The organism is Xanthomonas sp. BRIP62409 (assembly GCF_003992965.1).
GTDB lineage: Bacteria > Pseudomonadota > Gammaproteobacteria > Xanthomonadales > Xanthomonadaceae > Xanthomonas > Xanthomonas euroxanthea.
On record NZ_QEZJ01000032.1, the window covers coordinates 57,672 to 115,342 of the forward strand.

The 57,671-nt window shown below is 66.5% G+C and carries 48 protein-coding genes (2 of these 48 cut by a window edge); 29 read left to right on the top strand and 19 right to left on the bottom strand.

Features of this window, described 5'->3' with window-relative positions; genetic code table 11:
• From EO170_RS19505 to fhuE, 13 genes are all read left to right on the top strand, one after another.
• Nucleotides 1–292 carry the 3' end of a PilN domain-containing protein gene (locus EO170_RS19505; protein WP_104648860.1) on the top strand. The gene continues 476 nt to the left of window position 1, outside the view, so 292 of the gene's 768 nt are visible here — the last part of the coding sequence; its start codon lies off the left edge, out of view; the stop codon is at nt 290–292.
• Nucleotides 289–954, top strand: coding sequence for a type 4a pilus biogenesis protein PilO (locus EO170_RS19510; RefSeq protein WP_104584775.1), 666 nt, complete (start codon nt 289–291; stop codon nt 952–954). Before EO170_RS19505 ends, EO170_RS19510 begins: the two co-directional genes overlap by 4 nt.
• On the top strand, nt 951–1,484 hold the full coding sequence (locus EO170_RS19515; protein WP_104584778.1) for a pilus assembly protein PilP: 534 nt from the start codon (nt 951–953) through the stop codon (nt 1,482–1,484). The genes EO170_RS19510 and EO170_RS19515 overlap by 4 nt, the downstream gene beginning before the upstream one ends.
• A 19-nt stretch (nt 1,485–1,503) precedes the next feature.
• On the top strand, nt 1,504–3,450 hold the full coding sequence (locus EO170_RS19520; RefSeq protein ID WP_104584781.1) for a type IV pilus secretin PilQ family protein: 1,947 nt from the start codon (nt 1,504–1,506) through the stop codon (nt 3,448–3,450).
• A 238-nt stretch (nt 3,451–3,688) separates the two neighbouring features.
• Nucleotides 3,689–4,708 (top strand): MoxR family ATPase, encoded by a 1,020-nt coding sequence (locus tag EO170_RS19525; RefSeq protein WP_104584784.1) that lies wholly within the window; start codon nt 3,689–3,691, stop codon nt 4,706–4,708.
• A gap of 22 nt (nt 4,709–4,730) precedes the next feature.
• On the top strand, nt 4,731–5,693 hold the full coding sequence (locus EO170_RS19530) for a DUF58 domain-containing protein (protein WP_164741108.1): 963 nt from the start codon (nt 4,731–4,733) through the stop codon (nt 5,691–5,693).
• Nucleotides 5,694–5,695: 2 nt separating this feature from the next.
• Nucleotides 5,696–6,157 carry a DUF4381 domain-containing protein gene (locus EO170_RS19535; RefSeq protein WP_104584789.1) on the top strand — a complete coding sequence of 154 codons (462 nt, stop codon included), beginning with the start codon at nt 5,696–5,698 and terminating at the stop codon, nt 6,155–6,157.
• On the top strand, nt 6,154–7,161 hold the full coding sequence (locus EO170_RS19540) for a VWA domain-containing protein (RefSeq protein WP_104584793.1): 1,008 nt from the start codon (nt 6,154–6,156) through the stop codon (nt 7,159–7,161). Before EO170_RS19535 ends, EO170_RS19540 begins: the two co-directional genes overlap by 4 nt.
• Nucleotides 7,158–9,011 carry a tetratricopeptide repeat protein gene (locus EO170_RS19545; RefSeq protein ID WP_164741109.1) on the top strand — a complete coding sequence of 618 codons (1,854 nt, stop codon included), beginning with the start codon at nt 7,158–7,160 and terminating at the stop codon, nt 9,009–9,011. Before EO170_RS19540 ends, EO170_RS19545 begins: the two co-directional genes overlap by 4 nt.
• The gene (locus EO170_RS19550) at nt 9,008–10,741 is read left to right on the top strand and encodes a BatD family protein (protein ID WP_126947545.1); all 1,734 of its coding nucleotides are present in this window, start codon (nt 9,008–9,010) and stop codon (nt 10,739–10,741) included. The genes EO170_RS19545 and EO170_RS19550 overlap by 4 nt, the downstream gene beginning before the upstream one ends.
• A gap of 720 nt (nt 10,742–11,461) precedes the next feature.
• Nucleotides 11,462–12,742 carry a dicarboxylate/amino acid:cation symporter gene (locus EO170_RS19560; RefSeq protein WP_180707915.1) on the top strand — a complete coding sequence of 427 codons (1,281 nt, stop codon included), beginning with the start codon at nt 11,462–11,464 and terminating at the stop codon, nt 12,740–12,742.
• A 255-nt stretch (nt 12,743–12,997) separates the two neighbouring features.
• Nucleotides 12,998–14,998 carry a transketolase gene (gene tkt, locus EO170_RS19565; RefSeq protein WP_126947547.1) on the top strand — a complete coding sequence of 667 codons (2,001 nt, stop codon included), beginning with the start codon at nt 12,998–13,000 and terminating at the stop codon, nt 14,996–14,998.
• A gap of 524 nt (nt 14,999–15,522) precedes the next feature.
• A complete protein-coding gene (fhuE, locus tag EO170_RS19575) occupies nt 15,523–17,715 on the top strand; it encodes a ferric-rhodotorulic acid/ferric-coprogen receptor FhuE (protein ID WP_126947553.1) in 2,193 nt (730 codons plus the stop codon).
• 275 nt (nt 17,716–17,990) lie between these two features.
• Here fhuE and EO170_RS19580 read toward each other — a convergent pair whose 3' ends face one another.
• Entirely contained in the window at nt 17,991–18,968 is a 978-nt protein-coding gene (locus EO170_RS19580; protein WP_164741114.1) for a LysR family transcriptional regulator, read from the bottom strand.
• A 98-nt stretch (nt 18,969–19,066) separates the two neighbouring features.
• Between EO170_RS19580 and EO170_RS19585 the strand changes: the two genes are divergently transcribed.
• A complete protein-coding gene (locus EO170_RS19585; protein WP_119127505.1) occupies nt 19,067–19,828 on the top strand; it encodes an SDR family oxidoreductase in 762 nt (253 codons plus the stop codon).
• A gap of 55 nt (nt 19,829–19,883) precedes the next feature.
• On the opposite strand, the gene EO170_RS19590 is transcribed toward EO170_RS19585, so the two are convergent.
• The 5 genes from EO170_RS19590 to EO170_RS19610 form a co-directional block, all read right to left on the bottom strand.
• Nucleotides 19,884–20,612, bottom strand: a complete 729-nt coding sequence (locus EO170_RS19590) for a M23 family metallopeptidase (protein WP_119127507.1) — start codon at nt 20,610–20,612, stop codon at nt 19,884–19,886.
• Between the two features lie 2 nt (nt 20,613–20,614).
• Nucleotides 20,615–21,529 (bottom strand): L,D-transpeptidase, encoded by a 915-nt coding sequence (locus EO170_RS19595; protein ID WP_206514041.1) that lies wholly within the window; start codon nt 21,527–21,529, stop codon nt 20,615–20,617.
• A gap of 368 nt (nt 21,530–21,897) precedes the next feature.
• Nucleotides 21,898–24,612, bottom strand: coding sequence for a TonB-dependent receptor (locus EO170_RS19600; RefSeq protein ID WP_126947559.1), 2,715 nt, complete (start codon nt 24,610–24,612; stop codon nt 21,898–21,900).
• Nucleotides 24,613–24,748: 136 nt separating this feature from the next.
• Nucleotides 24,749–25,810, bottom strand: a complete 1,062-nt coding sequence (locus EO170_RS19605) for a phosphatidylinositol-specific phospholipase C1-like protein (RefSeq protein ID WP_126947562.1) — start codon at nt 25,808–25,810, stop codon at nt 24,749–24,751.
• 245 nt (nt 25,811–26,055) lie between these two features.
• Nucleotides 26,056–28,014: an acetyl-CoA hydrolase/transferase C-terminal domain-containing protein gene (locus tag EO170_RS19610; protein ID WP_164741110.1), complete on the bottom strand. Its 1,959-nt coding sequence runs from the start codon at nt 28,012–28,014 to the stop codon at nt 26,056–26,058.
• A gap of 149 nt (nt 28,015–28,163) precedes the next feature.
• Here EO170_RS19610 and EO170_RS19615 point away from each other — a divergent pair, with 149 nt between their 5' ends.
• Genes EO170_RS19615 through EO170_RS19625 form a run of 3 tightly spaced genes read left to right on the top strand, consistent with a single transcriptional unit; the run spans nt 28,164 to nt 30,404 of the window.
• Nucleotides 28,164–28,532, top strand: coding sequence for a BlaI/MecI/CopY family transcriptional regulator (locus EO170_RS19615; RefSeq protein WP_126947566.1), 369 nt, complete (start codon nt 28,164–28,166; stop codon nt 28,530–28,532).
• Complete coding sequence (locus EO170_RS19620; protein WP_126947569.1) at nt 28,522–29,820, top strand: TonB family protein; 1,299 nt, start codon at nt 28,522–28,524, stop codon at nt 29,818–29,820. The genes EO170_RS19615 and EO170_RS19620 overlap by 11 nt, the downstream gene beginning before the upstream one ends.
• Nucleotides 29,820–30,404 carry a hypothetical protein gene (locus EO170_RS19625; RefSeq protein ID WP_126947607.1) on the top strand — a complete coding sequence of 195 codons (585 nt, stop codon included), beginning with the start codon at nt 29,820–29,822 and terminating at the stop codon, nt 30,402–30,404. Before EO170_RS19620 ends, EO170_RS19625 begins: the two co-directional genes overlap by 1 nt.
• Nucleotides 30,405–30,422: 18 nt before the next feature.
• On the opposite strand, the gene EO170_RS19630 is transcribed toward EO170_RS19625, so the two are convergent.
• The 9 genes from EO170_RS19630 to EO170_RS19670 form a co-directional block, all read right to left on the bottom strand.
• A complete protein-coding gene (locus tag EO170_RS19630) occupies nt 30,423–30,980 on the bottom strand; it encodes a flavin reductase family protein (protein WP_126947572.1) in 558 nt (185 codons plus the stop codon).
• A 46-nt stretch (nt 30,981–31,026) separates the two neighbouring features.
• Nucleotides 31,027–31,641 carry a molybdenum ABC transporter ATP-binding protein gene (gene modC, locus EO170_RS19635; RefSeq protein WP_104584829.1) on the bottom strand — a complete coding sequence of 205 codons (615 nt, stop codon included), beginning with the start codon at nt 31,639–31,641 and terminating at the stop codon, nt 31,027–31,029.
• The gene (gene modB, locus EO170_RS19640) at nt 31,641–32,327 is read right to left on the bottom strand and encodes a molybdate ABC transporter permease subunit (RefSeq protein WP_179465302.1); all 687 of its coding nucleotides are present in this window, start codon (nt 32,325–32,327) and stop codon (nt 31,641–31,643) included. The genes modC and modB overlap by 1 nt, the downstream gene beginning before the upstream one ends.
• A gap of 15 nt (nt 32,328–32,342) precedes the next feature.
• Nucleotides 32,343–33,119, bottom strand: coding sequence for a molybdate ABC transporter substrate-binding protein (gene modA, locus EO170_RS19645; protein ID WP_115677399.1), 777 nt, complete (start codon nt 33,117–33,119; stop codon nt 32,343–32,345).
• A gap of 75 nt (nt 33,120–33,194) precedes the next feature.
• Nucleotides 33,195–34,019, bottom strand: coding sequence for an MBL fold metallo-hydrolase (locus tag EO170_RS19650; protein WP_115677398.1), 825 nt, complete (start codon nt 34,017–34,019; stop codon nt 33,195–33,197).
• A gap of 13 nt (nt 34,020–34,032) precedes the next feature.
• Complete coding sequence (locus EO170_RS19655) at nt 34,033–34,965, bottom strand: S1/P1 nuclease (protein WP_235858455.1); 933 nt, start codon at nt 34,963–34,965, stop codon at nt 34,033–34,035.
• The gene (locus tag EO170_RS19660; protein WP_104648881.1) at nt 34,937–35,551 is read right to left on the bottom strand and encodes an OmpW family outer membrane protein; all 615 of its coding nucleotides are present in this window, start codon (nt 35,549–35,551) and stop codon (nt 34,937–34,939) included. Before EO170_RS19660 ends, EO170_RS19655 begins: the two co-directional genes overlap by 29 nt.
• Nucleotides 35,552–35,670: 119 nt before the next feature.
• The gene (locus EO170_RS19665) at nt 35,671–36,294 is read right to left on the bottom strand and encodes an OmpW family outer membrane protein (RefSeq protein WP_119127524.1); all 624 of its coding nucleotides are present in this window, start codon (nt 36,292–36,294) and stop codon (nt 35,671–35,673) included.
• A 287-nt stretch (nt 36,295–36,581) separates the two neighbouring features.
• Complete coding sequence (locus EO170_RS19670) at nt 36,582–37,094, bottom strand: SgcJ/EcaC family oxidoreductase (protein ID WP_126947575.1); 513 nt, start codon at nt 37,092–37,094, stop codon at nt 36,582–36,584.
• Nucleotides 37,095–37,584: 490 nt separating this feature from the next.
• On the opposite strand from EO170_RS19670, the gene gap reads away from it, so the two are divergent.
• The 8 genes from gap to EO170_RS19715 all read left to right on the top strand — a co-directional run bounded on the left by gap (nt 37,585) and on the right by EO170_RS19715 (nt 48,836).
• Nucleotides 37,585–38,586: a type I glyceraldehyde-3-phosphate dehydrogenase gene (gene gap, locus EO170_RS19675; protein ID WP_104534756.1), complete on the top strand. Its 1,002-nt coding sequence runs from the start codon at nt 37,585–37,587 to the stop codon at nt 38,584–38,586.
• Between the two features lie 217 nt (nt 38,587–38,803).
• Complete coding sequence (locus tag EO170_RS19680; RefSeq protein ID WP_115677300.1) at nt 38,804–39,274, top strand: hypothetical protein; 471 nt, start codon at nt 38,804–38,806, stop codon at nt 39,272–39,274.
• A gap of 183 nt (nt 39,275–39,457) precedes the next feature.
• Complete coding sequence (locus EO170_RS19685; RefSeq protein WP_126947577.1) at nt 39,458–42,232, top strand: DUF2339 domain-containing protein; 2,775 nt, start codon at nt 39,458–39,460, stop codon at nt 42,230–42,232.
• Entirely contained in the window at nt 42,229–43,581 is a 1,353-nt protein-coding gene (locus tag EO170_RS19690) for a DUF3999 domain-containing protein (protein ID WP_126947580.1), read from the top strand. Before EO170_RS19685 ends, EO170_RS19690 begins: the two co-directional genes overlap by 4 nt.
• 323 nt (nt 43,582–43,904) lie before the next feature.
• Entirely contained in the window at nt 43,905–45,080 is a 1,176-nt protein-coding gene (locus tag EO170_RS19695; RefSeq protein WP_104583698.1) for a phosphoglycerate kinase, read from the top strand.
• On the top strand, nt 45,077–45,730 hold the full coding sequence (locus tag EO170_RS19700) for an HAD family hydrolase (protein ID WP_104648885.1): 654 nt from the start codon (nt 45,077–45,079) through the stop codon (nt 45,728–45,730). The genes EO170_RS19695 and EO170_RS19700 overlap by 4 nt, the downstream gene beginning before the upstream one ends.
• A gap of 338 nt (nt 45,731–46,068) precedes the next feature.
• Entirely contained in the window at nt 46,069–47,535 is a 1,467-nt protein-coding gene (pyk, locus tag EO170_RS19705) for a pyruvate kinase (protein ID WP_104583696.1), read from the top strand.
• Between the two features lie 296 nt (nt 47,536–47,831).
• On the top strand, nt 47,832–48,836 hold the full coding sequence (locus tag EO170_RS19715; protein WP_104583694.1) for a class I fructose-bisphosphate aldolase: 1,005 nt from the start codon (nt 47,832–47,834) through the stop codon (nt 48,834–48,836).
• A gap of 163 nt (nt 48,837–48,999) precedes the next feature.
• On the opposite strand, the gene EO170_RS19720 is transcribed toward EO170_RS19715, so the two are convergent.
• From EO170_RS19720 to cobA, 3 genes are all read right to left on the bottom strand, one after another.
• Nucleotides 49,000–49,539, bottom strand: a complete 540-nt coding sequence (locus EO170_RS19720; RefSeq protein WP_024938170.1) for an O-acetyl-ADP-ribose deacetylase — start codon at nt 49,537–49,539, stop codon at nt 49,000–49,002.
• A gap of 383 nt (nt 49,540–49,922) precedes the next feature.
• Nucleotides 49,923–50,882 carry a cysteine synthase A gene (cysK, locus tag EO170_RS19725; protein WP_126947582.1) on the bottom strand — a complete coding sequence of 320 codons (960 nt, stop codon included), beginning with the start codon at nt 50,880–50,882 and terminating at the stop codon, nt 49,923–49,925.
• A gap of 16 nt (nt 50,883–50,898) precedes the next feature.
• On the bottom strand, nt 50,899–52,104 hold the full coding sequence (gene cobA / locus EO170_RS19730; RefSeq protein WP_126947584.1) for a uroporphyrinogen-III C-methyltransferase: 1,206 nt from the start codon (nt 52,102–52,104) through the stop codon (nt 50,899–50,901).
• Nucleotides 52,105–52,268: 164 nt separating this feature from the next.
• On the opposite strand from cobA, the gene EO170_RS19735 reads away from it, so the two are divergent.
• Together EO170_RS19735 and EO170_RS19740 are read left to right on the top strand one after the other, a co-directional pair.
• Nucleotides 52,269–53,252, top strand: coding sequence for a LysR family transcriptional regulator (locus EO170_RS19735; RefSeq protein ID WP_104583691.1), 984 nt, complete (start codon nt 52,269–52,271; stop codon nt 53,250–53,252).
• A 788-nt stretch (nt 53,253–54,040) separates the two neighbouring features.
• Nucleotides 54,041–54,322, top strand: a complete 282-nt coding sequence (locus EO170_RS19740) for a hypothetical protein (RefSeq protein ID WP_104648890.1) — start codon at nt 54,041–54,043, stop codon at nt 54,320–54,322.
• A gap of 545 nt (nt 54,323–54,867) precedes the next feature.
• On the opposite strand, the gene EO170_RS19745 is transcribed toward EO170_RS19740, so the two are convergent.
• A complete protein-coding gene (locus tag EO170_RS19745) occupies nt 54,868–56,064 on the bottom strand; it encodes a GAF domain-containing sensor histidine kinase (protein WP_104583689.1) in 1,197 nt (398 codons plus the stop codon).
• 285 nt (nt 56,065–56,349) lie between these two features.
• Here EO170_RS19745 and EO170_RS19750 point away from each other — a divergent pair, with 285 nt between their 5' ends.
• The gene (locus tag EO170_RS19750; RefSeq protein ID WP_126947587.1) at nt 56,350–56,784 is read left to right on the top strand and encodes a DUF2946 family protein; all 435 of its coding nucleotides are present in this window, start codon (nt 56,350–56,352) and stop codon (nt 56,782–56,784) included.
• 195 nt (nt 56,785–56,979) lie between these two features.
• Nucleotides 56,980–57,671, top strand: the start of a protein-coding gene (locus EO170_RS19755) for a TonB-dependent receptor (RefSeq protein WP_164741115.1). Its footprint extends 1,312 nt past the window's final position; the window shows 692 of its 2,004 coding nt (coding positions 1–692); its start codon is at nt 56,980–56,982; the stop codon falls past the right edge of the window.

Below are 57,671 nucleotides of genomic sequence, written 5' to 3' on the forward strand. Positions count from 1 at the left end.
GGCCAAGAGCCAGGACAAGACCGGGCAGCCTGCCGCATCTGCGACGGACACCACGGCGCTGCCGTACGTATTCACGCTCAAGGTCAAGCTGGCCAATCCGAACGAGGCTGACAAGAACGGCACCGCACCGGTCGACGCGCAAGCGCCGGGCGCAACGCCGGCCGGGACCGCACCCGCGGGCGCGCCAGCGGCGACACCTGCAGCGCCTGCACCTGCCACGCCGCCGGCCGCTGCGCCTGTGCAGCCAGCGCCGGTGCCAGCCAATCGGCCGCAGGAGGGGGCGGCGTCATGAGTAAGAAAGCATTCAAGCTCAGCGATCTGGATTTCAACAACATCGGCGGCTGGCCGCAGCAGGCACGCATCGTGTTCTGCGTGGTGGTCGGCCTGTTCATCATGGTGCTGGCCTGGTTCCTGCTGATCAGCGGCAAGCGCGATGAACTCGAAAGCCTGGAAGGCACCGAAACACAGCTGCGCACCGAGTTCGAGACCCAGCAGGGCCGTGCGGTGAATCTGGAGCCGCTCAAGCAGCAGCTCGCGCAGATGGAGCAGGTGCTGCAGCAGATGCTGCGCCAGCTGCCCAGCAAGACCGAAATGCCGGATTTGATCATCGACATCTCGCAGACCGCGTTGTCCAGCGGCCTGTCCAACGAGTTGTTCCAGCCGGGTCCGGAGTCGCCGAAGGAGTTCTACGCCGAAAAGCCGATCGCCTTGCGCATGGTGGGCAGTTACCACCAGTTCGGTGCCTTCGTCAGCGGCGTGGCGTCGCTGCCGCGCGTGGTGATCCTGACCATGCACGACATCAACCTCAAGCCGAAGGATCCCAAGGCCGGCATCACGCCGCGCGGGGCGCTGGAACTGTCCGGCACGGTCAAGACCTATCGTTATCTGGACGATGAGGAAATGGCCGAGCAGGAGAAGGCGGCGGCCGACGCTGCGAAGAAGGGCGGCCAATGACCATGAGACTGCTCAAGATCCTGTCCTGCGTGGCGCTAATGGCTGTATTGCCGGCGTGTACGCGCGGTGTGACCAGCACCCCGGGCGATGCGCCGAATCTGGAAGCCTGGGTTGCCGAGGTGCGCGCACGTCCGGCGCCGCCGTTGGAGCCATTGCCGGTGATGCAGCAGTTCGAGACGTTCGAATATGCGGCGCAGTCGATGCGCGACCCGTTCAGCGATGCCTGGGTCAGTGCCGAAGGCGGCAATGGCACGCGTCCGGATCCGAACCGGCGCAAGGAGCCGCTGGAAGCCTATCCGCTCGACGCCCTCGACATGGTGGGGACCATTGGTGGCGGCGCGGGTCTGGTCGCCCTGGTCATGGCACCGGACAAGGTGACCTACCGGGTACGGCCGGGTGTGTATCTGGGACAGAGCGATGGCCGGGTCACCGGGGTCTACGAAGACCGCATCGAGCTGATTGAACTTGTGCCGGACGGTGCGGGTGGATGGCTTGAACGGCCGGCCGCGCTCGCGCTGGATGATCAATAAAGTGATAGGGGATAGCACGATGACGTTTTCCAATGCCCAGCGGCTGCGTCCGGTTCGACGCCACGTGGCACTTCGGGCCTGCGCGTTGGGGTTCGCGCTGGCGCTGGCGAGTGGTGGCGCGGTCGCGGCGGCGGCACTGAAGCAGCCCGCGCAGGATCCGGCCAAGACCGCTCCGGCGAGCCTGGCGGTGTCCAAGATCGATTTCAAACGGGGCGAGGATGGCACGGGTCGTCTGATCCTGCAGTTCGACGGCCAAGGCGCCAGCCCGGACCTGCGTACGCAGGGCGACAACGTGCTGGTCGACATCAGCAACGCGCGGTTGCCCGCCGAACTGCAGCGCCCGCTCAACGTCACCGACTTCGCAACGCCGGTGCAACGTGTCGAGGTCAAGCCGTCCGGCTCGGGTTCGCAGCTGGTGCTGTCGACCAAGGGCGCGTTCGATTCGCTGGCCTACCAGACCGGCAACGAATACGTGGTCGAAATCACTCCGCGCAAGGGCCAGCCCGCGGTCGGTGGCGTCAGCGCCGCAGCCGTCACCCAGGCCGCGGCGCAGATCGCCGCGCGCGGTTACAGCGGCCGCCCGGTGACGTTCAACTTCCAGGACGTGCCGGTACGCACCGTGCTGCAGCTGATCGCCGAGGAGTCCAACCTCAACATCGTCGCCTCCGACACCGTGCAGGGCAATGTCACCCTGCGGCTGATGAACGTGCCGTGGGACCAGGCGCTGGACATCGTGCTGCGCGCCAAGGGCCTGGACAAGCGCCGCGACGGCGGCGTGGTGTGGGTCGCCCCGCAGCCGGAGCTGGCCAAGTTCGAGCAGGACAAGGAAGACGCCCGCATCGCGATCGAGAATCGCGAGGATCTGATCACCGATTACGTGCAGATCAACTATCACAACGCAGCGGTGATCTTCAAGGCGCTGACGGAGGCCAAGGGGATTGGTGGCGGTGGTGGCGGTCAGGGCGGTGGTCAAGGTGGGCAAGGTGGCCAGCAGGACAACGGATTCCTGTCGCCTCGCGGTCGCCTGGTTGCCGATGAGCGCACCAATACATTGATGATCAGCGATATTCCGAAGAAGGTCGCGCAGATGCGCGAGCTGATCTCGCATATCGATCGCCCCGTGGATCAGGTGTTGATCGAGAGCCGTATCGTGATCGCGACGGACACGTTTGCGCGCGACCTCGGTGCGCGATTCGGAGTCACCGGTGCGACGGGTCGGGGTATCTTGAGTGGCTCGCTGGAAAGTAACGTCAACTACCTCAACACCTCTGCGCAAGCTGCTCTGGAGCGCGCTAATAGTGGCACGCAGACGACGTTGCCGGCGCATCTGTTTCCGTCCGGCCTGAACGTCGATCTTGGGGCTGGCGGCTTCACGAACAGCGGCGCAGCAGGTCTTGCCTACACACTATTGGGTTCCCACTTCAACCTGGATATCGAGCTGTCGGCGATGCAGGAAGAAGGCCGGGGCGAAGTCGTTTCCAATCCGCGCATCGTGACTGCCAATCAGCGTGAAGGCGTCATCAAGCAGGGCCGCGAGATCGGTTACGTCACAATCAGCGGCGCGGGTGTTGCAGGCGGTGGCTCACAGGCTAACGTCCAGTTCAAGGAGGTCTTGCTCGAGCTGAAAGTGACGCCGACCATTACCAACGACAATCGTGTCTTCCTCAATATGAACGTCAAGAAGGACGAAGTCGCCCGTTTCATTACCTTGCCGCAGTACGGCACCGTGCCGGAAATCAATCGTCGTGAAGTCAATACGGCGGTTCTGGTGGCAGATGGTGAAACGGTGGTGATCGGTGGCGTGTACGAATTTACTGATCGGGAAAGCGTTTCGAAGGTGCCGTTCCTGGGAGACATTCCGTTCCTGGGCAATCTGTTCAAGAAGCGCGGGCGTAGCAAGGAGAAAGCCGAGCTACTGGTCTTCGTAACTCCCAAGGTATTGCGGGTTGCAAACGCAGCACGGTAACCGCGCTCGATACGATGGAGACAAGGGGGGGCCGCGAAAGCGGCCTTCTTCCTTTTTATCATGCGTGCTCCGGATCAAAGGGGTGGAGAAACCACGTCCCTCCCCAAATGGAAGGCTTGCGGAGTGCCGCAGGAGCCGGCCATCCGCCGTATGCCCGGCAGCATGACCCTGGTCACTCACTGAACATCTTCCTGGCCTGCAGTGAACCAATCGCGCTCGAATCGGTCACACTGGGCCTATGAACGCACCGCCGCTCTTGCCCCCCGAAGCCGCTGCCGCGCCCGCCGAGGACCGGTTGCATCGTCAATTCACCTTGCTGCGCGAGTCGCTGACGCAGCGCATCGTGGGCCAGTCTGCGCTGGTCGAACGCTTGCTGATCGCCTTGCTGGCCGATGGGCATTTGCTGGTCGAGGGCGCGCCCGGTCTGGCCAAGACCACCGCGATCCGTGCGCTGGCCTCGCGGCTGGAAGCGGATTTTGCGCGGGTGCAGTTCACCCCGGATCTGCTGCCTTCCGATCTGACCGGCACCGAGATCTGGCGGCCACAGGACAGCCGGTTCGAGTTCATGCCCGGGCCGATCTTCCATCCGATCCTGCTGGCCGACGAGATCAATCGAGCACCGGCCAAGGTGCAGTCGGCGCTGCTGGAAGCGATGGGCGAGCGCCAGGTTACCGTCGGGCGGCACACCTATGCGCTGCCGCAGCTGTTCCTGGTGATGGCAACGCAGAACCCGATCGAGCAGGAGGGCACCTTCCCGTTGCCCGAGGCGCAGCTGGATCGCTTCCTGATGCATGTCCGTATCGGCTATCCACAGGCCGATGCCGAGGCCGAGATCCTGCGTCTGGCACGTGAAGCCGCGCGCGATACCCTAGAAAAGCACGAAACGGTGCCCGACAAGATCCCGCTGGAAGATGTCTTTGCCGCGCGGCGTGTCGTGCTGGACGTGCATCTGGCCCCGCAGCTGGAGCGCTACCTGATCGAGATCGTGCTCGCGTCGCGCGATGCCCAGCGCTACGACCCGGCATTGGCGCGGCGGATCGCCTGGGGCGCGAGCCCGCGTGGGTCGATCGCGCTGGAGCGCTGCGCACGTGCGCGTGCATGGCTGGCCGGGCGCGACTACGTGACCCCGGACGATATCCGCGCAATCGCCCCGGACGTGCTGCGTCATCGCGTGCTGCCCAGCTACGAGGCCACTGCCGAAGGCTGGGATGGCGAACGCCTGGTCGCCGCCCTGCTGGAAAAGATTCCGCTGCCCTGATCGGGTAGCGTGTCGCTGAGGTATGCCGTCCTCTGACCAGAATCCGATGTCTTCGATGCCGTCTTCTTCCCCTGTCACCGCGCCGCCGTCGATCGCCGGCGATGGACTGCGGCCGACGCTGGCGGAGTTGATCGCGCTGCGCGGCACCACGATCCATCGCGGGCAGCCAGGGCGTGGCCGCCATGGACTGGTCGGGCCGGTGCCCGCGGCAACGCGCGGGCGCGGGATGGAATACGCCGAGTCGCGCGAGTACGTGGCGGGTGACGATGCGCGGCATATCGACTGGCGCGTCACTGCGCGTACCGGGCGTGCGCATACGAAATTGTTTCAGGCCGAGCGCGAACGCTTGAGTCTGATTGTGGCCGATACCTCGCCGGCACTCTTCTTCGGCACGCGGGTGCGCTACAAATCGGTGCAGGCCGCACGTGCCGGCGCGGTTGCGGCGTGGCTGGCGCAGCGGCAGGGCGACCGCATCGCCGCCCTGCGCGGCACTGCCAGCGAGGCGCCGATTGCGCCGCGCTCGGGGCAACGCGGCGTATTGCCGGTACTGGATGCCTTGGCGCGCTGGTATGCGCAGCCGCCGTCCGGCGACGCGGGCCTGGAGGTGGCACTGGACCATGCCGCGCGGCTGCTGCGCCCGGGCGCGCGGCTGACCGTGCTGGCCGACGCGCGCAGCGCCAGCAGGATTTCTGCCACGCGCTGGTCCGGGCTGGCCCTGCATCATGAGGTGGTGGTGATCGTGCTGGTCGACCCCCTGGAGCTGGCGCCACCGGCCCGCGCACTGAGCTTCGACGTGCGCGGCGAGCGTATTGCGATCGATCTGTCCACGCAGGCCGGACGGGCGCGTTGGCAGGCCGAATTCGTGGCGCCGCTGGAGCAGTTGACCTCGGTCTTGCAGGCACGCGGCGTGCGCCTGCATCGCCTGTCCACCGACGATGCCAGCGATGCCTGGCTGGGCGGCGGCGCTGCCGCGCGGAGCCTGTGACGATGGCACCGCAATCGCTGCCGCTGCGCGATGTCCATCTGCCGCCGTCACCGTCGTGGTGGCCGCTGGCGCCGGGCTGGTGGCTGGTGATTACGGCGGTGGTGCTGGTGCTTGGCACGGTCGGCTGGTGGTGGTGGCGCCGCCGTCAGCGGCAGCGTCTGTGGCTGGCGGCATTCGATGCCGAACTGCAGCGCGCAACGACTCCCGCACAGCGCCTGGCAGCGTTGTCGATATTGCTGCGTCGCGCAGCGCGCAGCGTCGATGCGCAGGCCGACCGCCTGCAGGGCGAGGCATGGCTGCAGTTTCTGGATGGGCGCAAAAGTAAGACGCGGGCCTTTTCGCAGGGACCGGGTCGCGCGCTGCTGGACGGTGGTTTTCAACGTACGCCGACGGTGACCGATCTGGATACGGTGCAGGCACTGGCACGGCAGCGCTTTCTGGGTTTGATGCGAGGCCGGCGATGAACTGGCTGCAGTGGTCGCAATGGCAGGATGCGCTGGCACACTGCGCATGGCCGTGGGCATGGTGGTTGATGCCGCTGCCGTTGCTGATGTGGTTCTGGCCGCAGCGCCGCGCCGATACGGCGGCACTGCGCGTGCCTTACGCCGACCAATTGCAGGCGGTCGCGCAGGCTAAGAGTGCACCGGTGCTGCGGGTGCCGCGCTGGCTGGCGTGGCTGGGCTGGTTCTTCCTGTGCGCTGCGCTGGCGCGCCCGCAACAATTGGGCGATGTGATCCAGCCGCCGCGCGAGGCACGCCAGATGATGCTGGCGGTGGATCTGTCCGGCAGCATGAGCGAGCCGGACATGGTGCTCGGCGGCAAGGTGGTGGACCGCCTGACCGCCGCCAAGGCGGTGTTGTCGGACTTTCTGGATCGTCGCGACGGCGACCGGGTCGGTCTGCTGGTATTTGGTCAGCGGGCGTACGCGTTGACGCCGTTGACCGCCGACCTGACCTCCGTGCGCGACCAGCTGGCCGACAGCGTGGTGGGATTGGCCGGGCGCGAAACGGCGATCGGCGATGCGATCGCGTTGTCGGTCAAACGGCTGCGCGAGCAGAAGCAGGGCCAGCGCGTGGTGGTGTTGCTCACCGATGGTGTCAACACCGCAGGCGTGCTCAATCCGCTCAAGGCCGCCGAGCTTGCCAAGGCCCAGGGCGTGCGGGTGCACACGATTGCCTTTGGCGGCAATGGCGGCTATTCGTTGTTCGGTGTGCCGATTCCGGCCACGGGCAACGACGATATCGACGAAGACGGCTTGCGCAAGATCGCCGCGCAAACCGGTGGGCGCTTCTTCCGTGCGCGCGATACCGAAGAGCTGGCCGGCATCTATGCCGAGCTGGATCGGCTGGAACCGGTCAAGGCGCTCGGTCCGTCGGTGCAGCCGCGCGTGGAACGTTACTACTGGCCGTTGGGCGCTGCGATCATGATTGCGCTGCTCGCCTACGTGTTGCCGCGGAGATGGCGATGAACGCGCTGACCGAACTGGCTGGCTGGCTGCAGTCGCTGCATCTGTTGCGCCCGCGTCTGCTCTGGGCGCTGCTGGCGATCGTGCCGGCGGCGGTGCTGTGGCAGCTGCGTCGACGCGATGCCGATGTCTGGCGGCAAAGTGTGGATGCACACCTGCTGCCGACCCTGCTGGTGTCGGGCAGTCGGCGTGGATGGCTGGGATTCGTGCTGGCTGCGCTGACCTATACGCTGGCGGTGCTGGCGATGACCGGGCCGAGCTGGCGGCAGACCGAGCGGCCGGTGTATCGCTCCAGTATGCCGTTGGTGGTGGCGCTGGACCTGTCGTCCAGCATCACTGCCAACGATCTGCCGCCCTCGCGCCTGCTGCAGGCGCGTGCCAAGTTGGCCACGTTGTTGCGCAAGCGGGCCGGTGGGGAAGTCGCACTGCTGGTCTATGCGGGCGAGAGCTTCACCGTTGCACCGTTGACCGATGACACGGCCAACGTGGCGTTGTTCCTGGATGCGCTGTCGCCATCGGTGATGCCGGTGGACGGCAAGCGCGCCGATGCGGCAATCGATGCGGCCACGCAGTTGCTGCTGCAGGCCGGCTTCAAGCAAGGCGAGATCCTGCTGGTCAGCGACAGTGCCGACCGTGCGGCCTCGAGTTCTGCGCGGCTGGCGCGCTCGCGTGGATTCAGCGTGTCTGCGCTCGGCGTGGGGAGCGAGCGCGGCGCCGCCTATCGCACCATGACCGGTGAGATCGCGCAGACACGACTGGATGAGGGCAGCCTGCGCGACCTTGCCGGGCAGGGCGGTGGTCGCTATGCGCGTATCACTGCCGACGATGCGGACCTGCGTGCGCTGGGCGTGCTCGATCCGGCGCAACAGCCGCTGGCCGATGAAACCGCCGAATCCACTGGCGGCAAGACTTGGCTGGATGAAGGTTACTGGCTGCTGCTGCCGGTGATGCTGCTGACACTGCTGGCGTTCCGGCGGCGTGCGGTTGTGGCGGTCCTGGCCCTGGTGTGCGTGTTGCCGCTGGCCCAGCCCGCACATGCTGCCGACGGCACCTTGTGGCAACGCGCCGACCAGGTGCAGCAGCAACGTCTGGATGCCGGCGTGCAGGCCTATCGCAAGGGCGATTTTGCCGCGGCACAAAAAGCCTTCGAAAATGTGCCCACCGATGAGGGGCTGTACAACCTCGGCAATGCGCTGGCCAGGCAGGGCCAGTACGACGAAGCGATTGCGGCTTACGATCGCGCGCTCAAGCAACACCCGGATCAGCCCGACGCCATCGCCAATCGTGCGGCGGTGGATGCGGCGCGCAAGCGTCAGCAGCAGAACAACAAGGATGGGAAAGACCAGGACGGCAAGGGCCAGTCCAAGGACCAGAAGCAGGCCGACAAGAACAGCGCCAGCCAGAATCAGTCCGGGAAGAACGCGCAGGACGACCCGACGCCTGGCCAGGACGGGCAAGGCAAGCAGGATTCGCAAGGCAAGCAGGATGGCAAGGACCAGCCGTCTGCGCAGACGCCGCAGGACGCAGCCTCGCAGAACCAGCAGTCCAAAAACGGCCAGGGCGAGCAGAGCAAGCAGGACGCAGCGCCACAATCGGCCGATGCCAAGGCGCAGCAGCAGGCCGACGCGGCGCAGCGGCAAAAGATGCAGCAGGCGATGGCGCAGGCCGGTGACAAGAGCGCCGATGCGGACGGCAAGCAGGCCGCCGCAGCGGCGGCGGATGAGACGCCGGAGCAACGCGAACAGCGGCAGGCGGTGGATGCCTGGCTGCGGCGGGTGCCGGATGATCCGGGCAGTTTGTTGCGCACCAAATTCAGGCTGGAACACGAACGCAGGCAACGGGACGGACGATGATCGGCACACACCATTTGCGTCGCGCGGCGATCGGCATGTTGACCGGCGTGATGCTGCTCACCTGTGCACCGGTGGGTGCCGTCACGCGCGCGTGGCTGGACCGCGACAGCGCCAATGCCGGCGACGTGGTGATGTTGAACATCGAAACCGATCAACGCGGTGTCGATCCGGATTACACGCCCTTGCGCAACGATTTCACCCTGGGGGCCAAGAGCGCCAACCAGCAGATGCAGGTGACCAATGGGTCGGTGACGGTGCGCGCGCTGTTCGGTGTGGTGCTGACGCCGCGCAAGAGCGGCGAGCTGATCGTGCCGGCGATCCGCGTCGGTAACGAGCGCACCGAACCGTTGCGGTTGCAGGTGGGCGCTTCGGCAAACGATGCCGGCAGCAGCGCGCCCGGCGCAGCAGCTGCGGCGCAAGGCAATGAGGATGCGTTTGTCCAGACGCAGGTGGACGATCCGCAGCCCTATGTGCAGCAAAGTGTGGGCGTGGTGGTGCGGCTGTATTTCGCCACGCAGCTGGCATCCGGCGAGCTGGATCTGGAAGCGCCCGATGGTGCATCGCTGCAGCGCATCGGCGATGACGTCAGTTCGGTCAAGGTGCTCAACAACCGTCAATACAACGTGGTCGAACGACGTTACCTGCTGGTGCCCGAGCGCAGCGGTCGCCTGGTGTTGCCGTCGGCGCGCTTCAACGGGCGTTCGGTCGGGGGCTTCTTCGACGATTACTTCGGTCGCGGCAATGGCGAGCTGAGCGCGCGCAGCGCCAGCATCCCGCTGCAGGTCCGTGCACAACCGGCCAATGCGCCGCAGCCGTGGTTGCCGTTGCGCAGCCTGCAGCTGCGGTATACGACCACGCCGCAGCGCGCCACCGCCGGCGAAGCGGCGCAGATCGTGGTGGAGGCCAGCGCGCGCGGCGCCACCCAGGCGCAGTTCCCCGAATTGCCGACCCCAAGCGTGCCCGACGCGCAGGTGTTTGCCGAGCCGGCGCAGTACGAAGAACGCTTCGTGGATGGCTCGCCGCAGCTGCGGCTGACCCGCCGCTATTCGATCGTGCCCAACCGGGCCGGTCCGCTGGTGGTGCCCGGCTTGCAGGTGGCATGGTGGGATGTGGGCGCGGCGGCGGCCAAGACGGCCTCGCTGCCGGATCTGACGCTGGATGTGGCGGCCGGTACCGGTGCGTTTGCGGCACCGGCGCCCGCGCCGGCAGCCAGTCCGTCACCGGGTAACCCGGCGACCACGCCTGCGGCCAGCACGCTGAGTCTGCAGCAACCGGCGGCCACGCAACGGCCGTGGGGCTGGATCGCTGCGGCGATGGGCTTTGCGCTGCTGTGGATTGCCACCCTGGTGTGGGCCTTGTCACGGCGTCGCGGCGGTGCGCACGGCGCGCCGGTGCTCAATGCCGGCGATGCAGCTGCGCCCGGCCGGCGTGTGACCCACGGTGTGGCCGAATTGCGACGCGCGCTCGACACCGGCGGCATGGACGATGTGGCTGCGGTGCTATGTGGCATGGCCGGCGTTGCCGACATCGACAGCGTGCTGGCCGCGTTGAGCGACCCGGCGCAGCGCGCGGCGGTGGCGCAGATGCAGCGCGCTCGCTGGGGCGGCGATGGTGACGTGGGCAGTGCACGTTTGGCATTGCGCGAGGCCTTCGCCAAGGGGCCGCGTTGGCGGCATGCCACCGCTGCGGAGCCGGAGGTATTGGCGCCGCTGTATCCGCCGGCGCCTTGATCGGTGTCGCTGCATCGGCAGCGGTGGACAGATCTTGGTTAGCCGGCGTGCTGCGCCTCGTTTTGACGCGCTGACTGCGGGTGCAGCTGGTTCTTTAAGCTGTGCTACTTAAAGAAAGGCGGTTTTTCAAGGCAAGGCGTTTGGTCTGCGGCGTGGCTGCCGGGCCCTTGCCCGCCCACCATCGCGGGACACGCTGCAAGTACGTCCTTGTAAGCTCTTACGCGGCATCCATGCCGCGTAAGGTCCCGCGACGGTGGGCGGGCAATGACCAGTTCAGATGGTCGGTGTGCGCAGTTACAAGCAGGGCATGGCGTGCGTTATTCGAATCACGTTGCGTCCGATCAGCTCCCCGCGCAAGCCGAGCGAAACGCTTTCAATAAAGCAGCCGACTAACTTCCTGGTGCGGTGAGGGCACCGCGCCCTCGATTCACCGGGCTTTTGATTCACGCATCCTGTCGCGACTAGATGACGCCCTGGGTCGATGGATTCGTTGCTCTACATTGCGTCCCGATGAGGCCTGGGCACTGCGGACAGAGCACTTGCAGCACGGCTGATCCGCGGGCTGGTCGCAGGGGCCTCGCCCGCTCCAACGCCTGCATCACCTGATGTTGTGAGAGACACCTACCCTCGGGCGGGTGCATGGCGGCCGGCCGAGTAGGTGGCCGCGTCGATGGCGTTTGTTAAGCTCCGGGGCTTGTGTCCAGATCAAGGCCTGACCAGATGACTGCATCCCCCGCCGCGCGCCGCCCGGGCCTGCCCCTGCATTGGAAGATGGGCATTGGCTTCGCCGTCGGTCTGCTGCTGGGTCTGGCGGTCTACTACCTGGCCGGCAGCGATGCCGACTGGGTGCGTATGGTGACCAGGTACGTCACCACTCCGTTCTCGCAGATCTTCCTCAATCTGATCTTCATGCTGATCGTGCCGTTGCTGTTTTCGGCATTGGTGATGGGCATTTCCGAAATGGGCGACATCCGCGCGCTCGGGCGGGTGGGGTGGCGCACCCTGGGTTACACCATCGTGTTGTCCGGCGTGGCGGTGTTGCTGGGGCTGGTGTTGGTCAATGTGCTCAAGCCTGGTGCGGGCGTGGATCCGCAGCTGGCCAACCAGTTGATCCAGCAGAACGCTGAGCGCACCCGCGAAATCATCTCCAGCTCCGGCACCCAGCCGCAGGGCATGGACATGCTGCTGTCGATCGTGCCCAGCAACGTGATCGCTGCGGCGTCCAGCAACGGTGCGATCCTGTCGCTGATGTTCTTTGCGGTGATGTTCGGCGTGGGCATGGTGCTGACCGCCGATGAAAAAGTGGCCACGCTCAAGCGCGGCATCGAAGGCATCTTCGAAATCTCGATGACCCTGATCGGCCTGGTGATCCGGCTGGCGCCGTATGCGGTGGCCTGTTTCATGTTCAACCTGGCCGCGCTGTTCGGCTTCGATCTGTTGATCCGTCTGGGCGCTTACGTGGGCGTGGTGGTGCTGGCGCTGGGCCTGCACATGGTGGTCAGCTACGGGCTGGCGGTGAAGTTCGCCGGGCGCTCGCCGATCGGCTTCTTCCGGCAGACCCAGGAGGCCACGATGATGGCGTTCTCCACCGCCTCCAGCAACGCCACCCTGCCGACCGCCCTGCGCGTGGCCGACGAGATGGGCCTGCCGCCGCGGGTGTCGCGCTTCGTGCTGACCGTGGGCGCGACCGCCAACCAGAACGGCACCGCCTTGTTCGAAGGGGTGACGGTGATCTTCCTGGCGCAGTTCTTCAACGTGGACTTGAGCCTGGGCCAGCAGTTCATGGTGATGCTGGTGTGCATCCTGGGCGGCATCGGCACCGCCGGCGTGCCCTCCGGCTCGCTGCCGGTGGTGGCGTTGATCTGCGCGATGGTCGGGGTCAACCCGGTCGGCATCGGCATGATCCTGGGCGTCAATCACTTCCTGGATATGTGCCGGACGGCGCTGAACGTGACCGGCGATCTGGCGCTGACGACCCTGGTTGCCAAGGGCGAGGAGTAGGGATTCGGGAGTTGGGATTGGGGATTCGTTAGAGCGGACTGCTGCGACCGTCAGGTGCCAGGTCAGGTTTGCGGTGCTGCGACCGCGTTTGCGCCGCCAGTTGCACCGCTGTCTAGCAGACGAGGCTGCATAGGCTCTGGCTCGGCTTCACCAATCCCGAATCCCGACTCCCCAATCCCGGCTCCCTAACGCGCTCTGTGGGAGAATAAGCGTCTCCGCTTCCAGCGGTGTTCCCCTCCGCTTCCATAGACGCCCATGACCCAGCCCACCCGCCGCCAGCTGGCCAACGCCATCCGTTTTCTCGCCGCCGATGCGGTCGAAGCCGCCAAATCCGGCCATCCCGGCATGCCGATGGGCATGGCCGATATTGCCGAAGTGCTGTGGAACGATTTCTTCCGGCACAACCCGAACAACCCGCAGTGGTTCAACCGCGACCGTTTCGTGCTGTCCAACGGCCACGGCTCGATGCTGCAGTACGCGCTGCTGCACCTGTCCGGCTACGACCTGCCGATCGAGCAGCTCAAGCAGTTCCGCCAGCTGCATAGCAAGACGGCCGGCCATCCCGAGCGCAGCGAAACCCCCGGGGTGGAGACCACCACCGGCCCGCTCGGGCAGGGCTTTGCCAATGCGGTCGGGTTCGCGCTGGCCGAAAAGTTGCTGGCGCAGCGCTACAACCGCCCGGAGCTGGAAATCGTCGACCACCGCACCTGGGTGTTCATGGGCGATGGCTGCATGATGGAAGGCATTTCCCACGAAGCCGCCTCGCTGGCCGGCACCTGGGGCCTGGGCAAGCTGGTCGCGTTCTGGGACAACAACCAGATCTCCATCGACGGCAACACCGCCGGCTGGTTCAGCGACAACACCCCGGAGCGTTTCGAGGCCTATGGCTGGCATGTGATCCGCGATGTGGACGGACATGACGCCGAGAAGATCAAGGCCGCCATCGAGACCGCGCTGGACAATACCGACAAGCCCACGCTGATCTGCTGCCGCACCAAGATCGGCTTCGGTGCGCCGAGCAAGGCCGGCAAGGAATCCTCGCATGGCGCACCGCTGGGCAAGGAAGAACTCGAGGGCGCACGCAAGGCGCTGGAATGGCCGTACGGCCCGTTCGAGATTCCCGAGGAGATCTATGCTCGCTGGCGCGCCAACGGCACCGGCACGCTGCGTCAGGCCGAGTGGGAGCAGCTGTTCGACAAGTACGGCAAGCAGTATGCGGCCGAAGCTGCCGAGCTGACCCGCCGCTCGCATGCCGAGCTGCCGGCCGACTTCATTGCACAGGCCGATGCCTATATCGCCAAGGCGCAGCAGGACGGCCAGACCATCGCCTCGCGCAAGGCCTCGCAGCTGGCGATCGAAGCGTTTGCGCCGTTGCTGCCGGAACTGATCGGCGGCTCGGCCGATCTGGCGCATTCCAACTTGACCTTGTGGAAGGCCAGCAAGTCGGTGGCCACCGATGACCCGAATGCCAACTACGTCTACTACGGCGTGCGCGAGTTCGGCATGACCGCCATCGCCAACGGCCTGGCCCTGCACGGCGGCTTCATTCCGTTCGACGCCACCTTCCTGGTGTTCAGCGATTACGCGCGTAACGGCGTGCGCATGAGTGCGCTGAATCCGGCCCACGCCATCCATGTGTACACGCACGACTCGATCGGCCTGGGCGAAGACGGCCCGACCCATCAGCCGGTGGAGCACCTGGCCTCGCTGCGCTACATCCCCAACAACGATGTGTGGCGCCCGGGCGATGCGGTGGAATCGGCGGTGAGCTGGAAGGCCGCCATCACCCGCAAGGACGGCCCGAGCTGCCTGGTGTTCAGCCGCCAGAACCTGCAGCACCAGCCGCGCAGCGACGAGCAGCTCAAGCTGATCGAGCGCGGCGGTTATGTGCTGGCCGATGCCGAAGGCGGCGTGCCGGACGTGATCCTGATCGCCACCGGGTCGGAAGTCGGGCTGGCGGTGGAAGCCAAGCAGACCCTGGACGCGGCCGGCCTGAAGACGCGCGTGGTGTCGATGCCGTCGACCGATGTGTTTGATCGCCAGGATGCGGCCTATCGCGGGTCGGTGCTGCCGAATGCGGTGCGCAAGCGCGTGGCGGTGGAAGCGGGCGTGACCGGCTTCTGGCGCAAGTACGTGGGCCTGGATGGCGATGTGGTCGGCATCGATACCTTCGGTGCCTCGGCGCCGGCGGATCAGCTGTACGCGTACTTCAAGATTACGGCCGAGCATGTGGTTGCGGCGGCCAAGGCGCTGTAAGGCCTTGCGTGTTGCCTGAAAAAAGCCGGCGAAAGCCGGCTTTTTTTGTGGGGCTCGTGCGCGAAGGGGGGGCGTCGTGCAACGGACCATTGCACGCGTCAGTGCGCGTCGTCGGCCAGCGCCAATGCGCGGATCCTTGTCAGCGCCTGTAACTGCGCATCCCGCATCGGCGGATTGGGATCGTGCCCGGTGCGTGGCAGCACGGGGTTGCCTGGTCTGACAGACAGTCCATCGAAACGGGCCGTGCTGCTCTCCTTCGGGACGGCCGGATCGGGTCCGCGCTGGTGGATCGCTATGGCGATGGCGGACTGCGGGGATGCAGATCGATCTGAGGGTCCCACAGCCAGGTAGCGCTCGCTTGTGTCAAGCGAATGCTAAAAAAATGTCAATTCGGCGGTTTAAAATGTGAATCATTCCCATTAAAATGGCGCGCTGCCGGTGGTCCGGCACAGCGTTCCTCCCCCCTGTTGCCGGCGCGGCGTCTTCGCAGCGCGTGGTCTGACCCGTCTGCATTGGAGTCCCCGATGATCCGTAGTACCGAATTGCGTCTTGCTTCCGTGGGCGCGCGTCGCCATGTCCTGCCGCGCGCGCTGCTGGCCGCGCTGTGCACCATGGCCGCCGGCCAGGTGCTGGCCGAGACGCCTGCTGCCGCCCCCGATGCCGAGGTCACCACGCTGGACCGGCTGATCGTGCAGGGGGAACAGGCCAAGGGCTACACGGTGGAGAAGACCACCGCCGGCACGCGCATGGACCTGTCGTTGCGGGAGATTCCGCAGTCGGTGACCGTGATCACCCGCGACCGCATGGATGACCAGAACCTGCAGAGCATCACCGACGTGCTCAACAACGCCACCGGCATCTCGGTGGCGCAGAGCGACAGCGAGCGGCTGGAATTCTACGCACGCGGCTTCTACATCGACAACTACCAGTTCGACGGCATCCCGGCCTATATGGAGCAGGCCTGGAGCTACGGTGACTCGGCGCTGGACGTGGCGCTGTACGACCGCGTCGAAGTGGTGCGTGGCGCCACCGGCCTGCTGACCGGCTCGGGCAATCCGTCGGCCTCGATCAACCTGGTGCGCAAGCATGCGCTCAGCCGCGACTTCACCGGCACCGTGTCGGTGGGTGGCGGCGATTTCAACAAGACCCGCAGCGTGGCCGATGTCACCGTGCCGCTCAGCCCCAGCGGCAACGTGCGCGCACGGGTGATCGGCGTGTACCAGGACGGCGAGTCGGACATGGACCGCTACAACCTGCGCAAGAAGATCGGCTCGGCCATCATCGACGCCGACCTCACCGACAGCACCTTGCTGAGCGTGGGTTACGAGTACCAGAAGAAGGAATCGGACGATGTCACCTGGGGCGGCTTCCCGCTGTTCTACAGCGATGGCACCCGCACGAGCTACGATCGTTCGTTCAACCCGGCAGCCGACTGGACGTTCTGGGACACGCGCCTGCAGCGCACCTTCGCCAGCCTGCAGCAGAGCTTCGACAACGGTTGGACCATCAAGGCCAATCTGAGCCACGAGAAGACCGAAGCGGCCAATCACCTGTTCTATCCGTTCTATACGATCTTCGGGTTCGACCGTGCCACCGGCGGCGGCGTGGTGCCGTACTCGGGCAACTATCTGACCGAGCGCAAGGCCGATGGTGCCGATGTCTATGCCGAAGGCCCGTTCCAGCTGTTCGGCCGCGAGCATCAGCTGGTCGCCGGCGCCAGCTACAACCGCCGCGAGTACGTCAATAACGGCACCTTCGATTTCCCGGCGGCACTTGACAGCTACTTCGGCTGGACCGGCGCGTACCCGGAACCCAACTGGAGCCCACGCACGGTGCAGAGCGACGGTACCATCAAGCAGAAGGCCGCCTATGTGGCTGCACGCTTCTCGCTGGCAGATCCGCTGACGCTGCTGGTGGGTGCGCGCTATACCGATTGGCAGATCGATGGCCGCAACTTCGATTCGACCACGCAAGGCCTGGTGCCGTTCTCCGACACCCAGACTGAAGTCACCCCGTACGCCGGCCTGGTCTACGATATCAACGACGTGTGGTCGACCTACGTCAGCTACACCGAAATCTTCAATCCGCAGACGCTGCGCGATGCCAATGGCGGCTACCTGGATCCGTTGAGCGGCAAGGGCTACGAGGCCGGCGTCAAGGCCGCGTGGTTCGACGACAGGCTCAATGCCTCGCTGGCGGTGTTCCGCATCGAGCAGGACAACCTGGGCGTGGCCACCGGCGGCTTCGTGCCCGGTAGCAGTGAATCGGCGTACCAGGCCGCCAACGGCGTGGTCAGCGAAGGCTTCGATTTCGAGGTGTCCGGGCGGGTGACCGAGGGTTGGAACACCACCTTCGGCGTCTCGCACTACACCGCACGCGATGACAACGGCACCTCGATCAACACGCATCTGCCGCGCACCACCCTCAAGCTGTTCAACAGCTACACCCCGCAGGGTGCGTGGAGCGATCTGACCGTGGGCGGCGGCGTCAACTGGCAGAACCGCTCGTACTACGTGGACCCGGCCTACGGCACCTTCCAGCAAGGCGCCTACGCACTGGTCAGCGCCTTCGCGCGCTACCGTCTGTCGCCGCAGTTCTCGGTGCAGCTCAACGTCGACAACCTGCTCGACAAGCGCTACTACGCGCAGTTCAACGGTGGCTATGGCGCATGGGGCGCATCGCGCAACGGCATGCTGACCTTCAACTACACGTTCTGATCGCTGACCAGGCCGGGCGCGCTTTCAGCGCCTGGCCTGCCACTGCAACGATGCAGGCACCTCGCAACAGGTGCCTGTTTTCTTGTCTGTAGCCTGCAGGCCGATCCTAGGTCTGTTGCGCGTATTGCACTGCCTGCGCTGCATGCCGGAACTGGTGTGCTTCAGTGGAATCGATCTGGTGCGCAAGGCGCTGATGGCCTGTCCCGCCAGCGTTGGTGTGCTGCAGGGCCGCTTCCGCACGCGCGCCGACGTGCCGCAATCGCATCCACGGCGGGCTAGGGCTGCAACGGCTCCAGATGCGGCGCCATCACCTCTGCAACCCAGTCCATGAACGCACGCACGCGTTGCGGCAGATGGCGACGCTGCGCGTAGAGCAGCGTGACCGGCATCGGTTCCGATGCAAGGTCGGCAAGCACTTCGATCAGTGCGCCGCTGTCCAGATACGGACGCAGCGGGCTGGCCGGCGCCTGGATGATGCCCAGGCCCGCCAATGCCGCAGCGAGATAGGCATCGCCGTTGTTGACCGTGACCGGCCCGCGCATCGGTAGCAGCTGGTAGGCGTGTCCGTCGTGGTACTCGAAGCCGGGCGAGCGCTGGCCCAGCGTCGGCACGTAATGCACCAGGTCGTGGTGTGCCAGATCGTCCAGGCGCTGCGGCATGCCCCGTCGTGCGAGATAGCCGGCACTGGCGCAACTAATGATGCGAAACGCACCGAGCGGCCGTGCGACCAGGTTGGTGTCTTCGAGCGTGCCTACGCGCACCACGCAATCGAAGCCTTCGCGCACCACATCCACGCGCCGGTCGGTGCCGCTGATTTCCACTTCCAGCTGCGGGTGCTGCGCCAGGAACCCGGGCAATGCGGGAATCACGAATGTGCGCGCGATGCCGGAGGACATATCCACCCGCAGGCGCCCACGCAGCTGGCTGCGTTCGCGCTGAAACATGCTCTGCAACTCCTCCATGTCGTCGAGCAGGTCGCGGCTGCGCTGGTAGAACGCGGTGCCGTCGCCGGTGAGTTGCACGCGACGCGTCGTGCGATGCAGGAGTTGCGTGCCGAGCGAGGCCTCGAGCCGCTGTACGGCGGTGGAGACGCTGGCTTTGGGTAGCCCCAGCGTGTCGGCGGCACGCGTAAAGCTGCCGAGCTCAGCCACGCGCAGGAAGGCGCGCAGCGACTCCAGGGTGTCCATCGATTGGTCGAGGTTCTTGAACGGTGCAATCAGGTTGGACCGATTTATGCGGTGCGGCAAGCGCAATAGTCTTGGCACGGTCAGGCAGTGTCACGCCCGTCTCGCGGTCACGGCTGGTTTGTTGATCGCTCCACATCGCATGCAACACGCACCGGAGTCCATCCATGTCGACCACCACACCGATCACCCTGATTACCGGCGGCAGCCGCGGCCTGGGCCGCAATGCCGCGCTTGCGCTCGCTGCAGACGGCAGCGATATCGTGCTGACCTACCGCAGCCAGGCAGATGAGGCGGCTGCGGTGGTCGCGCAGATCCACCAGCTCGGCCGCCGCGCGCAGGCATTGCCGCTGGATGTTGCCGACACCGCGTCGTTTGCGGCATTCGCCGCGCAGTTGAAGCAGGTGCTGGCCGGTTGGGACCGCACGCAGTTCGATGCGCTGGTCAACAACGCGGGCGCCGGGTTGCATGCGGCCATCGCCGACACCACGCAGGCGCAGTTCGACGCACTGGTCAACCTCCATCTCAAGGGGCCGTATTTCCTGACCCAGGCGCTGTTGCCGCTGATCGCCGATGGCGGACGCATCCTCAATGTGTCCAGTGGCCTGGCACGTTTCGCGCTGCCCGGCGCATCGGCTTACGCGATGATGAAAGGCGGCGTGGAAGTGTTCACCCGCTATCTGGCCAAGGAATTGGGGGCGCGTGGCATTCGCGCCAATACGCTGGCGCCGGGTGCGATCGAAACGGACTTCAACGGCGGGACCGTACGCGATAACGCCCAGGTCAACGCGATGGTGTCGTCGGTCACGGCGCTGGGACGGCCAGGACTGCCGGACGATATCGGGCCGGTGGTTGCTGCGTTACTTGCGCCGGGGACGGGGTGGATCAATGCGCAGCGCATCGAGGTATCGGGCGGGATGTTGATCTAAGTGCGAAGGCCTGCGCATCACGCGCAGGCCTGTGTCTGCATCGCCACGTCGTGCGTCACTGCAGGGGTTGATCGCCATGCAACACGGGATAGGGATTCAGGACCTCTCCCTTCCACCATTGTTTTTCCGGTCCCAGGCGATGGATCTCGAAGTGCAGATGCGGCGCGGCAGGATCGGCATTGCCGGTGCTGCCGACGTAGCCGATGATTTGGCCGCGCTTGATCGACTGCTTTTCCGCCAGACCGTCGGCATAGCGCTCCAGGTGCGCATAGTAGTAGCAGTACGTGCCGGCCGGGTCGAATTGATAAATGGTCAGGCCGCCGCGTTCGCTGTTGAACAGCTTCTCGACCGTACCGTCTGCCACCGCAATCACCGGCGTGCCGGTCGGCGCAAGAATGTCGATGGCATCGTGCACGCGGCCTTCGCTGCGTGCGTCAGTAAACGTATTCTGCAGTTGGCCGCTGCTGATGCCTTGCACCGGAATCAGCAGGCCACTGCCTGCACTTGCAGCGTCAGGCGAGGGTGCGGATGCCGCCACGGTTGGTGCGTCTGCAGCACCTGCCGTTCCGGTGGAGGGCGACGCGGCAACGGCGGGAGCAGCGGCAGCCGGAGCAGCAGCGGAGGATGCCGCCGGCCCGGCGCCTGCCGTTTGGGCCTGCGCTGCCACCGCAGACGCAGTGGCAGAAGTGGGTGCCACCGCCGCCTGCGGGGCCTCGCGTTCCAGCCACCAATAACCGGCCGCACCGAGCAAGACGCCCACCACCAGCATCATCAGCAGTTTCATGCTTACTCCTGCATCACCACCGGCATGGACGGGCCAACCACGCTGGCCAGGTTGACCACGTCCCAGTTGGTCAGGCGCACGCAGCCATGCGATTCGGTCTTGCCGACATGGCCCGGTTCCGGCGTGCCATGCAGGCCGTAATGCGGTTTGGACAGATCGATCCACACGCGGCCGACCGGATTGTTCGGGCCGGACGGCAGGGTAGCCTTCTGGTCCCCCTTCTTCGCGTCCCAGAACAGCTTGGGGTTGTACTTGAACACCGGATCGCGCGCGACGCCCAGCACCTTCCAGCGGCCGATCGGCAGCGGATCGTGCTTGCTGCCGGAAGACACCGGGAACTGCGCATACACCTTGCCGTCGGCATCGAACAGGCGCAGCGTCGATTCGGACTTGTCGACCACCAGCTTGGCCGGCTTGGCCAACGGCGGGACACCGTCGATGTTCGGCACCTGGATCACGCCGCCGGCCTTGTTCAAGTCCACGCCGGGGTTGAGTTGGCGCAGCAGCTCCGGCGCGGCATGGAACCGTTCGCCCAGCGCCTCGTCCACAGAGGTATAGCCCAGTGACGTCAGCTTGGCCTGTTCGGCCGGTCCCTTCGGAATCGGCTGGAACGGCCCGGCCACATCGGCATCGGTGAGCGTGTATTGCACCAGCGCCGGCGTGCTGTCGGCCTGCAAGGCCTGCCAGGTGGCGTCATCCAGCTCGCCGGTCACCTTGATCTTGTGCGCAGCCTGAAATCCCGACACGGCGCGCTGTTGATTGGAGCCACGTTCGCCATCGATCTGTCCCGGCGAGAAATGTGCGCGATCCAGCAACACCTGTGCATGCAGATCCGAGCGCGGACCAGTCGGCACGACGGTCGCAGCGGGCGTTGCTGCCGGGGCAGCGGGCTGCGGCGCTTGCGCCAGTGCGGACAGGGAGGTGCCCAGAGCAAGGGCGAGCAAGCAGGCGCGAGCGTGGATGCGTGGTGGCATGAGCAGGTCCGAAATGAGGCATGCGCGCACCTTGCCCGAGCCGCCTGCGTGGTCTGTGTGAAATGGCTGCACCGGGACTGACTGACGACGCAGTTCCGATGCGAAGCGTGCGTGGATATCTGTGATTTCTCTTCCGCGCAGCTGTCGATGCGATGCGTCCGCCTGGCTAGGTTTCTCCCCGGCGATGGCGTGCGTCGTGCCCGATGCAGCAATCGATCGCCCGGGTGTCAATCAGGCGATCGATTCGAGAGCAGTGCAAGCCCGGCCCCGCGGCGGCAGACATCGCGCCGCAGCTGTCTGCAGATCCGCCGTCAGTAGGTGTAGCCCAAGGTCAGCATGTACACCCGCCCAGTCTGCACATAGGCGCCGTCGGCACCGGGGTCGTAGGCCATGTAGCGCTTGGACCTGCCCTGGGTTTCGTAGAACGTGGCGGCATTGAGCAGGTTCTTGGCCGACACCCCCACATCGACGTGGTGCGGCAGATGATAGGTCGCAGTGAAGTCCAGCGATTTGACCGGTTGCAGATAATAGTTGAGCCGGTCGCTGGTCAGACCAAGCAGTTGCAGGCCGGTGTAGTTGTAGCTCAGGTCGGTGCGCAGATGCGTATCGTCGTAGAACAAATCCAGGTTGTAGATGCGCTCGGGTGCACGCGGCAGCCAGGTCTTTTCCGGTTGATCGCTGCGTTTGCTGTCCGCCTGGCTGTGCTGCAGCGTGAGGTTGGCGCTGACACCAACGTTGCTCCACAGTCCCGGCAGTCCCTGCAGGCGCTTGTTCGCTGCCAGCTCCAGTCCATACAGCGTTGCGGTGCCGCCGTTCTGCGGCATGGTCACCGGCACGCCGTTTTCGAAGGTGGTGCCGGTCGGTACCAGCCCGCCCAGCGTGTTGTCGTTGCTGGTGGCCGATTGCGAGGTGTAGATGAAGCCGGTGATGCGCTTGTAATAGGTCGATGCGCTGAGCACGCCGCCGCTGTGGTCGTAGAATTCGGCAGAGAGATCGGCATTGTCGGCCTTGCTCGGATGCAGGTCGGGATTGGGCTTGGAGATGCCCACCACCTGCTGGGTGTCGTCGATGGTGTACACCGTTTCGCCGGAAATCAGGCCGAATGCCGGGCGGCTGAAACTGCGGCGCAACGAGGCGCGGTAGACGGTGAGATCATCCGGGCGATAGTTGACGCTGATGCCTGGCAACACTTGTCCGTAGGTGCTGCCGGTGCCGACGAAGCTGCCGGTGCTGCCGTCGCCGCTGGACTGCCACGATTGTGCCGAATAGCGTGTCAGCTCGTAGCGCACGCCGGGCAGCACGCTCACCGAGCCGACATGCAGCGCGGCCATCGCATAACCGGAATAGATCGCCTCGGTGCTGGAGGTGGTGTTGGCGTTGTAGTCGTTGGCGGTATAGACACCGGCGCCGTTGGGATCGTTGACGTACTTGTAGGGCAGTGCCTGCGCGAGCATCCAGTTGCGGTCCAGCAGCTTGAACGGGCCGGCGTAGCGGCCATCGAAGGCGTTGTAGGTGACGCGGCCCGGGATCGCGCTCAGCGCTGGCCCGCCGGCGGTGGGGAATGCGTAGTTGGGGCCACCAAAGTAAGGCCCGTTGGTGACGAAGTTGCCGTCCTTGTGGAAGAACGGGTGATCGTAGGCGCCGCGATCGGAGTGGTCGGCAGACAGGCCGAGCTTGACGCTGTCCAGCACATCGCCATCGACCTGGTAGGTGATATCGGTGTGCGCGTTGATGCGGTTGTCGTGGCTGCCGGCGTCATGCCCCTGCACCTTCCACAACAACGAGGAATCCAGGTTGTAGAAGAAGTCCTGCAGGGCAGGCGTGCTCGGCGCGATGCTGGGATAGCGCGGGTTACTGAGATCGAAGGCGAAGCTGCCGGGCGTAAAGCCATACAGGCTGGCCGACACGTAGTCCGGGCGGCTGCGGGTGCCGCGACCGACCGAGCTGCCGTAGTCGAAGCGCAAGCGCTCCAGCGTGGTCTGGCCTCCCAGCTGCAGCGTCGCCAGTTTTTCGTCGATATCGTGCGTGTTGAAATAGCCGCCGCGCACCGCGGTGGGCTGGTTGCGATAGGTTTCCAGGCGCGCGCTGGATTGGTCCTGTTGTCCCGTGACGCCGTAGCTGCCGTAGACGGCACGCGCATACAGCGCGCTGTTGTCGCCTTGCCAATCCAGCGAGAGGTTGCCGCCGTAGCGCTCGATCTGGCTGGTGTAGAGGCTGTACTTGTAGCGGGTGCTGATCAACGGCCCGACATCGCGCAGGTCGGTTGCAGTGGCCAATGCGGGATCGGCCGGCAGGTACTTGCTATTGGGCGCCGGCGCCTGCGCCATGTTGTTGTTCTTGCCGTAATACGCCGATGCGTAGAGGCCGAAGGCATGGCCATCGCCGAATTTCCAGGCCAGCTCCTGCTGGAAGGTGCCGCCGGTGTGCTTGCCGCCCAGCTTCGAAGCCAGCGCGTTGAACTGGCCCCGCGCGGTGCTCTTGGCGTAGAGATCCTGGCCGAAGTCGAAGGCATTGGGCGTGCGCATGTCGATCGCGCCGCCGATCGAATCGCCGGGCATGTCGGGCGTGGGGGATTTGGACACCTGCACCGACTGGATGCCGAACGGCGCCAGCATGTTCAAGGAGATCGCACGGGTCGACGAATCGGTTTCCGGCATGCCGAAGCCGTTGAGCGTGTAGGCGTTGTAGCTGGCGTCCATGCCGCGAATGCTGACGTAGGCGTTTTCGCCGGTGGTGGCCTGGCCCAGATGCATGTCGCTGTATGCCGACAGGCCCGGCATATGCGAGACCACATCGGCGATGCCGCCCGAGGGGATCGCATCGATCTGCTGCTTGCTCATCACGCTGTTGACGCTGCTGGACAGGCGCTGTTCGTTGAGCGATCCCGGTGTGGCGGCGTGCTTGGCCTGCACGTTCACCGAATCCAGCGTGGTGGTGGCGGGCTCCGGCGTCTCGGCAAACGCAGGGGACGACAGCGCCAGCGCGATGGCGCAGGTCAGGCGATGGATGGTGCGGGGGTGCTGCATGCAGTTGGCTCGCGTGGTTGGAGAACGTGGGGTGCCCGGCCCTCGTGATGCGGGTACGGGCGTGCGTCGCCGACGCCTTCCTTTGCGACAGCGCTGTGCTTGGGGCCGGGATTGCGACGACGATCGCGATCGCGACTCAATGCCTGAGGTCGACGCCCGTGCAGTGCGCCTGCGCCAGCTGCGGATTGCAGCGTGCGACGGCATCGCCGTCGAAACGCACCACATAACCGTTGCCGGCCGGCTCGTGTGCGGGGAAGTCGGTGCTGAGCAATTGCGCGCCGCTGGCCAGCATGCGGTCGCGGCGGGTGGTGTCGTGTCGCAGCGCTTCCTTCAGGTCTGCGTCGGTCCGCGTGCGTACCAGATAGCCGGCTTTCACCAGCTGGGTGATCGTCTCGGCGGGGCCGTCGTTGAGTTCGGTGAACGCGGCATCGTCTTGGCCAGGCACGGCATTGGTGAAGCACACGCGTCCGCGCAGCGACGGATGCCCGGGCAGGTAGCTGGCACCGGCCGCACGTTGGTCCAGCAGGAACACCACCTTGCCGCGCGCCTGGTCCAACGCCGGCCAGCCGTGCGCACGCACCGCGGCGTCGAGCGTGGCTGCGCTGCCACGCACCTGATCGGGGCTGAGGTACTCGCCGGGTCGAAACACCGAACGCAGTTCGGCATCCAATGCATCCATCGCCGCCGCATCGAACAGCTCCGGCTGCACGGTCGGAAAGGCCAGTTGCATCGGCGCCTGCTTGGTTTCCAGCAGGATGAAGATCGGCACATGCCCGGGATGCTGCGTCGACCACGCGCGCACTTCCTGCAGGCAGGCGATCAAGGGCTGGCAGGTACTGCGCTGGTCCACATCCTGCACATGCATGACCTTGAAGCCCGGTTTGTCCATGACCCCGGCCGGTGCGCTTGGCGCTGCGGGTGGCAAGCCGGCCTTGGCGAGCTGCGCGACGATGGCCGGGTGCGCGTAGCGGCCGCCGTTGGCATCGGCGAAGACATCCAGTTCGAGTTGCCGGACACCATCGTCCAGTTGTTGCCTCAGCGGCGGATGGCGGTAATCCAGCGCCGCGAACAGCTCCGGACTCAGTTGTTGCAGCAGCGTCGCTTCGCTGGGGGCGAAGCCGGCGTGGTAGCTGTTATGGCTGCCGATGTATTGCAGGTCGGTGAGGCGGGGAGCGGCGTGCGCGGTCGCGCCGGCCATCAGCAGCAAGCCAAGACATGCAGCGTTGCGTATGTTGCTTCGCTTCGCACGCGATGGCTTCGTTCTGCGGTCATTGCGTGGATTCAACGCCGAAACAGCGGGGAGCAAGCGCATGCAGCCAGGCCGGAAAGAAGGTACCCGCCATCATCGAGGCCAAATCTGACGCAAGGCTTTCCGCCGTGTTGCCGTCGTGCGTCATATTGCGGAAAACGCGCCATGGCCTCGCGTCTCGCGACACGGACGGCTCAGTGCACTGCGGTTTTCCGCAAGGCATATGCCAGCAGCCGTGCCTGCACGCGCTCTGCACTGCTGCGTGGTGCATCCAGTGCCATCCGCTGCAGAGCGGCGGCACCGCTTGCATCGCCGGTATCGCGTGACAGCAGTGCGCGGCAGAGGGTCGTCAGCTTGGCGCTGTTGCCGGCCGTTGCGCGCTTGAGCCAGGTCAGGGCGCGCAGCACGCGCTGCTCGGCCTCGCTGAAGTCGCTGCCGAGCGGGTAGTCGGGCAGGCTGCCATCGTGACGGAACGGCGCCAGCGCCTGTTCCAGCGCCTGCGGTGTGTTGCGTCGTGCACGCGCAGGCAATGCAGGGTCGCCGCGCAGCTTGCGCGATGCCTTGGCGCTCGCCAGCAATGCGTCCTGGAAGCGTGCATCGCAGATGCCGGCCATCGCCAGCACGCAGTCCTGGTCGGTCTGGTGGCGCAGGTCGGCGATGCCGTACTCGGTGATGTACAGGTCGCGCAGATGGCGCGGGATGGTGGTGTGCCCGTAGTTCCAGCGCACATTGCTCGCTGCGTGCGCACCGGCATCGCGCGTGGCCCGCAGCATCAACGCGCTGCGCGCCTGCGGCAAGGCATGCGCCATCGCCACGAAGTTGTATTGGCCGCCGACACCGGAGACCACACGGCCATCTTCCAGCCCGTCGGACACCGCCGCGCCGAGCGCGGTGGCCATCATGCAGGAGTTGAAGAAGCGCGCATCGCGGCGTTGCAGGCGCTCCAGCGTTTCATTGCCGCCATACAGCTGGTTGATCTGGCTGATGCGGCGCATGCCGATGGCATCGCGCGTCTCCGCGTCCAGATCGCGCAGCCAGCGGTAAAAATCCGGCGAGCCGAGATAGAACGCGCCATGCAGAAACTCGCCTTCGCGTGCCAGGCGCGCGTGATCGGCCGCGTCGGCGCCACCGTCGGCGATGCGCTGCATCAGCGGCAGATCATCGTGCACCTTGCGGCGGATCACGCCGCAGTCCACCAGCTGCTTGAAACCTTCATTGAGCATTTCGCTGCAGCCATACAGGCCGGTCTCGAACGGCGCCAGGCCACCGCTGGCGCGCACGGCAGGGTGTTGTTCCAGTTCCGGGTCCAGCGCATGCAGCACACGCCGATAGGTGGCGTTGTCGGTGTGTCGCAAGACCAAGGCATGGCTCAGCGCATCGGCCAGGGTGCCGATGCCGATCTGCAAGGTGCCGCCATCGCGGACCAGCGTGCTGGCATACAGACCGATGGCGTAGTCGACGCTGTTCACCGGTTGCCTGGGCAGGCCGAACAGGCGCGGCGACGGACCGGGCAGGTCGATGACCAGGTCGAAGAAGGCCTCCTCCACCGCCGCGGTGCCACCGATCCACGGCAGTTGCGTGTCCACTTCCGCCACCAGCATGGGGCGCGGTAGGCCAAGTGCCTGCACCGCATCCAGCGTGTCCTGGGTGATGTCGTTGTTGCACGACAACGACAGCCGCGTGCCGCCCGGTTCGCGCGCCACTTTCTGCACGATCAGGTTCGGTGCGCGCTGCGCCACTGCGGCAGCAGCGTGGGTGTAGTTGAGACTGGTGTAGTCGGCCTGCGCCTGGGTGGAGTGCAGCAGCCCGCCGGACTGCATGTAGAACTCTTCCACCTGCACATGCGCCGGCAGTGCATCGCGCAGCATGTCATCGACATAGGCAAGGCGCGGGAAATCCTCGCCGAAATGGCGCGCGATGAACGGGGCCGCAAAGCGCGCCTCCAGCCCCGTGCCCGGCTTGGGCGGGTTGAGCGACAACGCGGTATACAGCGCCAATGGCCGCGTGGGCGTGTGCTTGAGCTGCGCATATAGCGCGTTCAATAGCCGGTGTGGCTTGCCGATGCCCAGCGGCGCGCCGACACGCAGCGGGCCGTCGAGGCGTTGCAGGATGTGCGCAACAGCGCTGGGCAGGTCGGTCAGGTGGTCAGTCATCGGTGCAGGGTAGCCGAGGCGATGGCGGGGTGGTTACCGGGCTGCCGACAAGACCGGGTTGATGCACCCGTTGCCGCAAGGCTGTTGGGACGGGCTTGACAGGCTAAAGTTTTACATGCGTAATCGATAAAAATTACGGATGTAATCGCATGCCGATCAGCGAAGCCGAAGCAGTGGTGATGCAGGTGCTCTGGGATGCGGCGCCGCGCAGCGCCGACGACGTGGTCGCCGCGCTGGCTGCCCACAGCAACTGGGCCGAGCCGACGGTGAAGACCCTGCTCAACCGCCTGCTTGGCAAGGGCGCCATCCGCGCGGTGAAAGAAGGGCGGCGCTATCTCTACTCGCCGGTGCTGGCGCGCGAGCAGTGGGTGCAGCAACAGAGCGAGGGGTTGCTGCAACGCCTGTTCGGTGGGCGGGTGGCGCCACTGGTGGCGCATTTCAGCGAGCGCGGAAAACTCAGCGCGTCCGATATCGCGGAGCTGAAACAACTGATCAAGGAGCTGGACGATGAACCCTGAGCCCTGGGTCCTGGTGTCGCGCGCGACGCTGTACATCACCGTCGCGCTGCTGGTCTGCCTGTTCCTGCGTCGCCCGCTGCGCAAGCTGTCGGGTGCCACCGCGGCGTATGCGATCTGGTCCTGCGTCCCGCTGGCCCTGGTGGCGGCCGTGTCGCCAGGGCCGTCTCTCGGCGTGGCGGTGCCGAGGTTACCGGCGCTGACTGCCCTGCCGGCGCTCTCCAGCGTGCAGGGCCAAGGTCAGGCGTGGGCAAGCTGGCTGGCGGCAGCGTGGCTGGGCGGCGCGGTGGTGATGGCGTTCGGAGTGTGGACGCGGCAACGGCGCTTCCTGCGCCGCCTGGGTCCGTTGCACCGGCTCGACCACCGGCTCTGGTCGGCCACGCACGATGTCGGCCTTCCTGCATCGCTGGGACTCTGGCGTCCGCGCATCGTGGTACCGGCCGATTTCAGCGTGCGCTACGACGCCGATGAGCGTGCGCTGATCCTGGCGCATGAGCGCATGCATCTGCGGCGCGGCGATCTGCATGCGAATCTGCTGGCAGCGCTGATGCTCTGCATCTGCTGGTTCAACCCGCTGATGCATCTGGCCTGGCGTGCGTTCCGGCTGGACCAGGAACTGGCCTGCGATGCGGCCGTGCTGGCGCAACATCCGGGCAAGCGCCGCAGTTACGCCACGGCCATGCTCAAGACCCAGCTTGGTGCCGGTTCCACGCAACTGGCCTGTCATTGGGCTGCGTCGCCTCCGTTGGCGCAACGGATCGCGGCACTGCGCGGTTTACCCGCAGCTGCCGGGCATGCGCGCTGGCGCGTGGTGATGGTGCTGCTGCTGGCGGCGACGATCAGCACCGCTGCCTGGGCCGTGCAGCCGGCGCGCATTGCGTTGCCGGCACACCCGGCGCCGGCGGCGGGCAACGCGGTGGATTTTTCCTTGATGCAACCGCCGAGGTATCCGGCAGCCGCAGTCGACGGCGGTATCGAGGGCTTTGTCGAACTGCAGATTGAGGTCGACCCTGGCGGCGTACCGCAGCACATCGCCATCGTGCAGAGCACGCCGGCCGGTGTGTTCGATCAAGCGGTGCTGGAGGCAGCGCGTCATTGGCGGCTGACACCTGCGTCTGCACATGGCAGGGCGATTGCTTCCACGGTGCGCGTGCCGGTGAAGTTCGAACTGGATGCGCCGGAGCAAACGTCCACGGCTGCCGATGCCGGCGCAGCGCACCCGGATGCGCCAGCGTCCAGCCGTCTTGCCGGGTGTGCCCCGGCAGGCTGCGCAATGCAGGAGAAGCCGTGATGCGATTTACTCCGATATGCACTGCAGCCCTGGCGCTGTCGCTCGGCGCATGTGCAACGCAAGGCGTGCAGGAACAGCAGCGCAGCCAGCGCGAAGATTCGGTGGACCAGCGCATGCTGAGCGCGCAGTCGGGCGGTGAAGGCGGCGGCTCCATCCGGTCTTACACGCTGGCGCCGGCACAGCGTTTCCGGATGCCGCGCGCACTGCGCAGCGATGCGCCGGTGCTGCCGGCCGACTCGCCACGGCAGACACTGCCGCCGACCACCGTATGCGCGCATGTGATCCTGGCCGCCGACGGCGCGGTGCAGCGCGTCGACCCCATGTCCGATCGCGACGAATGCGCGGCCGGTCTGCTGCCGGACAACGCCGATCTGCTGCAGGCGGTGCGTACCACGGTGCAGCAATGGCAGTTCGTTCCGGCCGCACTGTGCACGTTTGCCGCCGGCGTGGCACAGCCGACGGCACTTGACGACTGCAGCGGCGCGATCAGCGAGGAACCGGTACCGGTGACGCTGTCGTTCGCGTTCACCTTCGAAGTACGGCAGGGCAAGGTCAGCGTGCGGCAGGGCAAGGTGGCGCAATGAGCATGCGCATCGCTGTCATCAGAGCATTTCAGGTGCGAACAGGCGCCGCCGCGAGACTTCTTTGCCAGACAGCATGAAGCGGCCATCGCCGCGGTAGTGCACCGTCCTGGGCAGCGCAGGCCGCCTGGCCACCTGCGCGCTCACCACTTCCCAGACAAAGAGGGCGTGGCGGTTGATCTGCCGCCCGTCGTGCAGGCGGCATTCGAAACTGGCGTAGCACTCGGCGATGGCTGGCGCCGCAACCCGCTGGCCGGGGACGGCAGTCAGCCCGAAATGGTCGAACTTGTCGATCTGGGCACCGCTGCTGTTGCCAATGCCGATCACGGTGTCGAGCAGCTCGGCCGTCGGCAGGTTGATCACGCATTGTTTGCTGCGCCGGACTAGTTCGAAACTGTGGTTGCCGGGAGCGATGCAGCAGGCAATCAGCGAGGGCGAAAACTCCAGCACCATATGCCAGCCCATGGTCATGATGTCGCGTTGGCCCTTGTGGGCCGAGCTCACCAGCACCACCGGCCCGGGTTCGAGGAAGCGGCGCGCCTGCTCCACCGGGAATGCATGTTTCCGATACTGTTTCATCGGCATACCAGCTGATTGGATGTGGCGATCGACGGTGTCGATGCGCTCATTCCAGCACATGCACGCTATCGGCGATGCGCTGCACCTCGTCGGGATTGTGGCTGACATACAGCATCGGCAGGCGGATCTCGTCGCGCACGCGCTGCAGGTAGGGAATCAGTTCTTCGCGGCGCGCCTGATCCAGTGCCGACAAGGGCTCGTCGAACAACAGGATCGCCGGTTGCGACAACAAGGCGCGGCCGATCGCCACACGCTGCGCTTCGCCTCCGGAGAGATTGCGTGGCCGGCGTTGCAGCAACGGCGCGATACCCAGCAGCGCCACCACGTCGTCGAAGCCGAATGGCGCCGCGCCTCGGGCGTGCCGGCCATAACGCAGGTTGCGGCGCACATCCAGATGCGGAAACAGCCGCGCATCCTGAAACACGTAGCCGATCCTGCGCCTGTGCGTGGGCAGGTCCACGCCTTGCCGGGCGTCATACAGGCAGCGCCCGTCGATGCGGATATGCCCGGCCTGCGGCCGCACCAAACCGGCGATTGCGTTGAGCACCGTGCTCTTGCCCGCGCCGGAGGGGCCGACCAGGGCCACCACACGGGCCTGGTCCTGGATGTGGACATGCCGTTGGAAATTGCCGCGCTGCAGGTGCAGGTCGATATCGAGCATCAGCCGTCCTCGCGCGGATGCGGTCTGCGCACCAGCCACTCGGACAGCAGCAGCGCCGCCAGCGAGATCGCCAACGCAACGCCGGCCAGCCGCCACACACCCGATTCCATGCCCGGCACCTGCATCAGCCCGTAGATGGCCGACGACAAGGTCTGGGTTTCGCCAGGGATATTGGACACGAAGGTGATGGTCGCGCCGAATTCGCCCAGGGCCTTGGCGAACGCCAGCACCATGCCGGCCACCAGGCCAGGCCAGGCCAGCGGCAAGGTGATGCTGAAGAACACCCGCCACGGGCCCGCGCCCAGCGTGGCGGCGGCCGCTTCCAGGCGACGATCGGTCGCTTCGATGGACAAGCGGATCGCGCGCACCATCAACGGGAACCCCATCACCGCGCATGCCAGCGCCGCACCGGTCCAGCGGAATGCGAACTGGATGCCGAGGTGCTCCAGCAGCCAGCTGCCGACCGGCCCCTGCGTGCCCAGCACCACCAGCAGCGCGTAACCGGTCACCACCGGTGGCATCACCAGCGGCAAATGCAGCAGGGCATCCAGCAGCGCCTTGCCCGGGAAGCGCCGCCGCGCCAGCAGCCAGCCACAGGCGATGCCTGGCGGCAGGCTGGCGACGGCCGCAACGATGGCGACCTTGAGACTCAGGCCGATCGCGGTCAGCTCCTGCGGGGTGAACATCGACAACGGCGCGCCTCAATCCTGCAACGAAAAACCACGGCGCACGAAGATCGCCCCGGCCGGCTTGCTGCCCAGCCACTGCACGAACGCGGCGGTGCCGGCATTGCTGCTGTTCTTCAACGCGGCAACCGGATACACGATGGCCTCGTGGCTATCGTCGGGGAAGGTGGCAACCACGCGGACCTTGGGGTCGGCGCGTGCATCCGAGCCGTACACGATGCCCAGCGGCGCCTCCCCGCGCGAGACCAGCATCAACGCGGCGCGCACGCTTTCCGACTCGGCCAGGCGATTGCTCACGCCGTCCCAGTGGCCGAGCTTGCGCAGCGCTGCGGCGGCATACTTGCCCGCCGGCACGCTGTTGGTCTGGCCCACCGCCAGCCGACCGCGCTCGCCGAGCGCCCTGGCAATTGCGCCCGGCTGGCGCGGATCCACGCGCAGCCTGCTGCTGGCCGGGGCGATCAACACCAGGGTATTGCCGAGCAGGTTGTGACGCTGCGCCGGCAGCACCAGGCCGCGCTGCTGCAGATAGTCCATCCATTCCAGGTCGGCCGAAAAGAACACGTCTGCCGGTGCGCCTTGCTCGATCTGGCGTGCCAGTGCAGAGCTGGCGGCGTAGGAGACGCGCACGGGCGTGCCGGTCGCCTTCTGGTAGGCGGCCGCGGCCTCGTCCATGGATTCCTTCAGGCTTGCCGCAGCAAACACCGTCACCGGCGCGGTCTGCGCCGTGGCCAGGACGGGCAGGGCAAGCATCAGCACGCAGAACGCGCGCTGCCAAAAACCGATCGTGCGCATGGGGGGCTCCAGCAGGGTCAGGCACCGATCATAGCGGCTGCGCGCGATGCGCCGCGTGGCGGCCACGCTGACGCGTCAGCGAACCACTCCGTCACAGCGGCCGGCCTGCAGATTGGTCTGCAATGCCGGCCGGATCAGCCTGGGCTCGGGCAGCGTGGCATCGCGTGCCTGGCGCTGCGCCACGAACGCATCGACCTCCACGCCATCGCGCACATGGATATTGCTGCGCCGCTGTTCGCCGATGCTGGTCTGGTAGGCCACGTCGCGGCCGCCCGGGCCGTAGTCATGGCAGACGAACACGCGCGTGTCCTCCGGCAGTGCGTACATGCGCTGGATCGAGGCAAACAGTTGCCGTGCATCGCCACCGGGGAAATCGCAGCGCGCGGTGCCGGCGTCGGGCATGAACAACGAATCGCCGGGGAACAGCGCATCGCCGATCAGATACGCGATGCTGTCGCTGGTATGCCCGGGCACCGCGATGACACGTACCTGCAGCGTGCCCAGGGCGAAGCGCTCGTCATCGGCGAACAGGTGATCGAACTGCGAGCCATCGGCACGGAAGTCTTCCGGCAGCGCGTAGTGTGGCGCGAGCGTCTGCTGCACGTCCCGAATGCCGTCGCCGATGCCGATGCGTGCCTGTGGCCAGTGCTGTTTCAGCCACTGCGCGGCAGACAGGTGATCGGCATGCGCATGGGTTTCCAGCAGCCACTGCACCTGCCAGCCGCGGTGGGCGATGGCATCGACGATCGCCTGCGCGGCGCGCGTGCCGACCGCGCCGCTGTCGGCCGCATAGTCCAGCGCCGGGTCGATCACCGCTGCCGCCCCGGTCGCCGCGTCAGCGGCTACATAGGTGAAGGTGTTGCTGTCGGCGTGGAAGAACGCAAGCACCTCGGGCTGCATCGGCGTCTCCATCTCAGTGCGTGGCCAGCGCCGCGTTGAGCACGGCAGCCAGTCGGTCGCCAGCCTCGCGCAATTGCGTCTCGGCAACCGGACGATAGGTCGCGATGTAGCCGTCCGGCAACACGTGCTTGTCCGGATAAACGCCGGGCGTGATCGCGATCCTGCAGGAGGCCTGCGCCCAGGCCGCAGCCGGCGGTGGCAGCACCGGCGATGTCGCCGCGGTCGCCGGCAACGCCAGCAGGCGTTGCAGATACGCGTCGTCATCAAGCTGGCGGTCGTTGAGCATGCCGCTGTCCCACAGCGCATGCAGGTTGCTGCCCTTGCCAGCGACCTGCAGCTGGAATGCATTGCCGCCCTTGTCGTGCGCGTAGCCGGCATGCATCGGCTGGTGGATGTCGCCGACAAAATGCACCACGAACTTCAGGGCCTGCCGACGCACGTCCAGGGGCTGGCTGCGATCGGCAAGCAGCGCGGTCTGCCGATCCAGCGCGGCGATCACGCAGTTGCCGTCCGGGCAGTCGCGCGGCGGCTCGTACGTACAGTCGTGCTCGCCGAGATTGACGTAATGCCACGGGCCGGAGCGCTTGCCCAGGTCCGGATCATGCTCGCGCAATTCGTCGGCCCAGGTGGCGACACCGGCCAGTGTCGGATTGGCGTCGCCTTTCAGCAATTGCGCCACTTGTGCCCGCGCCTGCGGGCTCAGCTCGGTCTCGGCAATGCGCGCCACCAGGCGGTGGCCTTGCGGCCCCCAGGCGAAGGCGCTGATGGGCTGGAGTGCCGCGGCAACGGTTGCGGCAAGAAGGAGGAGGCGAGGGGAGAAGGTCTTCATCCGGCAATTGTACGCATCGGTCCGGGACGGTTTGATGGCTGTCCCGGTCCGACCACAGCCACGGCTCAGCGCGGCGTCTGCGGCAGGCTTAGAAATAGACCAGGTACGAGACGCCATAGGTCAGCGGATCGATCCGCGCCTTGCCCAGCCGGCTGCCATTGAAATCGACATTGCTGCGCGAATCGGTCCAGCGCGCATCCACCCGCAGGCCGCTGCGCTCGTTGAAGATGTAGTCCACACCGATATGTGCAGTGGCGCCCACCGAGTCGTCGAAGCGCAGGTCGCCGCTGCCGAAGGCGTCATCGACGTCCTCGCCGACAAACGTGGTGTAGTTGATGCCGACACCCACGAACGGCGACACCGTGCCGTAGCCGTTGATGTGGTACTGCAACAGCACGCTCGGCGGTACCGACCAGTAGCTGCCCACCTTGCCGACGCCCTCAAGCTCCAGATCGTGCTTGCCCGCTACCGCGGCATGCACCTCGATACCGAGATTGTTGCGCAGGAAGTATTCGTAGGTGAACGACAGCGTCGGGGCGCCCTTGATCTCGGCACGCGTGCCGCCGAAGCTGCCGCTGTCGGACTTGGGCGAGACATAGCCGGCGCCGTACCCCGTGGTCCAGTGGCCGGCCGATTGTGCAAGGGCGGGTGCGGCCGAGGCGGCCAGTGCGATGGCGAGGGCGGTACGGATCAGCATGCTCATGGAATCCCCGGATAGGTCGGACAGGCGGTCGACGTGGCCAACCTGTCCGCAACTCCGGCGGTGGATTCACGTCCCTGGACGCCAAGTGTGCCAGAGATGCATCGCGCACGCTGCCGGGCTCAGAAGCGGTGCACGTAGGCCAGGCCGTAGACCAGCGGGTCGATGTTGACCGTGCCGATGCGGCTGCCGTCGAGGCGCGCTTCGGTATCGATGTCGATCCAGCGCAGGTTCACCCGCAGTGCGCCGCGCTCGCTGAGCTTGTAGTCCACGCCTGCGTGCAGGGCCAGGCCCCAGGAGTCGTCCAGTTCCAGCTCGCTGCCGGCCAGCGCGCCACGCGTGTCGGTGCTGAAGAAACGGGTGTAGTTGATGCCCGCGCCAACGAACGGCGAGAGCTTGCCCTGGCTGTTGAAGTGGTACTGCAGCGAAATCACCGGCGGCAGATGCTTGGTGCTGGCGACACGTCCCAGACCGCGCAGCGCGATGTCGTGCTCGAACGGCAGCGCAGCCAGTACTTCGATGCCCAGGTTGTCGGCAATGAAGTATTCCGCAGTGAAGGTGGGCTTGATGTCCTTGCCGACGTCCGCTTCGAGCGTACCGCCGACCAGGCGGCCGTTATCGGATTTGGGAGCGACCTGGTGGGCACCGACGGCAACGGTCCAGTCGCCTTTGGATTGAGCCAGTGCGGGGACGCTGGCGAAGGCGGCGGCCAGGCCGGCGAGCAGAAGGGTAGAGCGCATGCGCATGGAAATTCCCGTTGTGTGCAGAGGATGGAAGAAGTCTTGGGGCTTTGCCCGATGGATGCCTTGATCCTGATCAATCGCTGCGCGCGCTGCCGCGACAGGTCATGCGCGGACGTGACCAGGGACCGGCACCGGCAGCAGCGATCTGCGCCGTGCCGGTGATCGCACCGGCGCATCGCTTCTGCGCTGCGATGCCAGGCGCCTGGCGCCAGCGGCGGCGGGGAAGGAACTCCGACGCCTGCATGCGCGGGGGAGCCGGCAGCGAGCGGATGGCGGCAGGGATCGCGCACTTACCTGGCCTTGGCGAGCTTGGGCGCATCCACTTCCGGCATCGCCGAGCTGTGGTGGTTGATGATCAGCCACTTGTCGTCGCGCTTTTCGTACACGAAGGTGTAACGCGCCTGCACCTTGCTCTGCTTGCCGTCCTTGTCGGTCAGCGTGAAGGTATAGACGCCGGCATCCACTGCGCTGTCGTCATCGAGCACGCGCACGGTGCGGTAGTTGACGACGCCCTGCGGCTTCTTGGTCAGGAACATCGCGAAGTATTTTTCGATCTGCGCACGCGAGGCGCGCACCTCGTTGGAGACGGTCGGCAGCAACACGCCGTCCGGCGCGTACAGATCGGCCACCTTGTGCGGGTTGCCAGTGGCCAGCGCCGCGTTCCAGGTGTCGAACAGCGCAGCGACTTCGCGCGCTTCGCCATCGGTGGGCAAGGTGGCCTTGTCGGTGTAGTGCATCACGCCGCCAGCCAGCGCCGGGGTGGCGGCCAGTGCCAGGACCAGAGAGAGAAAGGTGCGACGCATGGGGGAATCTCCGTTGTGATGGATGGGTGCCTCAGCAGGCACGGCCAGTATCGAAATCCACGGAGCGCCGAAATGCTGCTGTTCGGCATATGCATCGATACGCCCTTCAGCGTATCGATGTGAAACTTAAGTAATTGAAATAAATTGGAAATTTCGAAGAAAAAAGGCGTATTCCCGATTGCCGCGTCCGTGCCGCACCTCAGATCGTCACGGGCCCTCAAGTCAGGCAGGCGTCAGCCCATGCCGCATCGTGCTTGCAGCGCCGAACTCATCACCTTGTCGATTGACGGCACCCGCACAGCGTGCCCACCTTTCGATTCCCGATTCCCGATTCCCGATTCCCAATCCCCACCCCGCATGCACCACGGCACAACGTCCTGGCGCCACATGCCGCAGCGCTGGCTGCAGCACGGCTGCGGGAGTGCGACGCTGCTAGAATGGCGGTCCCTTTCCATCCGCCGCGCCATCGCGGCCGCAGGAGCTAGTGAACATGGCAATCAAGGTTGGCATCAACGGATTCGGTCGCATCGGCCGCAACGTGCTGCGCTCTGCGGTGCAGAACTTCGCCAATGACATCGAGATCGTGGCCATCAATGACCTGCTCGAGCCCGATTACCTCGCCTACATGCTGCAGTACGACTCGGTGCATGGCCGCTTCAAGGCCGATGTGTCGGTCGACGGCAACACGCTGATCGTCAACGGCAACAAGATCCGCCTGACGCAGGAGCGCGACCCGGCCAACCTCAAGTGGGATGCGGTCGGTGCCGACGTGGTGATCGAGTCCACCGGCCTGTTCCTGACCAAGGAAACCGCGCAGAAGCACATCGACGCCGGCGCCAAGAAGGTGATCCTGTCGGCACCGTCCAAGGACGACACGCCGATGTTCGTGTTCGGCGTCAACGACAAGACCTACAAGGGCGAAGCGATCGTCTCCAACGCCTCGTGCACCACCAACTGCCTGGCGCCGCTGGCCAAGGTGATCAACGACAAGTGGGGCATCAAGCGCGGCCTGATGACCACCGTGCACGCGGCCACCGCGACGCAGAAGACCGTGGACGGCCCGTCGAACAAGGATTGGCGCGGCGGGCGCGGCATCCTGGAGAACATCATTCCGTCCTCCACCGGTGCCGCCAAGGCCGTGGGCGTGGTGATTCCCGAGCTCAACAAGAAGCTGACCGGCATGAGCTTCCGCGTGCCGACCTCGGACGTGTCGGTGGTCGACCTCACCGTCGAGCTGGAAAAGCCGGCCACCTACGCCGAGATCTGTGCCGAAGTAAAGGCGCAGAGCGAAGGCGCCTTGAAGGGCGTGCTGGGTTACACCGAAGACAAGGTCGTGGCCACCGACTTCCGCGGCGAAACCTGCACCTCGGTGTTCGACGCCGACGCCGGCATCGCGCTGGATTCGACCTTCGTCAAGCTGGTGTCCTGGTACGACAACGAGTGGGGCTATTCCAACAAGTGCCTGGAAATGGTGCGGGTTGTCGCGAAGTAAACCTCGCGCCTAGGCGACGAGTGAAGGCCCCGGCATGCCGGGGCCTTTCGTTTTGTATGTGCCGGAACGTGACGTGTGCTGATGCCGTCACCGCGTCGTCGGCAGTACGGGAAGTGGACTTTGCGAGGCCCACGTGCGCTAATTTGCGGGCACGGCGGTCGTTCCCGTGTCGTGTACGAAGGATCGGGGAACTCCATGGATCGAGAGAACACAACTCATGAGTAAATTTCTGGCGGGCGTATTGGCGCTCGGTGTGGTGATTGCGGTGTCGGCTCCGTCGACCACGTGGGCCGCGAAAAAGCAGACCGGTACGCCGGCCTGGATGAATGCCGATGGCGAGGTGATCAAGTCGGCCGATGTCGAGGCGGGCTATGGCGAAACGGTCAAGGGCATCAACGATTACGAAGGCGAGATCACCGGCAAGCCGGCGCCTGACAGCAAGTTCACCCAGCTGAAGATCGGCATGCCGATGAAGCAGGTCACCGACCTGATTGGTCAGCCCAACGATCAGGGTTCCTACGTGACCGGCAAGGCGTTCATCCCGTTCTTCTTCGGCGGCGACCGCTACCGGTATGAGATGGCCTACAAGGGCCAGGGGCGTCTGGTGTTCGCTGGCAAGTCGATGGACACCGGCGGCAACCTGATCTGGATCATCCATAACAAGAACGACAGCGGCTACCGCGAATGATGTTCAAACGCCCGGTTCTACCGGGCGTTTTTCTTGGGGGCATGTCCATGCCTGTAGCCATTGCGTGCCGGTGCCGCCAACGGCAGCGCGTCGCTGCGCTTCAGCCAGGGATTGGCTGCCCAGACGCGCCCTGAGCCTGTATGGTTCGCGCATTCGGCCGGATGCCGACTCAGGGGTTATGCGTTGGAAACGATGATTGTGTCGGTGGTGCTGTTGCTGCTTGCGGTGCCGGTAGGGTTGGTGATTGCCCTGGTGTGGATCGCCGGGCTGCGGCGGCGCGTGGATGCGCTGGAACAGCGGCTTGCGCAATGGCAGGCCAGCGGCGCAGGCGGCGCGGACGCGGCGGCGGTGCACAGGCCAATGCAGTCGCCAGTCGGTACATGGGGGGCGCAAGAGGCGTCCGACCTCGGCCTGTCTGGGTCTGGCGCCGCTGAGCGGCCTGCCGCCGCAGATGTGCACGCTGCGCCGTCGCCGGTCGCGCCGATGCCGAGACCGATGCCGCCATCATTGCCCGCACAGGCGCCCGCATCTGCTACGGCACGCAGCGCAGTCCAAGCACCGCCCCTGGCCGCTGCGCCTGCGGAATTCGAGCAGCAAGCGCACGACGTCCCGTCCGGACCAGGCCCGCTGGCGCGCGCGGCCAGCGCAGTGAAGCGCTGGTTCACCGAAGGCAACGTGCCGGTCAAGGTCGGCATGCTGGTGTTGCTGGCCGGTGTGGCGTCGCTGTTGAAGTACGCCAGCGACCAGGGCTGGATGCGCATGCCGATCGAGCTGCGGCTGGCCGGCATCAGTGTGTTGGCGCTCGCCGGCCTGGTCCTGGGCTGGAAGCAGCGGCTGCAGCGGCCCGGCTTTGCGTTGGCGTTGCAGGGCGGGGCCATCGGCGGCTTGCTGCTGACGGTGTTTGCCGCGTTCAAGTTGTACGGGCTGCTCGGCGCAGGCCTGGCGATGGGCATCAGCGTGGTGCTGATTGCCGGCATGTGCGTGCTGGCGGTGGTGCAGGATTCGCGCACGCTGGCGGTGCTGGGGGTGCTGGCCGGCTTCCTTGCGCCGATCTGGCTGTCCACCGGCAGCGGCAATCATGTCGCGCTGTTTGCGTATTACGCGGTGCTCAACGCCGGCATCGTGGCGATCGCCTGGACGCGCCCGTGGCGGGTGCTGAACCTGCTCGGATTCGCCTTCACCTTCGGCATCGGCACGCTGTGGGGCGCGCTGCAATACACCCCGGCGAAATTTGCCACCACCGAGCCGTTCCTGCTGCTGTTCTTCGCCATGTATGTGGCAATCCCGGTCCTGCACGCGCGCCGTGGCGATGGCAGTGCGGGCAAGCGCATCGACGGCAGCCTGTTGTTCGGCACCCCGCTGGTGGCCTTCGCGTTGCAGGCGCGCCTGCTGGATGGTGAACGCCTGCCGTTGGCGCTGTGCGCGTTGGCGGTGGCTGCGCTGTACGCGGGTCTGGCCCGCTGGTTGCTGCGGCGTGCCTCCACGCGTCTGCTGGGCCAGGCGCACGCGATGCTGGCGGTCGGTTTTGCCACCCTGGCCGTACCGCTGGCACTGTCGGCGCGTGCCACCGCCAGCGTCTTTGCGCTGGAGGGTGCCGGTCTGCTGTGGCTGGGGCTGCGGCAACGGCGTCGGATCTCGCAGTTCAGCGGGGTGGCATTGCAGTTGCTGGCGGCGGTGGGTGTCGCCTTCGGTGTGGATGCCTGGCGTTACGACGCGGTGGCGGTAGCCAATGCCACCTGCATGAGCACCCTGCTGCTTGCACTGGCCGGCTGGGCCAGTGCCTGGTTCCTGCGCGATGCAGGGCAGCCGCGCCGCGCGCTGGTGGCGTATCTGTGGGGGCTGGGCTGGTGGACGCTGTGCGGCGTGCACGAGATCCTGCGCTTTGCCGGCGATCTGCGCAGCGAGCCGGATCTGCTGCTGGGTTTTGTCGCGCTCACCGTGTGGCTGGCCGCCGAGGTGCATCGGCGTCGCCCGGCAACGGCGCTGGTGTGGACGGCGATGGCCGGGCTGGCGCTGGCTGCGCCGTTGGCGCTGTGGCAATGCCATGCGCATACGCAACCGTTCGCGCATTGGGGGGCGCTGGCCTGGTTGGCGTTTGCCGTGGTAGGCACGCGCGCGCTGTGGTGCCTGCGCAGGCAGCACGGCGCAGGCGCCGTGGCCGCGCAGTTCATCTGGTGGCTGCTGTGGCCGTTGGTGGTGTCGCTGGGCGTGGCGTGGCTGGCCGACACCTTCATGCTGGCAAATGGCTGGCGTTGCGCCTTGCTGGCCGCGCCCTGGTTGGGCGTGGCGGCAGTGGGGCTGTTGCGCTGGCCGTGGCTGGCGTGGCCGCAAGGCGCCGGCTTCGATCGGGCACGCAACCCGTTGCTGGGCGGTGTGTTCGCGGTGCTGGGCAGCGGTTGGCTGATCGTGCTGCTGGACCCGATGAGCGCCGCGCCGTTGCCGTGGCTGCCCTTGCTCAACCCGGCCGAGCTGGCGCAACTGGCGGTGCTGGCCCTGCTGGCGCGGTGGGCGTGGTCCGCGCACGCGCTCTTGGTCGTGCGGCGGTGGCGGGTGACTGCGCTGGGTGTCCTGGGCTGGGCCCTGGTCACCGGCAGCACCCTGCACAGCGTGCATCACTGGGGTGGCGTGGCATGGGACGCCGGCTTGATCGGCGCGACCCTGTCGCAGACCAGCCTGACCATCGTGTGGAGCGTGCTGGGCGTGCTGGGCTGGGTGATCGGCTCGCGGCGCGGTCAGCGTGGGCTGTGGCTGGGCGGTGCGTTGCTGATGGGCCTGGTGCTGGCCAAGCTGGTGCTGGTCGACCGCCAGTATCTGGGCAATCTGCTTGGCATCGGCTCGTTCATGGCCTATGGCCTGTTGTGCACCGTGGTGGGCTACCTGGCACCGGCGCCGCCGCGCCAGCCGGTGGCCGATGCGCAGGCCGTCGGAGACGATGGCGTCGACAAGGAACAGGCATGAAATCGAGGCAATGGGGATGGCTGCTGCTGGTGCCGCTGATGGCGCAGGCGGCCGATGTGCGCCAGGACTATCGGCAACAGTGGCCGCTGCAGGTGGCCGGCTCGGACGCCGGCCTGTATCAGCTGCGCTTGAACGCAGCGATCTATCGCGGCGCACAGGACGCAGGGCTGCGCGATGTCACGGTGATCGATGCGCGTGGCGAGGAAATGCCGGCCGCGCTCTTGCCGGCGGATGCCGCGCCGGCTGCCGCGCCGCGTCGGCAACGCCTGCCCGTGTTTGCGCTGCCGGCCGGTGCGGCGCCTGCCAACGGCGATCTGCAGCTGATCGCCGAACGCGATGCCAGTGGCGCGGTGCGGCGGCTGGAAGGCCGTTTTGCCACCGGCGCCGCTGCAGGTGCCGGTGGCAGCTGGCTGATCGATGCCAGCGCATTGGGTGATCGTCCGCGTGCGCTGTGGCTGGACTGGGACGGCAACACGCCGGTGCAGGCGCGGCTGCGTGTGGAAGGCAGCGACGATCTGCGCGACTGGCGCGTGCTGGCCGCCGATGCCACCGTGATGGCGCTGGACAACCAGGCGCAGCGTCTGCAGCAACGCCGTATCGCGCTGGACGAGGGCGCGCGCTATCTGCGCATCGTGCCGGTGTCGGGCGCGCTGCCGGCCTTGCGCGCGGTCGATGCGGAACTGGACGGCGTCGCTGCGCCGCTGCAATCGCAGTGGCTGGAGTTGCCGGGCACCGCACAGGACAAGGCGGTGCTGTATGCCTTGCCCGGGCGCTTTCCGGTCACCCAGGTCGATGTCAGCGGCGGTCAGGCCGAGGCGGTCGAATGGATCGTGGAAAGCCGTGATGCCGATGACGCGCCGTGGCTGCGCCGCGCCGGGCCGTGGTTGGCGTATCGACTCGGTGCCGGCAACGCCGCCGCGTCCCCGCCGCAACAGCTGTCGGCCCCGGTGCGTGATCGCCAATGGCGCTTGCTCGCCGCACAAGGCCGCAGCACCGCGAGGCCGACGCTACGCGTGGGCTACCAGCCGGAGCGGATGATGTTCCTCGCCCAGGGGCAGCCGCCGTATGCCGTGGTCGCGGGTAGCGCGCGCGTGCAACGCGGTGACGCGCCACTGGCCTCGATGCTGCAGGCGCTGCGTCGCGAACGCGGCGCGCAGTGGCAACCGGCGCCTGCCAGCATCGCCGCGCAGGCGCAGCCGCTGGCCGGCGATGCCGCACTGCAGCCGGCCGCCACGCCGCGCGACTGGAAGCGTTGGTTGCTGTGGGGGCTGCTGATCGGCGGCGCCGTGCTGGTCGGTGGTTTCGCCGTGAGTCTGCTGCGCAGCCCGGCGGCCAATCGCAGCCCCTGACGACCTCGCACGTCGCACGGCGGTTTGCCGCTGCGGCGCGAAGGTCCGACAATGGGCATCCCCCGTCGCCAAGGCAGCCGCATTGCCCGTCGTCCTCGACCGACCATCCCCCGCATCGTCAGCCGTATGGGCGGCGATATGCGCGGCAGGCAAGCTGCAATCTCCGCGACCTGCACGCGGGCGCAACGCCAGCGTGCAACGGCTGCCCCACGCCATCCATCCGCGCAGCGCCCAGACATCGGCGCCACGTGTACCGGCTGCTTTTTCGATTCCCCAATCCCGATTCCCGAATCCCCATTCCCCAGACCTAGCGAGCTGACCCCATGTCCATCGTCCGCATGACCGACCTCGATCTCTCCGGCAAGCGCGTGCTGATCCGCCAGGATCTCAACGTGCCGATCGACAACGGCCAGATCACCTCCGAGCAGCGCATCACCGCGTCGGTGCCCACCATCCAGCTGGCGCTGGAAAAGGGCGCCGCGGTGATGGTCACCTCGCACCTGGGCCGCCCCAAGGAAGGCAGCTGGACCGAGGAGGATTCGCTGGCGCCGGTGGCCGCGCGCCTGACCGCGCTGCTGGGCGTGGACGTGCCGCTGGTGCGCGACTGGGTCGATGGCGTGGAGGTGGCGCCGGGCCAGGTGGTGCTGCTGGAAAACTGCCGCATGAACGTCGGCGAGGGCAAGGATGACGAAACCCTGGCGCGCAAGTACGCCGCGCTGTGCGATGTGTTCGTCATGGACGCCTTCGGCACCGCGCATCGCGCACAGGCCTCCACCCATGGCGTGATCCGCTTCGCGCCGGTGGCTGCCGGCGGCCCGCTGTTGATGGCCGAACTCGATGCGCTGGCCAAGGCACTGGACAACCCGGCCAAGCCGCTGCTGGCGATCGTGGCCGGCAGCAAGGTGTCCACCAAGCTGGAGCTGCTGTCCAACCTGGTCAACAAGGTCGACCAGCTGATCGTCGGCGGCGGCATCGCCAACACCTTCATCGCCGCGGCCGGGCATGCGGTGGGCAAGTCCCTGAGCGAGCCGGACCTGATTCCCACCGCCAACCAGATCGTCGCCGATGCCAAGCTGCGCGGCGCGGAGATTCCGTTGCCGACCGACGTGGTCGTCGCCAAGCAGTTCCTGCCCGATGCCGAGGCGACGGTGAAGTCGCTCGATGCCGTGGAGGCCGACGATCTGATCCTGGACATCGGCCCGCAGACCGCCACGCGCTACGCCGAGCTGATCGCCAGCGCCGGCACCGTGGTGTGGAACGGGCCGGTTGGCGTGTTCGAGTTCGAGCCCTTCAGCCACGGCACCGAAACCCTGGCGCGTGCGATCGCCAGCTCCAAGGCGTTCTCGATCGCCGGTGGCGGCGACACCCTGGCCGCGGTGGACAAGTACGACATCGCCAAGGACGTCACCTACATCTCCACCGGCGGCGGCGCGTTCCTGGAATTCCTGGAAGGCAAGACCCTGCCGGCGGTGGCGGCACTCGAGGCGCGCGGCAAGTGAGTGCAGCCACGCTGTTCTTCGATCTGGACGGCACCCTGGTCGATTCGGAGCCGGGCATCGTCGCCAGCATCGTGCATGCCTTCGACGCGGTGGGCCAGCCGCGACCCTCGCCGCAGACCCTGCGCGCGTGGATCGGCCCGCCGCTGCGCGACAGCTTCACCGACTGTTTTCCCGATGATCCGGCGCTGGTGCAGCGCACACTGGCGGCGTATCGCCAGCGTTACGACGCGGTGGGCTGGACCGAACTGAGCGTGTTCGACGGTATCGGTGCAGTCGTCATGGACCTGCAGCGCGCCGGTCATCGCCTGGCGGTGGTGACCTCGAAAAACGAGCGTTACGCGCGCCGCATCGTCGAGCATCTGCCGTTCGGTGCGTGCTTCGAGAACGTGATCGGGGCCAGCGAAGACGGCGAGCGCCGTTTCAAGCCGGACCTGATTGCCGAAGCCTTGCGACGCCTGGACATTGCCAAGACCGGCTGCGTGATGATCGGCGACCGCCGGATGGATATCGATGGCGCCAACCATCACGGCATCCATAGCATCGGCGTGTTGTGGGGCTTCGGCGACGAAGCCGAGCTGCGGGGCGCAGGTGCGGGCGCGATCGCACACACCCCTGCCGAGTTGCGCGCCCTGATCGATGGACAGGACTGACGGACCACGCAGCCGTGCACATTGCCAGGCGAGCGCGGCCGGCGCTCGCCTGGGCGTGGCCGCATGCGCAGGCGGCGAGGGGCGCGCAGCGTCGGCGCCCCCGCGTCCGCTCGCTGTCGTCTGCTGACCGCTGCGAACCGTGGGACCTTCACCGCTGCCGCGTTAGGGTGGCAGCCCACAGCAACAACCCGCCGCGCGCCCAGCGCGCTGCGGAAAGCGTACGTACTGTCCCGCACTGTCTATAGGACATGCCGGAATGCGAGGGTGGCTATGCCGCAATGCCATCGTCGGTAGGTGACGCGTGTGTTAAGTTTCGCGGCTTTTACAGGGAGGCCATCATGAAAGAACGTCAACGCCGCACCAAGATCCTTGCCACGCTCGGACCGGCGACGGATCCGCCCGGTGTGCTGGAGGCCTTGTTCAAGGCCGGCGTCAACGTGGTGCGCCTCAACTTCAGCCATGGCGACCCGTCCGGCCAGGCCAAGCGCGCTGCCGAAGTGCGCGCCGCGGCCGTCCGCGTCGGTGCCGAAGTCGGCATCCTGGCCGACCTGCCGGGTCCGAAGATCCGCGTCGAGCGCTTTGCCGAAGGCAAGATCAAGCTGACCACCGGCGAGCGTTTCGACCTGGTGGCCGACCCCAATGCGCCCGCGGGCGACCAGCACCAGGTTGGCGTCAGCTACCTCGGCCTGCCGCAGGACGTGGCCGCCGGCGACGTGCTGCTGCTGGACGATGGCCTGGTGCAGCTGCAGGTGACCGAGGTGCAGGGTCAGCGCATCGTCACCACCGTGCTCAACGATGGCGTGCTGTCCGATCGCAAGGGCCTGAACAAGCAGGGCGGCGGCCTGTCGCTGGGCGCGCTGACCGAGCGCGACAAGGAACTGATCGGCATCGTCGCCAAGATCGGCGTGGACTTCATCGCGGTGTCGTTCTGCCGCAACGCCGAGGACATGAACGATGCGCGCCGTATCGCGCGTCAGCACGGCTGCGATGCCGCGCTGGTGTCCAAGATCGAGCGCACCGAAGCGATCGAGAACCTGGTCGAGATCGTCGAAGCCTCCGACGTGGTGATGGTGGCGCGTGGCGATCTGGGCGTGGAAATCGGCGATGCCGAATTGCCGGGCCTGCAGAAGAAGATCATCCGCGAATCGCTGGCGCAGAACAAAGTGGTGATCACCGCCACGCAGATGCTGCAGTCGATGGTGGAAAGCCCGATCCCGACCCGCGCCGAAGTGCTGGACGTGGCCAATGCGGTCATCGACGGCACCGACGCGGTGATGCTTTCGGCCGAAACCGCGGCCGGCGCCTACCCGGTGCGTGCGGTGGAAGCGATGGCACGCATCTGTCTGGGTGCCGAGCGCCAGTTCGAGTTCGACACCGACTTCGAAGCGGCGCAACGTAATCTGCAGCGCGCCGACCAGGCGATCGCGATGGCGACCATGTTCCTGTCCGAACACATCGGTCTGGCCGGCGTGGTTGCGTTGACCGAGTCCGGCGGCACGCCGCGTTACCTGTCGCGCTTCCGTTCCAACATGCCGATCTACGCCTTCACCCGTCACGATGGCGCACGCCGCCACATGGCGATGATGCGTGGCGTGTTCCCGATCAGCTTCGACAGCCGCGGCCTGACCCCGCGCGAAGCCGCACGTGCGGCGATCCGCCTGCTGGTGGAGAACGAGCGCATGGGACCGGGCGACCGCGTGGTGTTCACCAGCGGCGAGCACATGGAAACCCATGGCGCCACCAACACGCTGCGCCTGCTGGAAGTGGGCGAGGACGGCCGCGCCAGCGGCCTGGGCGAGCTGTAACGCCTGGCCCTGAGCCGCGCGTGCGTCGCAGGTCGATGCACGCGCTGGCCCACCATCGTTGCCTGCAAATACAGCGGCGGCCTGCGGGTCGCCGTTGTGCTGTGCGGGACATGGTCTGCGGTGCGGGATGCGCCTGCAGGCGCGCATAGCGCGAGGCACGCGCATCACGCTGCGAGCAGCGCCACACATCCTGTCATGCCGCACATGTGTAATCGGTTGCAGACATTCCGTGAAGGAATGTGTACGACTTTCGTCGCTATACTTTCCTTCTCCCCCGCAGCTGCCACAGGAACTACATGAGCATCGAACAGCTTGCCGAAACCGCCCAGGCCATGGTCGCCCCGGGCAAGGGCATCATCGCCATCGACGAATCGACCAGCACGATCGCCAAGCGTTTTGCCAGCGTCGGCATCGAGAACATCGAAGAAAACCGTCGCGCCTATCGCGAACTGCTGCTGACCACGCCCAAGCTGAGCGACTACATCTCCGGCGCCATCCTGTTCGACGAGACCATCCGTCAGAAGACCAAGGACGGCGTGCCGTTCGCCGAGTACATGACCGCCCACGGTATCATCCCGGGCATCAAGGTCGACAAGGGTGCGCAGCCGCTGGCCGGCATGCCGGGCGAGCTGGTCACCGAAGGCCTGGACGGCCTGCGTGCGCGTCTGGAGGAGTACTACACGCTGGGCGCACGCTTCGCCAAGTGGCGTGCGGTCATCAACATCGGCGAAGACATCCCGTCCGGCACCTGCATCGAGGCCAACTCGCACGCGCTGGCGCGTTACGCCGCACTGTGTCAGGAGCAGGGCCTGGTGCCGATGGTCGAGCCGGAAGTGATCATGGACGGCAACCACGACATCGAGACCTGCTACGAAGTCACCGAAGCCACGCTGCGTTCGCTGTTTGGCGCACTGTATGAGCAGAATGTCGTGCTCGAAGGCACCATCCTGAAGGCCTCGATGGTCATCTCCGGCAAGGGCTGCGAAGAGCAGGCCAGCGTGGAGGAAGTGGCCGAGTCCACCGTGATGTGCCTGAAGTCGACCGTGCCGGCGATCCTGCCGGGCATCGTGTTCCTGTCTGGCGGCCAGACCGACGAGCAGTCCACCGCCCACCTCAACGAGATGCACCAGCTCGGCAACCTGCCGTGGCCGCTGAGCTTCTCGTATGGCCGTGCGATGCAGCAGGCTGCGCTGAAGCTGTGGGCCAAGGACATGACCGGCAACGTCGCCAAGGCGCAGCAGATCATCTATGAGCGCGCCAAGGAAAACGGCCTGGCCGCACTGGGCAAGTGGAAGGGTTGATCGCCGTGTCGGCCGCCTTGCGGCCGGATCGAACGTAGCAAAGAGAACGCCGGCAGCGATGCCGGCGTTCTTGTTTGCGTGGACCACGCTGCGCCTGCGTACCTGCCCAAATGCAACGAGCGCCTCGCGGCGCTCGTCATCCCTACCTTCTGCATCGCGAGCGTCAGGCGGCAGCGGTTTCCTGCGCGGCCAGGGCTTGCTGGTAGGCCTTGAACGTCGCTTCGTTATAGGCCACCAGCACGATGTGCTTGGGCACCTTGTGCGAGCGCTGCCAGTCGCGGGTTTCGGTCACGGCGATGCGTGCGGCCTGGTACAGCGGATAGCCGTAGATCCCGCAGCTGATGGCCGGGAACGCGATCGAGTGCAGCATCATCTGCTCGGCCAATTTCAACGATTGCCAGTAGCAGTTGGCCAGTTGTTCCGGCTCGTTGTGCTTGCCATCGCGCCAGACCGGGCCGACGGTATGAAAGACATGCCGCGCCTTGAGGTCGAACCCGTCGGTGATGCGGATTTCGCCGGTGGGGCAGCGCACGCCCGGACGCACCTGCGGCAATGCTTCGCAGGCCTGCAGCAGGCGCGGTCCGGCTGCGCGATGGATGGCGCCATCCACGCCGCCACCGCCCAGCAGTGATTCGTTGGCGGCGTTGACGATGACGTCAACGTCGAGTTCGGTGATGTCGCCTTGCCAGACTTCAATCTTCATAGCGCGATAATTATGGGATTTGCATGAGGAACGCGTGATGGGGCGCGCGTCGCGGAACGGGCACGCTATCGCCCATTCATCTCACCTGCTGCGATTGCCGGCAACGGCTGTGGCTGTTGCCCTAAGGGAGGCTTGAGAACACCCCGATGCGATCGATCGGCTCAATCGCCGACCGGCCGTATCACCGACGGTCGAGCACTTACGGCCGGCGCCGCACGCGCGCGCAACAGGCGCTGTAGTGGCGGCTGAATTCGTCACCCAGACGCGCTTCTTCAACGGAATCGCATACCGCAGAAGGTCAGGGGCGATGCCTGGGTGGACCCACAAGCAAACAGGCCGCGCTATGGGCGCGGCCTGTGCGTGCAAATCAACGACGTGATCGATCAAGGCAGACCGGCCAGCCAATCGTCGTCGGAACCTTCGTTGATGTCGGCAAACAGCGGCGTGGAGAAATAGCGCTCGCCGGTATCGGGCAGCATCGCCAGCACCACTGCGCCGGGCGCCGCGCCTTCGGCCACGCGCAATGCGGTGGCGACGGTGGCGCCGCCGGAGATGCCGGTGAAGATGCCTTCTTCGGCGGCCAGGCGGCGCGCCACGGTGATCGCGTCGGTGTCTTCCACGCTCAGCACCTCGTGGGCGACCTCGCGGTTGAGCACTTCCGGCACGAAGTCCGGGGTCCAGCCCTGGATCTTGTGCGGCTTCCAGTCCTGGCCCTGCAACAGCGCAGCGCCAGCCGGCTCGGTGGCGGTGATGCGCACTTCCGGGCGGGCCACGCGCAGCACTTCGCCCACGCCGGTGAGCGTGCCACCGGTGCCCCAGCCGGTGACGAAATGGTCCAGCCGGAGCCCGGCGAAGTCGCGCAGGATTTCCGCGGCGGTGGTGTTGCGGTGGTAGGCCGGATTGGCCGGGTTGGCGAACTGGCTGGCCAGGAACCAGCCATGCTGCTCGGCCAGTTCCCTGGCCTTGCGCACCATGCCGCTGCCGCGCTCGGCCGCCGGGGTCAGGATCACCTTGGCACCATAGGCGCGCATCAGCTTGCGGCGCTCGATGGAGAAGGTTTCCACCATCGTGGCGACGAACTTGTAGCCGCGCGCGGCGGCCACCATCGCCAGCGCCACGCCGGTATTGCCGGAGGTGGCCTCGACGATGGTGTCGCCGGGCTTGAGCAGGCCGCGCTGTTCGGCATCGAGGATGATCGCCAGCGCCAGGCGGTCCTTGACCGAGCCGCCCGGATTGAACGACTCGACCTTGACGTACAAGGTCACGTGTTCCGGAGCGAGGCGATGGAGTTTGACCACCGGGGTACGGCCGATGGTGTCGAGGATGTTGTCGTACAGGGCCATGGGGTCTCCGTCGGAATCAGGCTGCGTGGGCGAGTGTGGGCGCGTCGGGCGTTGCGATGGGTGAGTGCGGGGGCGGGGGCGCGTTCAACGGCGCGGCGCCGAACCAGTGCAGGCTGGCGGCCAGCCCGGCGACCTCGCCCAGGATCAGCAGGGCTGGCGCACGCACCGCGTGCTGCTGCGCGGTGGCGGCCAGGCCGGCGAGCGTGCCGGTGATCACGCGTTGCTGCGGGCGCGAGCCGTTTTCCACCAGCGCGAACGGAGTGGTCGGCGCGCGACCTGCCTGCAGCAGGCGCTGCTGGATGCCGTCCAGACCGGCCACGCCCATGTAGAAGGCCAGGGTCTGGCGTTCCTGGCCAAGCGCCTGCCAGTCGAGTGTGTCCAGCGAATCCTTGCAGTGCGCGGTGATCAGCCGCAGCGATTGGGCATGGTCGCGATGGGTGAGCGGAATGCCGGCGTAGGCGGCGCAGGCGATCGCGGCGGTGATGCCGGGGATGACCTGGAAGCCGATGCTGTGCGCGCGCAGGAATTCCAGCTCTTCGCCGCCGCGGCCGAACACGAATGGGTCGCCGCCCTTCAGCCGCACCACGCGGCGCCCGGCGCGCGCGTGCTCGCGCATCAGTGCGTGGATCTGCTCCTGGCGCGTGCTGTGGCCCTGGGCGGCTTTGCCGACTTCCACGCGCAGGGCGTCGCGCCGGGCCAGTTGCAGGATCTGCGGGCTGACCAGGCGATCGTAGAGCAGCACGTCGGCCTGGCGCAGCGCACGCAGGGCATGCCGGGTGAGCAGGCCGGGGTCGCCGGGGCCGGCACCGACCAGGGTCACGCTGCCGGGGGAAAGCTGGCCGACCCTGGTGCGGGGCGCCGGGGACCGTGCAGGTGGCGCTGCCGAAGCGGCGGGCGTGGCGTCGTGGGTGAGCAGGCGCCGCGCGCTGGCCGCAGCGTGCAGCGCGTCGTTGAGGTCGGGCGCAGTGCTGGCGGCGATGGTGAGCCAGACCGGTTGATCGGGCAGGTCCAGCCAGGTCGGCTCGAACCGTCCCACCAGCCAGCGCAGCCGCCCGGCCTGCGCCCAGGCGCGCAGCTGCGGGTTGAGTTCAGGTGCGCCCACCAGCGGCAGTGCGCCGGCCTGCAGCAGCGCGGCGGTGGCGTGCTCGGCCTCGGCGCCGCCGCCGATCACCAGGACGGCACGGCCACGCAGGTCGGCAAGAAGCGGGAACACAGAGGGCACGGACAGCGCATCGAGAGGGGGAGGGCCAGACCGTAACGCCGGCATATAGCCGTCGGAAATGACTTCATACACCCTGAAAATAGCGTTCGGTTATAAGCTGGCCTGCAGAACTCCTCTACAGTCGAGTTCCTCGTGGCGCCTCGCGCTTTTTTGGATATAAGCCCATGACGCTGACCCAACTTCGTTATCTGGTCGCCATCGCCGATGCCGAGCTCAACATCACGCTCGCGGCCGCGCGCGTGCATGCGACCCAGCCCGGTCTGTCCAAGCAGCTCAAGCAGCTGGAGGACGAGCTGGGCTTTCTGCTGTTCGTGCGCAAGGGGCGCAGCCTGGATGCGGTGACACCGGCCGGCGTGGAAGTGATTGAGCGCGCGCGCTCGGTGCTGTCGGAAGCCAACAACATCCGCACCTATGCGGCCAACCAGCGCCGCGAGAGCCAGGGCCAGCTGACCCTGACCACCACCCATACCCAGGCGCGCTTCGTGCTGCCGCCGGCGGTGGCGCAGATCAAGCACGCCTATCCGCAGGTCAGCGTGCATCTGCAGCAGGCCGCCGAAAGCGCGGCGCTGGACCTGCTCAGCCAGGGCGATGCGGATATCGCGGTGGTCAGCACCGCCGGTGGCGAACCGAGCGCCGGCATCGCGGTGCCGCTGTATCGCTGGCGTCGGCTGGTGATCGTGCCGCGCGGCCATCCACTGGACCAGGCACGTGCCGCGCCGGACATGCAGGCCCTGTCTCAGCACCCGTTGATCAGCTACGAATCCTCCACGCGGCCGGGCTCCTCGCTGCAGCGCGCGTTCGCGCAGGTCGGGCTGGAGCCGAGCATCGCGCTGACCGCGCTGGATGCGGACCTGATCAAGACCTATGTGCGTGCAGGGCTGGGCGTGGGCCTGGTGGCGGAGATGGCGGTCAGCGCCAGCGACGAGGACCTGCGCGCCTGGCCGGCACCGGCGCCGATCGCCGAGTGCATCGCCTGGGCGGTGCTGCCGCGCGACCGCGTGCTACGCGACTACGCGTTGGACCTGGTGCATGTGCTGGCGCCGCAGATCGACAAGCGCGACCTGCGCCGCGTGCTGGACGGCAACCAGGCCCCGGCCTGGCCATTGCCGCCGACCTGGGAATCCCTGACCCAGACCATTACCAGCTGAACCGCCTGTCGAAGGCTGCACCGCACGTCGACCAGACGTGCTCACGGGCTTGCTCGCGACGTCTGCGGGGTTTGTGAGCATGCTTCGGTCACTGGGGGGCGCTTGCACGCGTACCGGCATGGGACACGCCGCAAGTACGTTCATGTAGGCTCTGGCGCGGCATCCATGCCGCTCAAGGTCCCACACCGGCACGCGCGCAAGCACCACCGATTGGTGTCGGTGGCTGCAGGAGAAGCGAAAGCATTGCTTGCCTATCAGCGGACGTGAGGAGTGAAGGTGCCGCGCACAGGCCATTCCCGCACCCACCTTTGCATGGTCTTGTACGAATACTTCGGTCAATGAAAGGTGCTTGCGCGCATACCGGCATGGGACACGCCGCAAGTACGTCCATGTAGGCTCTGGCGTGGCATCCATGCCGCTCAAGGTCCCACGCCGGCACGCGCGCAAGCACCACCAGTTGTTGTCGGTGGCTGCAGGTAAAGCAGGGGCATTGCCTGCCAGTCAGCTGCGGTGACGAGTTGAGGCGTGGTGCCGCGTCCGGTTGCGCCACCGCGCATCGATCGCCCCCGCAGGCGATGGCTGCCGGTGTTGGCTGCGGGCGCTTGCGCGCGTACCGGCATAAGTCACACAGCAAGTACGTCCACCTAGCAGCGATGCAACTGCGTCATGCCGGCGGTCGGTGTTCGGAATCGATGGCGACAGTTCGTACACTGCGGTCTGCGTGCAGGGTGTGCCGACCCGGTTGACTGCACGCGCTCCCCGTTCGCCACTGTGAGGCGCTGAACCCGATGACCGAGCCCCTGCGTCCACCACTGAGCCGGCTGTGGTTACCCGATCAGGATGGCGGCATGGCGTTGCAGCTGTCGGCAAGCATCGAGGGACGCGAGCATGCGGTACTGACGGTATTGGCTGATGCCCGGGACGAGTCGCTCTGGGTGGCAGTGCAGGCCGATGGCACCCAGGTGCAGATTCCGCTGGCGGTGTTGCGCCAGTTGCTGGAGGTTGCGGCAGACGAGGTGCATTCGGCGGACTGGTTCGCACGCCAGGATGCGGCCGATTCGGAGGATTGAGACGGTCGACGGTAATCGGCGAAAGCCATCGCAATGCTGCGCCGCAGCGCCCGCTTTCCGGAAAAACCATCGTGTTATCAATGGCCTGGCCAATCACCTGCGCTGACTGGAATGCACGCTGTCAGTGATTCTCCCTACAGGTGTCAGGGTGGCCGCGGCGGTGTGGTCTGGCCGCATCAAGTTGGACGCTGCGCTGTCGTAAATCCTTGTAGCAACCATGACGCGACACGCTCGAACGTCTAGGGGTGGACGGCGCAGGACCGGCGATGCGGGACATCGCATGGCCGGTCTGTTTGTCGGTGTCGTCAAGCGGTTGCCAGCGCTGTCGCAACACCGTTGCGCGAGGCTGCGCACGGGAACGACCGGCGCACCCGGGTCCCTGGGGAGAGACCTGGCGTGCTTGGCGGCGGAGTCGGGTCGGGAGCCCGGGTCCGCCTTTTTTTTGCGCTATCGACCGGAGCGTGCCGGTCTGCGCAGCGCTGGCAAGCCAGCGCTATCTGCTGCGCGGTGGCGGCGGTCTGGCGCGGCGCTGCCGAGCGCCGTTGTCAGGCCAGCGGGATGCGCACCGAAAAGCAGGTGCCGCCGCTTGGGCGGGGGCGTACATCCACTTCGCAGCCCAGGGTTTCGGCGGTGCGGTGCACGATCCACAGGCCGATGCCCAGCCCGTCGCTGCGCGGGTCGGCCTGGCGGAAGGCCTGGAACACCTGTTCGGGGTGGTCCAGGTTCAGGCCGATGCCGCTGTCGATGATTTCCACCACCGCATGGCCGGGGCGACGGCGGACGCCGACCAGCACGCGCCCGCGTTCGGTGTACTTGACCGCATTGCCGATCAGGTTGCCGAGCAAGGTGGTCAGCAGCGTGGGATGGCTGCGCACGCGTAGCGAGGTGGGTACATGGCGCAAGGCCAGGCACTTGTCGATTGCCGGTTGCCGCCACACGCCCAGCACCGCATGCAGTACATCTTCCAGTGCCAGCGGCTGCAGATCCGGCGAGGCGGTCTCGCTGGCGGCGGCCAGGGTGGCCAGCTCGTCGAGGTTGCGTGCCACCAGATTGATCGCATCGCGCGCGGTGACCAGGGTCGGGATGGAATCGACGTTGGCATGCCGGCGCATCTTGTCGATGGCATAGGCGGCGGTACGCAATGGGGTCTTCAGGTCGTGCCCGGCGATGGCCATCAGGCGACTGCGGTAGCGGTCGGATTCTTCGGCCACCTGCAGCGCGCGGCGCAGTTCAAGCTGCGCCATGGTCTGGCGCGCCAGTGCGCGCAGCGCATCGACCTGTTCGTCGCTGAGTTGGCGCGGCTGCCGGTCGAGCACGCAGACCGTGCCCAGCGGGAGGCCTTCGCTGGTCTTGAGCACGGCACCGGCATAGAAATGCAGCGGTGCCTCGCCGGTCACCAGCGGATTGCGCGCGAAGCGCACATCCTGGCGTGTGTCCGGGACCACCAGCACGTCGCTGTCGAGCAACGCATGCGCACACATCGACTTGAACAGCGGTGTTTCGCGCTCACCCATGCCGATTTCGCTCTTGAACCACTGCCGGTCGGCATCCACCAGGCTGATCAGCGCGATCGGGGTCTGGCAGATGATCGAGGCCAGCCTGGTGATGTCTTCGAACGCGGCCTCGCGCGGCGTGTCGAGAATGCCGTAGCTGCGCAGCGCCTGCAGGCGCAACGCCTCGCTCGGCGGCTTGGCAGCGCAGGGAAGGGGCTCGGCCGCTTGATCGGACAGGACGGTGCTCATGCGCGCGCAGGATGACTGGAGTGATGTACAAGCATAGGGCATGCCAGGGCCGGCCACGTAGGCGCTGTCATGTCCACTGCCGGAACTGTGACTACCGGCCTCGACAACCGCCTTGCATGGCCTTCCACGGTTGCCCCTGTGTGTCGGCGCGGTTCGGGGGCGGGCATGGACTCCGCCATCGGCCCTTGTGGTGGGCAGGGTGAGCGGTGCCGACGGGTGCGACATGCGGTCGCGGACCGGCCGCCACCATCGCCCCCGCGGCATGTGGCGGCTTACACTCGCGCAATGCCCTCGCTCCGTCGCCACCCCTGCCTGCATCTGCTTGCCTGTCTGGCAGTGCTGCTGATGCTGGTGGCGCCGCTGATCAGCCGCTGGAGCCAGGCGCCGTCGGTCGAGCCGATGTGCATGAGCGGGCCGGTGCTGGACGCGGGCGGTTCGCTGCATGCGGATCATCACGCCCTGCCGGCACAGGCAGCCGCGCATCAGCATCCCACCGCTGCATCGCCAGACAAGCCGCACACCGGCGAACACGCCACCACCCACGGCGAAGCCTGCGATTACTGCGTGCTGGCCGCGCGCCTGCTGCCGTGGCTGGCGCTGTTGGTGTTGTCCCTGCTGCACCGGCTGCCGGCGCCGGCGCCGGTGCACCGGCAGGCACGCCCGGCAACGATGGTGCGTTGGGCCGCACTCGGGGCACGTGGGCCGCCGCTGCACGCGTGAGTCTGGCCCCATTGCGGGCGTCCGCTGCGGTGGAGCGATTGCGTGCCCGATCGTCTGGCACGCCTGCACGCAGCTACACGGACGCCCCGTCTTCCTGAAGTGATGCCTGTGCCCGCCGTCATGCCGCGGCGCACGGCGGTGTTGCCGTGCCGGCACGGCAAAGGGGTGGTCATGTGGTTGCGATTATTGAAAACGCTGTGGTGCGCGCCATCGCTGGCGCTGGTGTGTGGGTCTGCCTGCGATGCGCAGGCGCAGGATGCGGCATTGACCCTGGGCAAGGTGCAGGTGAACGCGCAGCCGCAGCGCAGCCCGAGCGCGGCACGCGTGCTGAGTTCGGTGGATGTGATCGGAGGCGAGCTGCTGCATGACCAACACGTCGACTACAGCTGGGAGCTGCTGATGCGCGCGCCCGGCGTGCAGGTCACCCAGTTCCGCATGGGCACCGACGCGGGGCGGTTCTCGTTCCGCGGCTTCAATGGCGAGGGGCGGATCAATGCGGTGAAGTTGCTGATCGACGGCATCCCCAGCAACGACAACGCCGGCGGCATGCCGTATCTGGATGCCGTATTCCCGCAGGACATCAGCGCGATCGAGATCGTGCGCGGTACCAACGATGCGCGCTACGGTGTGCATGCGATCGCCGGCAGTGTGGATGTGCTGACCCGTACCGGCGGCAACGATGGCCGGCTGAGCGTGACGGCCGGCAGTTTCGGTGCGCGCGAGGTGCAGCTGGGCAAGGGTTTCGAACAGGGCGCGTGGAGCCAGAACTATGTGCTGGCCTGGCGCGACTCCGATGGCTATCGCGAGCATGCCGACGCGCGCAAACGCAGCGTGGCCGGCAAGTGGTTCTACACCGACCCCGGTGGCGCATTCCGTGCCGGGCTCAC

Excerpts from the sequence above, each read along its gene's own strand:
- EO170_RS19510 (WP_104584775.1), top strand. The coding sequence starts at position 289 with ATGAGTAAGAAAGCATTCAAGCTCAGCGATCTGGATTTCAACAACATC.
- EO170_RS19515 (WP_104584778.1), top strand. The coding sequence starts at position 951 with ATGACCATGAGACTGCTCAAGATCCTGTCCTGCGTGGCGCTAATGGCT.
- EO170_RS19520 (WP_104584781.1), top strand. The coding sequence starts at position 1,504 with ATGACGTTTTCCAATGCCCAGCGGCTGCGTCCGGTTCGACGCCACGTG.
- EO170_RS19525 (WP_104584784.1), top strand. The coding sequence starts at position 3,689 with ATGAACGCACCGCCGCTCTTGCCCCCCGAAGCCGCTGCCGCGCCCGCC.
- EO170_RS19530 (WP_164741108.1), top strand. The coding sequence starts at position 4,731 with ATGCCGTCCTCTGACCAGAATCCGATGTCTTCGATGCCGTCTTCTTCC.
- EO170_RS19535 (WP_104584789.1), top strand. The coding sequence starts at position 5,696 with ATGGCACCGCAATCGCTGCCGCTGCGCGATGTCCATCTGCCGCCGTCA.
- EO170_RS19540 (WP_104584793.1), top strand. The coding sequence starts at position 6,154 with ATGAACTGGCTGCAGTGGTCGCAATGGCAGGATGCGCTGGCACACTGC.
- EO170_RS19545 (WP_164741109.1), top strand. The coding sequence starts at position 7,158 with ATGAACGCGCTGACCGAACTGGCTGGCTGGCTGCAGTCGCTGCATCTG.
- EO170_RS19550 (WP_126947545.1), top strand. The coding sequence starts at position 9,008 with ATGATCGGCACACACCATTTGCGTCGCGCGGCGATCGGCATGTTGACC.
- EO170_RS19560 (WP_180707915.1), top strand. The coding sequence starts at position 11,462 with ATGACTGCATCCCCCGCCGCGCGCCGCCCGGGCCTGCCCCTGCATTGG.
- tkt (WP_126947547.1), top strand. The coding sequence starts at position 12,998 with ATGACCCAGCCCACCCGCCGCCAGCTGGCCAACGCCATCCGTTTTCTC.
- fhuE (WP_126947553.1), top strand. The coding sequence starts at position 15,523 with ATGATCCGTAGTACCGAATTGCGTCTTGCTTCCGTGGGCGCGCGTCGC.
- EO170_RS19585 (WP_119127505.1), top strand. The coding sequence starts at position 19,067 with ATGTCGACCACCACACCGATCACCCTGATTACCGGCGGCAGCCGCGGC.
- EO170_RS19590 (WP_119127507.1), bottom strand. The coding sequence starts at position 20,612 with ATGAAACTGCTGATGATGCTGGTGGTGGGCGTCTTGCTCGGTGCGGCC.
- EO170_RS19600 (WP_126947559.1), bottom strand. The coding sequence starts at position 24,612 with ATGCAGCACCCCCGCACCATCCATCGCCTGACCTGCGCCATCGCGCTG.
- EO170_RS19605 (WP_126947562.1), bottom strand. The coding sequence starts at position 25,810 with ATGGCCGGCGCGACCGCGCACGCCGCTCCCCGCCTCACCGACCTGCAA.
- EO170_RS19610 (WP_164741110.1), bottom strand. The coding sequence starts at position 28,014 with ATGACTGACCACCTGACCGACCTGCCCAGCGCTGTTGCGCACATCCTG.
- EO170_RS19615 (WP_126947566.1), top strand. The coding sequence starts at position 28,164 with ATGCCGATCAGCGAAGCCGAAGCAGTGGTGATGCAGGTGCTCTGGGAT.
- EO170_RS19620 (WP_126947569.1), top strand. The coding sequence starts at position 28,522 with ATGAACCCTGAGCCCTGGGTCCTGGTGTCGCGCGCGACGCTGTACATC.
- EO170_RS19625 (WP_126947607.1), top strand. The coding sequence starts at position 29,820 with ATGCGATTTACTCCGATATGCACTGCAGCCCTGGCGCTGTCGCTCGGC.
- EO170_RS19630 (WP_126947572.1), bottom strand. The coding sequence starts at position 30,980 with ATGAAACAGTATCGGAAACATGCATTCCCGGTGGAGCAGGCGCGCCGC.
- modC (WP_104584829.1), bottom strand. The coding sequence starts at position 31,641 with ATGCTCGATATCGACCTGCACCTGCAGCGCGGCAATTTCCAACGGCAT.
- modB (WP_179465302.1), bottom strand. The coding sequence starts at position 32,327 with ATGTTCACCCCGCAGGAGCTGACCGCGATCGGCCTGAGTCTCAAGGTC.
- modA (WP_115677399.1), bottom strand. The coding sequence starts at position 33,119 with ATGCGCACGATCGGTTTTTGGCAGCGCGCGTTCTGCGTGCTGATGCTT.
- EO170_RS19650 (WP_115677398.1), bottom strand. The coding sequence starts at position 34,019 with ATGCAGCCCGAGGTGCTTGCGTTCTTCCACGCCGACAGCAACACCTTC.
- EO170_RS19655 (WP_235858455.1), bottom strand. The coding sequence starts at position 34,965 with ATGGCGTCTCGTACCTGGTCTATTTCTAAGCCTGCCGCAGACGCCGCG.
- EO170_RS19660 (WP_104648881.1), bottom strand. The coding sequence starts at position 35,551 with ATGAGCATGCTGATCCGTACCGCCCTCGCCATCGCACTGGCCGCCTCG.
- EO170_RS19665 (WP_119127524.1), bottom strand. The coding sequence starts at position 36,294 with ATGCGCATGCGCTCTACCCTTCTGCTCGCCGGCCTGGCCGCCGCCTTC.
- EO170_RS19670 (WP_126947575.1), bottom strand. The coding sequence starts at position 37,094 with ATGCGTCGCACCTTTCTCTCTCTGGTCCTGGCACTGGCCGCCACCCCG.
- gap (WP_104534756.1), top strand. The coding sequence starts at position 37,585 with ATGGCAATCAAGGTTGGCATCAACGGATTCGGTCGCATCGGCCGCAAC.
- EO170_RS19680 (WP_115677300.1), top strand. The coding sequence starts at position 38,804 with ATGAGTAAATTTCTGGCGGGCGTATTGGCGCTCGGTGTGGTGATTGCG.
- EO170_RS19690 (WP_126947580.1), top strand. The coding sequence starts at position 42,229 with ATGAAATCGAGGCAATGGGGATGGCTGCTGCTGGTGCCGCTGATGGCG.
- EO170_RS19695 (WP_104583698.1), top strand. The coding sequence starts at position 43,905 with ATGTCCATCGTCCGCATGACCGACCTCGATCTCTCCGGCAAGCGCGTG.
- pyk (WP_104583696.1), top strand. The coding sequence starts at position 46,069 with ATGAAAGAACGTCAACGCCGCACCAAGATCCTTGCCACGCTCGGACCG.
- EO170_RS19715 (WP_104583694.1), top strand. The coding sequence starts at position 47,832 with ATGAGCATCGAACAGCTTGCCGAAACCGCCCAGGCCATGGTCGCCCCG.
- EO170_RS19720 (WP_024938170.1), bottom strand. The coding sequence starts at position 49,539 with ATGAAGATTGAAGTCTGGCAAGGCGACATCACCGAACTCGACGTTGAC.
- cysK (WP_126947582.1), bottom strand. The coding sequence starts at position 50,882 with ATGGCCCTGTACGACAACATCCTCGACACCATCGGCCGTACCCCGGTG.
- EO170_RS19735 (WP_104583691.1), top strand. The coding sequence starts at position 52,269 with ATGACGCTGACCCAACTTCGTTATCTGGTCGCCATCGCCGATGCCGAG.
- EO170_RS19740 (WP_104648890.1), top strand. The coding sequence starts at position 54,041 with ATGACCGAGCCCCTGCGTCCACCACTGAGCCGGCTGTGGTTACCCGAT.
- EO170_RS19745 (WP_104583689.1), bottom strand. The coding sequence starts at position 56,064 with ATGAGCACCGTCCTGTCCGATCAAGCGGCCGAGCCCCTTCCCTGCGCT.
- EO170_RS19750 (WP_126947587.1), top strand. The coding sequence starts at position 56,350 with ATGCCCTCGCTCCGTCGCCACCCCTGCCTGCATCTGCTTGCCTGTCTG.